A 57,671-nucleotide genomic window follows, 5' to 3' on the forward strand; every position below is an offset into this window, starting at 1 on the left:
TCAGCCTTGCTATCTGGGGAACCACGACGACTGTGAGGGTGGCCGGATGATCGAGGCTCCGTCAGTCCTGCGCCGCCGTGTGCTCGGACTCGTGTTCTTCGTGGTGTTGGCCTTGTTCTTGGCCTTCACCATCGGAACCTTCAACAAGACGTTCAAGGACGTCGTGAAGATCGACCTCGTGACCGATACCGTCGGAAATGCCTTGCCACCCAACGCTGACGTCAAGGTTCGTGGGCTGCTTGTGGGCGAGGTGCGGTCCGCGTCGACGAAAGACGGCCAGGTCACGTCGGTCCTCGCGATCGAGCCGGACAAGGCCGATCTGATTCCGTCCAATGTCACGGCGCGTCTGCTTCCGAAGACGCTATTCGGTGAGCGATACGTCTCCCTGATCATTCCGGAGGGAACCACCGCGACCCCGATTTCCGCGGGAACGGTGATCCACCAGGACAAGAGCGGCAATGCTGTCGAGGTCGGCGACGTTCTGGACGGGCTGCTCCCACTTCTGCAGGCCATTCCGCCGCAGGATCTGGCGAACACTCTCGGTTCTCTCGCGCAGGGTCTGACGGGGCGCGGCGCCGAGCTCGGTCTGACGGTCGATCGTCTCGAGGAGATCTTCCGCGGCGTCAACACCGAGCTGCCCGCGGTGCAAGAGGATCTGCGCAAGTTCGCGGACTTCTCCCAGACGTACTCGGACGCAGCGCCCGATCTGATCAACGCTCTCGACAATCTGCGGACCACGGGTAACACGGTGGTGCAGAAGCAGGACCAGTTGCGGACACTGCTGGCGTCGCTCACCGTGACATCGTCGGACACCGCAGCCTTCCTCGAAGCGAACTCGTCCTCGATCATCACGCTCGCTGCGGATTCTAAGGAAGCTCTCCAGCTTCTGGCTCAGTACTCACCGACCTTCGGGTGCACGTTCAAGGGCTTCTCGGACACCGCTCCGGAAGCTGCCAAGATCCTGTCCACCGACGCGCCCAATCCTGGTGTGCGTGCGAGTATTCAGATCGTGAACCCCAAGGGTCGCTACCTGCCCAACCAGGACGAGCCACGACTCGTCGACAACCGCGGCCCGGTTTGCTACGACAACGTCACCGAGCCCGGTCGTCCGTTCCCGCAGTACCCCGGCGGTTCGTACGGTGACGGTTCCTACCAGGTTCCTTCCCGCAATCCAGGTCCCGCCACCATGGAATTCCTGCCTGCACCCGAGGGCTCCGGACCTCAGTTGTTCTCGACCAACAACAGCGGTCCTGCTCAGCAGGCCGGCTACGCGGGCTCGAAACTCGAAGAGGATACGTTGAAGGTGATCTACGGACAGGCCAACGGTGTTGCGCCGGACGATGTTCCGGCGTGGACCACGATGGTCAGCGCTCCGGCATTCGCAGGTGCGGAGGTGAGCGTCCAATGAGAGGACTCGCAGCTCCGCTGACAAAGCTCATCATCTTCGTGGTGGTGACGGTCCTGGCGACAGGACTGCTGGCAGCCAGCATCGCCAACCTCGGCGGTGGTGGCGGCACCAAGTTCAACGCCGTCTTCTCCGACGTCACGTCGTTGAACGAGGGCGACGAGGTCCGCATCGCCGGTGTTCGTGTCGGCCAGGTCGAGAAGATCGCCATCGTCAACGACAACCAGGCCGAGGTTCAGTTCTCGGTATCCGACCGTGATTGGTTGCCGGCCAGTTCCATTGCCACCATCCGGTTCCGCAACCTGGTGGGGCAGCGATACATCTCGCTCTCGCAAGGTGAAGGCAGCCAGGGCAAGAAGATCACCGGCGGCGATACCCTGCCGCTGTCCCAGACGCGCCCGGCAGTCAATCTCACGACGCTCTTCAACGGCTTCAAGCCGCTGTTCACCACCCTGAGCGCGGACGACGTCAACAAGCTGTCGTACCAGATCATCCAGGTCTTCCAAGGCGAATCGGGCACCATCAGCGAGCTCGTGCGCAACACCGCGAGCCTGACCAACACCGTCGCGGACAAGGACGCCGTCATCGGGGCGGTGATCAAGAACCTCAACGACGTTCTCGACACCGTCAACGCGAACGACAAGAACCTCGATTCACTGATCGTCAACACCCAGCAACTCGTCACCGGGTTGGCCAACGAGCGTGGCGTGGTCGGTTCGGCCGTCACCTCACTTGCGGGCCTGACCGACGCGACGGCCGACCTGCTCGAGCCGACAAGGCCGTCCATTCAGGGTTCGATCACGGCTCTCAACACGTTGGCGACCACCCTCAACCGTCGGAGTGACGACGTGAACGCGGTGCTCGAAACCTTGCCGGTCAAGCTCGAGAAGCTTGCTCGCGTAGCGAGTTACGGTTCCTGGTTCCAGTTCTACCTGTGCGGAATCGACATCGTTGCCGGTCCAGGACAGTCTGCGTCGCTGAATCTGCCCACCGGCCTGCCGACGGTCAATCAGCCGATTTACACCAACGCGGCCACGCGATGCACTCAAGACGGTATGAGGGAGTTGCAAGGTCGATGAGCAAACGTCGCAGTCCGGCAATGGCCGGAGCCATCGGTATCTTCGTGGTGCTGTTGGCCACTTTGTCCGCGTTCTTCCTCGATTCACTTCCGTTCGTGGGAGCAGGCTCGTCCTATTCGGCCGAGTTCTCCGAAGCTGCGGGACTCAAGCCTGGTAACGAGGTTCGTATCGCCGGCGTGAAGGTCGGCAAGGTCACTTCCGTCGATCTCGACGGTGACCGTGTTCTGGTCGACTTCAAGGTCAGCGACGCGTGGGTGGGAGATCAAACCTCTGCGTCCATTCAGATCAAGACGATTCTGGGACAGAAGTACCTAGCACTCGATCCGCGTGGAACCGACAACCTCGATCCCAAGGACCGGATTCCGCTCGAGCGCACCACGTCTCCGTACGACGTCGTTCAGGCCTTCTCGGCCGCAGCGGACACGGTCGGCGACATCGACACCGACCAGTTGGCGAAGAGCATGGAGACGTTGTCCCAGGCATTCTCCGAGACACCTGGCGATGTCCGCGCGTCGCTCGACGGTGTCAGTCGGCTGTCGCAGACGATCGCGAGTCGCGATCAGGACCTGCAGAAGCTCTTCGCCGCCACCGGGAAGACGTCGCAGATTCTTGCTGACCGCAACAAGGAATTCACCCAGCTGATCCGGGACGGCGGACTGCTGGTGCAGGAGCTCAACAATCGCCAGCAGGCGATTTCGCAGCTGCTCACCGGAACTCAGCGCGTCTCTCAGCAGCTCACCGGTCTCGTTCGTGACAACGAGGCGGCAATCGGGCCCGCGCTGACGCAGCTCAACGGCGTCATCGACATCCTGAAGGCCAACAACGAGAACTTGGACAAGGCACTGAAGCTCTACGAACCCTTCATTCGCTTGTACGCCAACGTGGTCGGCAACGGCCGTTGGTTCGACCAGGTCGTCGTGAACCTCCTTCCGCCGGGTCTGCCGGATATTCCGGGCTACCGTGACCCCGTTCGTACGTTGGGAGGCAACTGATGGCTGATACCGCCGAAGCCGGAAGCGGCTCCAAGAAGCGCTCGATCGCGATCATCGCTGCTGTTCTGATCGGATTACTCGTGATCGGTGGTGCGCTGTGGTGGGTGTTCACTCGCGCCGGTACCACCAAGATCACCGCCTACTTCGACAAGTCGGTGGGTATCTACGACGGGTCCGACGTTCGTGTTCTCGGAGTGAAGGTCGGCACCGTCGAATCTGTCGAACCTCAGGGAGACCAGGTCAAGGTCGAGTTGCGTGTCGATCGTGGGATCGACATCCCCGCCGGTGCCAGCGCCGCTCAGATCACGCCGTCGGTGGTTGCCGACCGCTACATCCAGCTGACCCCGGTCTTCACCGGTGGCGACAAGATGGCCAGCGGTGCAGTAATTCCGATCGAGAAGACGGCGACGCCCGTCGAGGTCGACCAGTTGTACTCCAGCATCGACGAACTCGCGTCGGCGCTCGGCCCTGAGGGTGCCAACAAGAACGGCGCGCTGTCCGATTTCGTCGAGACCGGTGCGGCCAACCTCGAGGGCAACGGCGAAGCGTTGGGGGACAGCATCACCAACCTCTCGGATGCTGCTCGGACGCTGAATGATTCGCGTGACAACATCTCGCTGACCATCAAGAACCTGGATACTTTCGTGGGCGCACTCGCGGCCAACGATCAGCAGGTGCGTCAGTTCAACACTCAGCTGTCGGATCTGACCGGGTTCTTGGCGGGTGAACGCGACGACCTCGGCGCCGCCCTGAATCAGCTGTCGATTGCTCTCGGCGACGTCGCGAAGTTCGTGGCCGACAACCGTGATCAACTGGTCCAGACAACCGAGGGACTCGTCGAACCGACACAGACACTGGCGAACAACAAGGAAGCGCTCGCCAACACGCTCACCATGCTTCCGCTGGCGATCTCCAACCTCGTCAACTCCTACGACGCCGAATCAGGTGTGCTGGCTTCACGTCTGGCGTTCCCCGATCTGCAGAACCCGGCCGGGGTGCTCTGCAAGTTGATGGACCTCGGCAAGCTGTTGCCCGGTGATCCGCGATTCGAGGCGCTGGGACGGCAGATGCAACCGGCCATCGACCAGTGTGCAAATGTCGCCGCGATGACCGATGCAGCGAATCAGGCCGCAGGACTGAATCTTCCCTTCGGCATCCTCGCCGGATCCGAACGTCAGATGCAGGTAGTTCCGGGCACTGTGCCTGGCGTCGTGTCACCGCGACTCAACAGTGGAAACGGGGAGGGCGAGTGAAGCGTTCATTGATAGTCGGCGCCGGACTGTGCGCCGTCCTGATCTCGGCAACCGCCTGCTCGTCCGAGGGCATCTACGCGGTCCCGCTTCCCGGCGGTCCCGATGTGGGTTCCGATCCGATGCACTTGACCATTCAGTTCGACGACGTGCTCGACTTGGTTCCGCAGTCCGCTGTGAAGGTCGACGGTGTTCCCGTCGGGCGCGTCGACGACGTGTCCGTCGGACCGGACGGATGGACCGCGGACGTCGGTATCATCCTCGACTCGTCGGTTGATCTACCCGCCAACGCAATTGCCGCGGTCGAGCAGACCAACCTGCTCGGCGAGAAGTTCATCCAGTTGTCGGCCCCGCCGTCCGGACCGGACTCTGCGAAGCTGGCCGACGGAGACCTGATTCCGTTGGATCGCACTCGCCACGCCACGGAGATCGAGCAGGTTCTCGGCGCATTGTCGCTGCTGCTCAACGGCGGCGGTGTGGGCCAGCTGCAACCCATCGTCGAAGAACTCGGTGCCGCGTTCGACGGTCGCGAAGGCAAGACGAGAAGCCTTCTGGAGCAGGCGAACACACTCATCGGCGGACTCAACGAGCAGCGTGACGACATCACACGCGCGCTCGACGGCCTGGATGTGCTCTCGACCCGCGTCAACGATCAGAACGAGAAGATCGGGAAGATTCTCGAGGAACTCCCCGTTGCGACACAGGTTCTCAACGAGCAGCGTCCGCAGTTGACTCAGATGCTCGCTCAGGTGGATCGACTCGGAACAGTGGGAACCGACGTCCTCACGCAGTCCAAGGACGATCTGATCGCCGATCTTCAGGCTCTGCGTCCGACGCTGCAGGCGCTCGCAGACTCCGGTGACGACTTCGTCGGGGCACTTCCGTTCCTGCCGACGTTCCCGTTCCCGGACGGTGTCGAGAAGATTGCACAGGGTGGTTCCGTGAACCTCTTCCTGAGTGTCGACCTGCAGATCGGCAATACTCTCTCGGGTCTCGGTGTCGGACAAGGCGAACCGGAATACCGTCAGCCGAAGTTCGGCAATCCCAAGCCGGTAGTCGATCCGTCGAACCCGTACTACAACGGAAACGGCCCGCGTCCGGGTTGGCCGACGGTGTCACTGCTGCCGATCGCTCCGATCCTTCCGCAGGTTCCCGTTGTCGCCGGGCTTCCCGCCACAACAGCGGGTGATCCGGCAACGCCGGCGCCCGCGGCGAACCCACTCAACCCCATCCAGGGAATGCTGGAACAGTTCGGAATCGGCGGTGATGGACAGTGAGATCAGCTCTGGTCAGATGGCAGCTCGTCGGCTTTGTCGTGGTTGCGCTCCTGGGTCTCATCTACGTCGGCGCCAAGTACGTGCGCCTGGACAACCTCATGGGGTTCGGGCAGTACACGGTCAAGACCGAATTGGCCACGTCCGGTGGAATTTTCACCAACGCCGAAGTGACGTATCGCGGCGTGCCGGTCGGGCGAGTGGGCGACATGTCGTTGACCGAGGACGGAATTCAGGTCGACCTGAAAATCGACAACAGTGCTCCGGAGATTCCTGCATCGGCCCGTGCCGTCGTGGCTAACCGCTCCGCCATCGGTGAGCAGTATGTCGACCTCCAGCCCGATACCGATCAGGGACCGTTCCTCGAGGACGGCTCGGTGATCGCGTTGGGGGACACCACAACTCCGATCCCGATCGAGGATGTGCTGACCAGTGCCAACGGCTTGGTCAAGTCCGTGCCGGTCGACGCACTCCACACCGTCGCCGTCGAACTCGGTGCAGCGTTCAACGGCAAGGGCGAGGACATTCAGGTCCTGGCCGATTCACTGTCCGGTCTTTCGCAGTCCGGGCTCGACACTCTGCCTCAGACGCTCGCGCTGATTCGGAACAGTGAGACGGTACTGACGACACAGTCGGATCAGTCCTCCGCGATCAAGCAGTTCAGCACCGATCTCGATGCCGTGACGGCGCAGTTGCGGACCAGTGATCCGGATATCCGACGCTTGATCGACAACGGCATCCCGGCGAGCGATCAGATCGGCGCCCTGATCAACGAGGGTGGTCCGAGCCTGACGACCGACCTGACAAACCTGGCGGCCACCACCAAAACGCTTGCACCGCGAACGATCGCGTTGCAGCCGTTCCTGATCTTCCTTCCCGGCCTCGCCGCTGCCGCACCGACGGTTGCTCCCGGCGACGGAACGGTCCATCAGGGCTTGGTGCTGGAGACCAACAATCCGCTCTCGTGCACGGTGGGTTACGAAGGCACCATGGCAATCCTGGACGAGATGAAGCGTCAGAACCCCAATTTCGACGACACGCAGCAGGATTTCCCACTCAACACCGCGGCGTCGTGTGAGACGCCGCTGGGCAGCGAGACGGGCGTCCGCAGTGCCAACCGCGTGGTGTACGCCGATCCCGACACGATCCAGCCTTGGGACTTCAAGCCGAAGGTCGATCCGGACAAGTTGAACCTCAACCCGATCGCGACGCAGTTGGCGCCGTTGCTCGGAGTGACACCGAAGTAGACCGATCCGAATGTGATCGAGTTTGTGCAGTTCAGGCTACTGAGTTGTGGCAGTTGACGATTCGCGGCCAGAGGCTGGGCAAAACAGGTAAGTAGGGTAGTGAGTGTGATTCAGAGAAACAGTTCCCCGCAGTCCAGCGGGCCCGAGCAAGTCGAATCGGGAGCGCCGACAACCGGTAGACCGAAGGGGCTGACAGCGTCTCTGATTGCGGTCGGTGTCTTGCTTCTGGCGGCAGTGGTTGCGCTCGGTGTGTTCGGCGTCCCGTACGTCCGGGCGCTCACCACCGACCGCACTACCGCCGAGATGCGTGACGACGCGCTGGTCGGTGCGCAGCAAGTCGCGATCAACCTCAACAACGCGGATTCGGCGAATCTCGACCAGTCGATCGAGAACATGCGTTCTTCGGTGACCGGTGACGAGATGACGACGTACCTGCAGACCGTTCAGGATTCCATCACCGACGAGTTGCGTAACTCGGGCTCGAAGGCTGACACCGAAGTCGTTCAGTCCGCGCTCACCGAACTCAACACCGATGACCGGACCGCCACGGCTCTGGTCGTCGTTCGAGTGACCACGACGCAGGGCAATCAGTTCGTCAAGAATCAGCTCGGCATGCGGCTGGGCATGGTCGAGGTCGACGGGGTCTGGAAGGCGCAGTCAGCTGATCCGATCGGATCGCGACTCGATCTCGGCTCCGGCACTCTGCCGGCGGCCGACGGCTCCACGCCTGCACCTGATGCAACGCCTGCCCCTGGTTCGGGGACCGAGGCACCTGCATCCGGTGCTCCTGCACCGACAACCGAGGGTGGTGATTCCGGTGGCCAGTAGTTCGTCGAATCTGCACACCGACATCCCTCGAAGGAGAAGCGCGTAATGCCACCCAAACGTCGTACCGGCGGACCGTCCTCCCCGCAGAACCGTCGGCCGAAGATCGCCGGAAGCGCTCGTTCACTCAACGTCCCCGCGGGGACGTCCGATTCGGATTCGGTCGAGCCCACGATCGAAAAGCCGGAAGAAGAAACACAGGAGGCTGTGAAGCCGGAGGCTGCGAAGCCGGAGGCTGCGAAGCCGACGCTCGCGAAGGCAGAATCCGGAGACGCCGAGCCGCCGAAGCCGGAAACCGACGCTCCGGAATCCACCCCGGGCCCCGATCTCACCAAGCCGGTGAAGACAGCCGCAGACGAACCGAAGGTAGCCGCGGGAGAAGCGGAGGGCGCCGCCCCCACTGCCCCGCAGGCCGACGCGGGGGAGTCGCCGGCAACATCCACACAGCCGAAGGGCAGCTGGCGCCTGGTTGCGATCCTGGGGGCCGCGGCGGTGATCGTCGCGATCGTCGCCGGCATCGCCTTCTTCAAAGTCGGCGCGAAGACGGACGACATCGCCTGGGTGGACGAAGGCGCCACGGCCGAGGTTCTTCGCGTGACGCCGTCGGCGTTGGCGGCAGTCTTCACGTTTTCTCCCGACACGTTCGACGCCGATTTCGACAAGGGTGTCCAGGGACTGAATCAGTCGATGCGTGACCAGCTGACGCAGTACAAGGACACGCAGAAGGCCGGTGTCGAACAAACTCAGACGGCAACGACCGCTGATGTCCCGCTGATCGGGATCACACGACTCGAGAAGGACCGGGCACAGTTGCTCGCCCAACTGAACGTCAGTTCGACGCAGAACGGCGTGGCGGCAGACTCTCGCTCCGGAATGGTCATCGTGAGCCTGGAGAAACAAGACGGAAACTGGCTGATCTCGGAGATTCGCGACCAGTAGCACCTGCGTACCACGACGAGGATCTGGACCGACGCACGATCTCGGTCCAGATTTTTCGTATGTGACGCCGTTGCTGGCTACACTTCCGGTGGCAGTGTTCGAATGCGCGTCACGAATGTTCGAATGCTGCGACACGCGCTCTCGCCCTTGACGGAGCGGTCCGCAAGGTCCACTCTGATCGGTGAACATGCACGGACGAGTGATCGGCAGTCTCACGTCAGTTTCTGAATTCGACCCTCAGTTACACCCGACTCGACATTTCCAGAGTAAGGGTGTACTTTTGGACGTTGCGCTGGCTGCCTCCTGTCCACCCCTCGTCTCAACCGCTGCGAAGTCAAGTACTTCTTGCTTTCTGCGACGGGTTTCGTTCGGGTTGTAACCAGCGAAATTCGAAGCAGATACAGCGGCGGTCGCAACAGCACGGAGCGGCCCGCGTGAGGTGCTGGAAGGACGCATCTTGGCAGTCTCTAGCCAGACCAAGGCAGTTTCCGGAATCCCCGGAGCCCCGAAGAGGGTTTCGTTCGCGAAAGTTCGCGAACCCCTCGAAGTTCCCGGGCTTCTTGACGTACAGACAGATTCGTTCGAGTGGCTGATCGGCGCGCAGAGTTGGCGCGAACGAGCAGCGGCACTCGGCGACAATGCAGTGTCCGGTGGTCTCGAGGACATCCTCGCGGAGCTTTCTCCGATCGAGGATTTCAACGGCACTATGTCGCTGTCCTTCTCCGACCCTCGATTCGACGAGGTCAAGGCCTCGACGGACGAGTGCAAAGACAAGGACATGACCTACGCGGCGCCTTTGTTCGTCACCGCGGAGTTCATCAACAACAACACTGGTGAGATCAAGAGCCAGACGGTCTTCATGGGAGATTTCCCGATGATGACCGACAAGGGCACCTTCATCATCAACGGCACCGAGCGCGTGGTCGTCTCGCAGCTCGTGCGTTCCCCCGGTGTGTACTTCGACATGAGCGTCGACAAGAGCACCGAGAAGGATCTGCACAGCGTCAAGGTGATCCCGGGTCGCGGCGCATGGCTCGAGTTCGACGTCGACAAGCGCGACACCGTTGGTGTCCGTATCGACCGCAAGCGTCGTCAGCCTGTCACCGTCCTGCTCAAGGCGCTCGGCTGGACCACCGAGCAGATCACGGAGCGCTTCGGCTTCTCCGAGATCCTCATGGCCACGCTGGAGAAGGACAACACCGCCGGCACCGATGAGGCGTTGCTCGACATCTACCGCAAGCTCCGTCCGGGCGAGCCCCCCACCAAGGAGAGCGCGCAGACCCTGCTGGAGAACCTGTTCTTCAAGGACAAGCGCTACGACCTCGCTCGCGTGGGTCGTTACAAGATCAACAAGAAGCTCGGCCTGAACGCGGGTCAGCCGATCGTTGCATCCACTCTCACCGAAGAAGACATCGTCGCCACTGTCGAGTACCTCGTGCGTCTGCACGCAGGTGACACCTCGATGACGGCTCCGGGCGGCGTCGAGGTTCCCGTCGAGGTCGACGACATCGACCACTTCGGCAACCGTCGTCTGCGTACGGTCGGCGAGCTCATCCAGAACCAGATCCGCGTGGGCTTGTCCCGCATGGAGCGTGTGGTTCGTGAGCGCATGACCACGCAGGACGTCGAGGCAATCACGCCTCAGACGCTGATCAACATCCGTCCCGTCGTCGCTGCGATCAGGGAGTTCTTCGGAACCTCCCAGCTGTCGCAGTTCATGGACCAGAACAACCCGCTGTCGGGGCTGACGCACAAGCGTCGTCTGTCCGCCCTCGGCCCGGGTGGTCTGTCCCGTGAGCGCGCCGGCCTCGAGGTTCGCGACGTTCACCCGTCGCACTACGGCCGCATGTGCCCGATCGAGACCCCGGAAGGCCCGAACATCGGCCTGATCGGTTCGCTGTCGGTCTACGCCCGCGTCAACCCGTTCGGTTTCATCGAGACCCCGTACCGTCGCGTCGTCGACGGACAGGTGACCGACGAGGTCGACTACCTGACCGCTGACGAAGAAGACCGCCACGTGGTCGCGCAGGCCAACTCGGCCATCGACCGCGAGGGTCGGTTCACCGACTCGAAGATTCTCGTCCGTCGTAAGGGTGGCGAGGTCGAGTTCGTCGCGTCCTCCGACATCGACTACATGGACGTTTCGCCGCGTCAGATGGTGTCCGTCGCAACCGCGATGATTCCGTTCCTCGAGCACGACGATGCAAACCGTGCCCTGATGGGCGCGAACATGCAGCGTCAGGCTGTCCCGCTGGTTCGCAGCGAGGCACCTCTCGTCGGAACCGGCATGGAGCTGCGTGCAGCTGTGGATGCCGGCGACGTCATCATCACCGAGAAGACCGGTGTCGTGGAGGAGATCTCCGCGGACTACGTCACGGTGATGGCTGACGACGGAAGCCGCAAGACGTACCGGATGCGCAAGTTCGCGCGTTCCAACCAGGGCACCTGCGCCAACCAGCGTCCGATCGTGGACGAGGGACAGCGTGTCGAGGCCGGCCAGGTTCTGGCCGACGGCCCTTGCACCGAGAACGGTGAGATGGCGCTGGGCAAGAACTTGCTCGTCGCGATCATGCCGTGGGAAGGCCACAACTACGAGGACGCGATCATTCTGTCGCAGCGTCTCGTGGAAGAGGACGTCCTGACCTCGATTCACATCGAGGAGCACGAGATCGATGCCCGCGACACCAAGCTCGGTGCCGAGGAAATCACTCGCGACATCCCGAACGTCTCCGACGAGGTCCTCGCCGACCTCGACGAGCGCGGCATCATCCGTATCGGTGCCGAGGTTCGTGACGGTGACGTGCTGGTCGGAAAGGTCACGCCGAAGGGCGAGACCGAGCTGACCCCCGAAGAGCGCCTCCTTCGCGCCATCTTCGGTGAGAAGGCTCGCGAGGTTCGTGACACGTCCCTCAAGGTTCCTCACGGTGAGACCGGCAAGGTCATCGGAATCCGCGTGTTCTCGCGTGACGAAGACGACGATCTGCCTCCCGGTGTCAACGAGTTGGTCCGCGTCTACGTGGCACAGAAGCGCAAGATCCAGGACGGCGACAAGCTCGCCGGCCGCCACGGCAACAAGGGCGTCATCGGCAAGATCCTGCCGCAGGAAGACATGCCGTTCCTCTCGGACGGCACGCCTGTCGACATCATCTTGAACACGCACGGCGTCCCGCGTCGTATGAACATCGGTCAGGTCTTGGAGACCCACCTCGGGTGGATCGGCAAGACCGGCTGGAACGTTCAGATCGCGTCCGACGGCTCTCGTCCCGACTGGGCTGCGACCCTGCCGGAAGAGATGCTGTCCGCTCCGGCCGACTCGAACATCGCCACCCCGGTGTTCGACGGTGCGAAGGAAGACGAGCTCACCGGTCTCCTCGGCGCGACGCTGCCGAACCGTGACGGCGAGCAGATGGTCGGACCCGACGGAAAGGCCACTTTGTTCGACGGCCGTTCCGGCGAGCCGTTCCCGTACCCGGTCTCGGTCGGTTACATGTACATCATCAAGCTGCACCACTTGGTCGACGACAAGATCCACGCTCGTTCGACCGGTCCGTACTCGATGATCACGCAGCAGCCTCTCGGTGGTAAGGCCCAGTTCGGTGGCCAGCGCTTCGGTGAGATGGAGTGCTGGGCGATGCAGGCCTACGGCGCGGCTTACACGCTGCAGGAACTGCTGACCATCAAGTCTGACGACGTGGTCGGTCGAGTCAAGGTGTACGAAGCCATCGTCAAGGGCGAGAACATCCCCGAACCCGGCATCCCCGAGTCGTTCAAGGTGCTCCTCAAGGAGCTCCAGTCGCTCTGCCTCAACGTGGAGGTGCTGTCCTCGGACGGCGCGGCCATCACGATGGCGGACGGCGACGACGAGGACTTGGAGCGGGCCGCAGCGAACCTGGGCATCAACCTGTCCAGGAACGAAGCTGCGACGGTCGACGACCTCGCGAACTAGGTTTCGGTCCCCGGGTTGCTCTTGAAAGAGCGGCCCGGGGGCGTAGTTCACATTTGAATTGGCAGTCAGGTTGCCGGGTGACCGGCAACCGTAACCCCAACGGGGAAAGGAAGTTACGTGCTCGACGTCAACTTCTTCGATGAACTCCGCATTGGCTTGGCCAGTGCAGAGGACATCCGCAATTGGTCCTACGGCGAGGTCAAGAAGCCGGAGACCATCAACTACCGCACGCTCAAGCCCGAGAAGGACGGCCTCTTCTGCGAGAAGATCTTCGGCCCCACCCGGGACTGGGAGTGCTACTGCGGTAAGTACAAGCGTGTCCGCTTCAAGGGCATCATCTGTGAGCGCTGTGGCGTCGAGGTCACTCGCGCCAAGGTTCGTCGTGAGCGCATGGGTCACATCGAACTGGCCGCACCGGTCACGCACATCTGGTACTTCAAGGGTGTTCCGAGCCGTCTCGGTTACCTGCTCGACCTGGCTCCGAAGGATCTCGAAAAGATCATCTACTTCGCTGCCTACGTCATCGTCGGCGTCGACGAGGAGCTCCGTCACAACGAGCTGTCCACCCTCGAAGCCGAGATGCAGGTCGAGAAGAAGACCGTCGCAGATCAGCGTGACGCCGATCTCGAGGCACGTGCGCAGAAGCTCGAAGCCGATATTGCCGAGCTGGAGGCAGAGGGCGCGAAGTCCGATGTCCGCCGCAAGGTCAAGGACGGCGGCGAGCGCGAAATGCGTCAGCTCCGTGACCGCGCGCAGCGTGAGCTGGATCGTCTCGACGAGATCTGGACCACCTTCACCAAGCTGAGCGTCAAGCAGCTCATCATCGACGAGCTCCTGTACCGCGAGCTGGTCGACCGTTACGGCGAGTACTTCACGGGTGCGATGGGCGCAGAGTCCATCCAGATCCTGATGCAGAACTTCGACCTCGACGCCGAGGCAGAGTCTCTCCGCGAGACCATCCGCAGCGGCAAGGGCCAGAAGAAGCTGCGTGCACTCAAGCGCCTCAAGGTGGTTGCGGCTTTCCAGACCAACGGCAACTCGCCGATGGGCATGGTCCTCAACGCTGTTCCGGTGATCCCGCCGGAGCTTCGCCCGATGGTTCAGCTCGACGGTGGACGTTTCGCGACGTCCGACCTCAACGACCTGTACCGCCGCGTCATCAACCGCAACAACCGCCTCAAGCGACTGATCGACCTCGGTGCTCCCGAGATCATCGTCAACAACGAGAAGCGGATGCTGCAGGAGTCCGTCGACGCCCTGTTCGACAACGGCCGTCGTGGACGTCCGGTCACCGGACCGGGTAACCGCCCGCTGAAGTCCCTGAGCGATCTGCTCAAGGGCAAGCAGGGTCGTTTCCGTCAGAACCTGCTCGGTAAGCGCGTCGACTACTCGGGTCGTTCCGTGATCGTCGTCGGTCCTCAGCTCAAGCTGCACCAGTGTGGTCTGCCCAAGCTGATGGCTCTCGAGCTGTTCAAGCCGTTCGTGATGAAGCGTCTGGTCGATCTCAACCACGCGCAGAACATCAAGTCGGCAAAGCGCATGGTCGAGCGCAAGCGCGTCCAGGTGTGGGACGTCCTCGAAGAGGTCATCGCCGAGCACCCCGTGCTGCTCAACCGTGCACCTACGCTGCACCGTCTGGGTATCCAGGCATTCGAGCCGCAGCTCGTCGAGGGCAAGGCCATTCAGCTCCACCCGCTGGTGTGTGAGGCCTTCAACGCCGACTTCGACGGTGACCAGATGGCTGTTCACCTCCCGCTGTCGGCAGAGGCTCAGGCCGAGGCACGCATCTTGATGCTGTCCTCGAACAACATCCTCTCGCCTGCTTCGGGTCGCCCGCTCGCCATGCCGCGTCTGGACATGGTCACGGGTCTGTTCCACCTGACCCGTCTCGACGAGGGTGTCACCGGTGAGCTCGTTGCTCCGACCAACGACGAGGCAGAGCAGGGCGTGTACTCCTCGCCCGCCGAGGCTCAGATGGCAGTCGACCGCGGCGCGCTCTCGGTTCAGGCTCAGATCAAGGTGCGTCTGACGCAGCAGCGTCCGCCGCGCGACCTCGAGAACGAACTGTTCCCCGAGGGCTGGAACTACGGTGACGGCTGGACCGCCACCACGACACTCGGCCGTGTGCTCTTCAACGAGCTGCTTCCGGCGGACTACCCGTTCGTCAACGAGCAGATGCCGAAGAAGCGCCAGGCGACGATCATCAACGATCTCGCCGAGCGGTACCCGATGATCGTGGTTGCTCAGACCGTCGACAAGCTCAAGGACGTCGGGTTCTACTGGGCCACCCGTTCGGGTGTCACGGTCTCGATTTCCGACGTGCTCGTGCCGCCGGAGAAGCCTGCCATCATCGAGGACTTCGAGGCTCAGGCCGACAAGATCGAGAAGCAGTACCAGCGTGGTGCTCTGGACAAGAAGGAGCGCAACAGCGCTCTGGTCACCATTTGGCAGGAAGCGACCGACAAGGTCGGCAAGGCCATGGAGGCTCACTTCCCCGACAGCAACCCGATCCCGATGATCGTGAAGTCCGGCGCAGCCGGCAACATGACTCAGGTTCGCTCGCTCGCCGGTATGAAGGGTCTGGTGACAAACCCGAAGGGTGAGTTCATCCCGCGTCCGATCAAGTCTTCCTTCAAGGAAGGCCTGACCGTTCTCGAGTACTTCATCAACACGCACGGTGCTCGCAAGGGTCTGGCCGATACCGCACTCCGCACCGCCGACTCGGGTTACCTGACCCGTCGTCTGGTGGACGTTTCGCAGGACGTCATCGTCCGCGAGGTCGACTGTGGAACAGAGCGCGGCATCGTCACCACGATCGCCGAGAAGCAGGCCGACGGCACGATGATCCGCGATGCTCACGTGGAGACCAGCACGTACGCCCGTACCTTGGCGGCCGATGCAGTCGACGCGAACGGCACCGTCATCGTCGAGCGTGGCCACGATCTCGGTGACCCCGCGATCGATGCTCTGCTCGAAGCCGGCATCACGACGGTCAAGGTCCGCTCGGTCCTGACCTGCACCACCGGCACCGGCGTGTGCGCCACTTGCTACGGCCGCTCGATGGCCACCGGCAAGCTGGTCGACATCGGTGAGGCTGTCGGTATCGTCGCCGCTCAGTCGATCGGTGAGCCCGGTACCCAGCTGACCATGCGTACCTTCCACCAGGGTGGTGTCGCAGGAGATGACATCACCGGCGGTCTGCCGCGCGTCCAGGAGCTGTTCGAGGCACGTGTGCCCAAGGGCAAGGCTCCTATCGCGGACGTCACCGGTCGGGTACAGCTCGAAGACGGCGATCGTTTCTACAAGATCACCATCGTTCCGGACGACGGCGGCGAAGAGGTTGTCTACGACAAGCTCAGCAAGCGTCAGCGTCTGCGCGTCTTCAAGCATGCCGACGGTCGCGAAAGCCTCTTGGCTGACGGTGACCACGTCGAGGTCGGACAGCAGCTCATGGAAGGTGCTGCCGATCCCCACGAGGTCCTGCGAGTCATGGGTCCGCGTCAGGTTCAGATCCACTTGGTCAACGAGGTCCAGGAGGTGTACCGGAGCCAGGGTGTGTCGATCCACGACAAGCACATCGAGGTCATCGTGCGCCAGATGCTTCGTCGCGTGACGATCATCGATTCCGGTGCCACCGAGTTCCTGCCCGGTTCGCTCACCGAGCGCGCCGAGTTCGAGTCGGCAAACCGCCGCGTTGTCGCGGAGGGTGGCGAGCCCGCAGCCGGCCGTCCGGTGCTCATGGGTATCACGAAGGCGTCGCTCGCGACGGATTCGTGGCTGTCCGCGGCATCGTTCCAGGAGACCACTCGTGTCTTGACCGACGCGGCTATCAACTGCCGTTCGGACAAGCTGATCGGTCTGAAGGAAAATGTCATCATCGGCAAGCTGATCCCTGCCGGTACCGGTATCAACCGTTACCGCAACATCCAGGTTCAGCCCACCGAAGAGGCACGCGCCGCTGCTTACGCAGTGCCGTCGTACGACGACCAGTACTACAGCCCGGACGGCTTCGGCCAGAACACCGGTGCTGCAGTTCCGCTGGACGACTACGGCTTCAGCAACGACTACCGCTAGTCGGGTAGTCGCATGTGACGACTACCGCTAGCGGTTAGTTCGTAGAAGATCCCCCCACCTCGAAAGAGGTGGGGGGATTTTTCATGGCAGGAGTCGTTCGTGTTCAGGAGTTACTGCCGCTGAGGTCCGGGATGACGATCTCCTGGACAGCCCACTTGTTGCCGTCGGGGTCGGCGAAGTAGATGAACCGTCCCCAGGCCTGGTCGTCGATCGGGCTGATGTCGATGCCGCGGCTCTTGAACTCGCGCTCGGCCTCTTCGATGTCTTTGACCACTACCTGCATGCCGACGACGGAACCGGGCTCGGCGTCGGTGATTCCCTTGCCGATGCAGATCGAGCAGGCGGAGCCGGGTGGTGTCAGCTGGACGAATCGTAGGTCCTCGCTGACCGTGTGATCGTGGTCGGCATTGAAGCCGAGGCGGACGTAGAAGTCCTTGGCGCGGTCGATGTCGGTGACGGGAATGGCGACCAGTTCGAGCTTGATGTCCATGACGTGCCCTTCATGTGATGGTGAATTCCGGCGACAGGTCCAGTGTTGCGGGTATTGCGGTCAGAAACGGTCCTCGTTCGACGCCCGGATGAAAGTTTCCGAATTCCTTGTTGCTCCGAGAGTGCTTCTCTCACTGCTCGACCGATCCCGAACCAGGAGCGGATACCCCGACTCCGCAGCTCTGACGCATTCCGCCGAACGCGCCGCGCACGCCGACGCGCTCGGCTACCACCGGTTCTGGGTGGCCGAGCATCACGCAGTGCCCGGGATCGGGAGCGGGTCGCCGGCCGTACTGCTCGCCGCGATCGGCGCGCAGACGCGCGAGATCAGACTCGGGAGCGGTGGGGTCATGCTGCCGAATCACCAACCACTGATCGTCGCCGAGCAGTTCTTGATGCTGGAGGCTCTGTACCCGGGGCGAATCGATCTCGGCCTCGGTCGATCGCTGGGATTCACTGAGCCTGTTCGTCAGGCATTACGACGCAGCAAGGACGCTCCGGACACGTTTGCGTCGGATCTGGAAGAGGTGAGGCGCTACCTTGACGGATCCGCGCCTGTGACGGCACGGCCGGCGTCGGAGACCGGGGTGCCGATCTTCGTGCTCGCGACGCGCACGGGCCTGGAAGTGGCAGCGCAACTGGGGCTTCCGGTGGTCGTGGGTGGGCCGATACTCGGAATCGGGGGTACCGGCCGGGTGGATGCACTGGACGAGTACCGCCGGGCTTTCCGGGCCACCGACGCTCATCCCGAACCCTGTGTGGTGGTCTCTCTCGAGGTGGCGGTTGCCGATACCACCGACGCGGCGCGTGAGTTGCTGATCCCGGAGGCATACGCACTCGCAGAATCGTCACGGACAGGGGAGTTTCCGCCGCTGGTGTCACCGGACGAGATCAGGCACGCCCCGCGCAGTGACCGAAACGCCAGGCGGATCGAGTCGTTCATGGCGTCGGCGCTGCACGGGACGCCCGTCGAGGTGAAGCAGCAACTTCACGATCTGGCCGAGCGGACCGGTGCCGACGAAGTGTTGGCGTCGACGTCGACGTACGACCGTGACGCGCTTGCACTTTCGGACCGCCTGCTACGTGAGGTGCTCTAGCGGTGTGGTTGATCTAACGAGGCACGTGAAACTCGAGCAGCGTCGCGACGGAGTCGTCGAGGTCGGTCCACGGCACCGGTACGGAGAGGACGGCGATCGCCGAAGTCGGGAACTTGTCGCGGATACGTTGGGCTGCTTCGGAGTTTTCGTTCGATGCGAGATCGAGTGCAGTCCAGGGAATTCCGGGTTCGTGTCCGACGATCAGGAGCGTCTTGACGTGGTCGGACGTGGTTCGCGCAGCTGCAATGACGTCTGCGGGTGAGCCGCCGTAGATGGACTTCTCGAATCCGGCGGGAGCTTCGATTCCCGTCGAGGCAAGGGTTTCGACGGTCCGCCGGGAGGTGGAGCACAGAACGGCGTCTACGGGCGGGACGTTTTCGCGGATCCATTCGCCGCCGATGCGGGCCTCGCGCAGGCCCCGTTCGGCGAGCGGACGCTCGTGATCACGGATGCCCTCGGGGTAGCTGGACTTGCCGTGTCGCATGAGGACGAGGGTGCGGTGGTCGGCCATGCGTTCACGGTATCCGCTTTATGCCCGTCAGTCCGGTTACTCTGGATGGTCAGGACCTTGAAGGAGGTTTTCGATGGCCGGTAAGAAGCTCGATCGAACTAATGCCCGAACTGCACTCGAGGTTGTACGCGAAAGCCCCACCATCGCTTTCATCACCGTTGCCCCGGCAGTGGTCGTGTTCGGCGTGGTGTGGTGGCTCTTCGGTTTCTGGGCCGCGATTCTTCTCGCGTTGGTGTTCGGTGTCGCGGCTGTCGCGACCCAGAAACTGCGTTAGAGGGCGCTCACCTGCGCAACTGCGCGGAGCGCTTCGCCGACCAGGAACCAAACCGTGACGGTCTTGTCGTCGACGCGGCTGCGCAGGACGACGTCGTCGCTGGAGACGATGGGGGAGAGGTACTCGATCAGTGCTCGATGCGGAACCGTACGCAGTTCGGTGCGAGCGCTGAGGACCTCTTCGACCGCCTGCCAGTAGACGGCGTTGTTGACGTGGTCGAACGGGTCGATGTCGGTGGCGCGCAGAGCGAACGGCGTGTCGAGAACACCGGCGTCGTCCGCCTCCGGTGCGTTCTCGGCGAGGACACGCTTCCACTTCAGACGATGCTCGTCGGTGGATTCTTCCAGCGGCCGCATGAAGTCGTCGCTCATCCGGGTGGGCATGCCTGACTCGGCGCTGATGTTGATCCAGAAGCCTTCGGTCTCCATCAGGGCGCCGTTGCTGCCGTCGAAGCGCACGCGCATGTTCGCCCATCTCGTGGAGAAGCCGGAGCACCAGCGAGTCATCGTCAACTCTTCCGGCCAGATCGCCGGGCGTACGACATCGACGACCGTACGACGCACGATCCAGAGCGGATGGGTGTCGATGGCGCCGGCGGCCTCGATGTTGTCGTTGCCGATGTCCTGCAGGTAGCGGGCGACGGCGTCGAGCCTGACCTGCTTGGCGACGTCGATGTCGCCGGTGCGGACCGGGCGGGACTTGACGAAGATCGGTCCTCTGTCGGGCTGCTGCGCGAGCGTGAGATCTGGGTTCACGTGAGATTCCTGTTCGCTGGAGTGAGCCGATTCTGTCAGGCTTTTCAGCGAGTGGCGATTATCTGCTTTCCGCAGCCGGAACCGCCGACCATTCGTGCCACGGCGACGGCGGTGTCGGCAAGGGGATGAACGGAGTCGATCACCGGGGTGATGTCTCCGGCGTCGATCATCTGCGTCAGGACCTCCAGATCTTCGGCGTTCTCCGAAGCGATGAGGGTGCCCATTTTCTGAGATATGAACGGAGACAAGCAGTGTGCGCGGATCTGGCGATCGATTCCGCCGAGCCACCGTCCGCCGTTCTCGCCGCCGACGATTACCAGCGTTCCAGTGCGTGTGAGCGCTCGTCGTAGGTCTCGTAGTCGGCGGTTGCCGCCGGTGTCGATGATGACGTCGTATCGATGTGATCCGTCGGTGGCGTCGTCGACGCGGTAGTCGAGAACCTCGTCGACTCCGAGGGAGCGGACGGTGTCGGTTTTCGAGGTGCTGCATACGCCGGTGACGTGAGCGCCCATGGCTTGTGCCACCTGCACCGCGTAGATCCCGACGCCACCGGATGCGCCGAGTACGAGGACGGATTGCCCCGCCTGCACGCGGCCGTGGTCGCGTACGGCTTGCAGCGCTGTGAGGGCGGAGACCGGCACTGCTGCTGCTTGTGCGAACGACAACCGGGCAGGTTTTGCGGCAATCTTGGTTTCGAGTGCGCGTGCGTATTCCGCAAACGAACCGACTGCGATCCCGTATACCTCCTGGCCGACTGTCACGCGGGTAACCGAGCAGCCGACGGCCTCGACGCGGCCGGCCACGTCCAGTCCGCGGACCCGATTCTTGGGTGCGCGCAGTCCGAAACCGGCTAGGCGCAACGGATATGGCAGTCCGGCCATGAGATGCCATGCTCCGCGGTCGACGGACGCGGCCTCGACGCGTATCAGCACTTCGTTGTCGGCGACAGCGGGCCGCGGAATGCGGTCGACGTAGAGAACGTCGGCCTCGCCGTAGCGATCCTGTACGACGGCCGTCATCAGTTCCTTCGCCATGCGAGTCTCCGTTCGTCGAATACTTACACCGTAAGTATTGCACTTACAGTGTAAGTTCTGTCAACGTGGAAAAGCGCGCAAGATTGACCCGAGACGACGTTGTACGCGCTGCTGTCGCGCTTGCCGATTCCGTCGGAATCGATTCGATGACCATGCGCAAGCTGGGGACCGAACTGGGCGTCGAGGCGATGTCTCTGTACAACCATGTTTCCGACAAGGGGGATCTGCTCGACGGAATGGTCGATGCGGTCTTCGCGGAGATCGATCTGCCGACGCCGGGACACCCGTGGCGCACGGAACTCCACGCGCGAGCGGTATCGACGCGGGAAGTGTTGGGGAGACACCCGTGGGCAACTCCGTTGATGGAGTCCCGAACGACGCCTGGTCCCGCGACCCTGCGCCACCACGACGCCGTCATCGGAACGCTACGCGCCGCCGAATTTCCGGTTGCCCTTGCTGCGCACGCCTTTTCGATCATGGATGCGTACATCTACGGCTTTGTGCTCCAAGAGGTGAGTCTGCCGTTCGAAACCGCGCAGGAAACGACGGAACTGGCGAACGCGATCATGGGGTCGTTCGAGAGCGGTCAGTATCCGCACCTGGCCGAGTTGACCACCGAGCATGTCCTGGCGCCCGGATACAGCTATGCCGCCGAATTCGCTTTCGGTCTGGATCTGATTCTCGACGGTCTCGAGCGTCTGCATATCGGGAGTGAACGATGATCTGACGTGTGTACCGGGTTAAAGTCGAGAAAACCGGGTTACCGGTCCAGACTTCAGATGTCCCGAAGAGGAGCTTTCTGTGCGCGCCATGGTGGTTACGGAACTGTCCGGTCCCGAAGGAATTGTCGCGCAGGAGGTTCCCGAGCCCGCCGCCGAAGGTCTCGTCCTCATCGATGTGAAGGCCAGCGGTGTCTGCTTTCCGGATCTGCTGATCACCTACGGCAAGTACCAGATCCGCCCGGAACCGCCGTTCATTCCCGGCGCGGAGATCTCGGGCGTCGTGGTCTCCGCGCCGGAGGGATCGGGTTTCGCTCCGGGTGATCGTGTTCTCGCGGCCGCGTATCTGGGTGGGTATGCGGAGCGGATTGCCGTCAACCCGGCGCAGGTGCTTCGAATTCCGGACGGACTCGCTTTCGACGAGGCGGCGTCGCTGATCATCAATTATCAGACGATGGAGTTCGCGCTCGCTCGTCGCGCGAAGATCGTCGCGGGGGAGACAGTCGTTGTACTCGGCGCTGCGGGCGGTGTCGGAACGGCAACCATCCAGCTGGCCAAGGCGCACGGCGCCCGGGTGATTGCCGTAGTACGCCGCGAGGGCGTCGAGGACTTCCTTCGTGAGCTCGGCGCCGACGAGGTGGTCCCGCTTGCTCCGGGATGGGGCGAGCGTATTCGGGAACTGACCGACGGCGTCGGCGCGCAGATCGTCGTGGATCCGGTGGGCGGCGACGCGTTCGACGACGCGGTGCGTGTTCTGGCGCCGGAGGGCCGTCTTGTGGTGATCGGTTTTGCCGGTGGCGGAATCCCCGAGGTCAAGGTGAACCGGGTGCTGTTCCGCAACATCAGCATTGTCGGAGCCGCGTGGGGCGAGTTCACACGCACCAATCCCGAAGCGGTAGCCGAGGTGCACGCATCGCTGGTAGAACACGTCCGAAACGGCTTGCGACCCCTGGTCAAGGCACGGTATCCCCTTGCTGATGCAGCAGTTGCCCTGGCTGATCTCGAAAGCGGCAAAGTTCTCGGAAAGGCCATCTTGCTGCAGGAATGATTCTTCGCAACGTGATGGTGGTCACCAAATAATAAGTTGCAACATGTTTTCATTTGGGCAATAGTTGCAACCGCACTACCATTTGCCAGGTGATCGCTTCCGATTCTGATGACCTGTATGGAGCACTCGACGAGTTGTTCACTCGCCTGATGAGCGCCGGTGATTCGGAGTCGATCGATGCGTTGATCGAGCTGGATCTCTCGTTCTCTCAGGTGCGTGTGCTGTTCGTGCTTGCGCAACGTGATGCGGCGATCCCGATCAACGAGGTTGCCGACGAGCTTCGGCTCTCGGTGGCAGCGACGGGGCGGAACATCGATCAGCTCGTGAACATGGGTCTGGTCGATCGCCGTGAAGACGAGCGGGACCGACGCGTCAAGCGGGTTTCCTTGTCGGAGGCCGGTCGTAAGGTGACGACCAACCACATCGAGTGCAAGCGCGGCCAGCTTCGTGAATTCGCGTCGCGTGTTCCTGAGCCAGAGCGGATTCGTTTGTTCGAGGCTCTCAAGCCCATTCTCGCGGGTGACTATCTGCGAGCACTTAACCAGGAGACTTCGCGATGACATCGCCGAACGCGCCGGCACCGGCGTCCGACAAACTTGACGGGGCGGTCCTCAAGATCGCTTCCGTGGTGGTGCTCGGCGCCATCATGTCGATTCTCGACGTAACCGTGGTGAGCGTCGCGCTCACCACTTTTGCCGAGGACTTCGAAACTTCGTACGCCACCGTCGCGTGGACGATGACGGCGTACACCCTCGCTTTGGCGACGGTCATTCCGGTTACCGGTTGGGCTGCCGACCGTTTCGGTACCAAGCGCCTGTACATGACGGCCCTGGTGCTGTTCGTGCTCGGTTCGGTCGCCTGTGCGATGGCGTGGGACATCACCTCGCTCATCGGCTTCCGTGTGCTTCAGGGCCTCGGCGGCGGCATGTTGATGCCGCTCGGTATGACGATCATGACCCGGGCTGCCGGTCCGGACCGCGTCGGTCGCGTCATGGCAGTTCTCGGTATCCCGATGCTGCTCGGCCCCATCGGTGGCCCGATCCTCGGTGGTTGGCTGATCGAGGCCGCGAGCTGGCACTGGATCTTCCTCATCAACCTGCCGATCGGCATCATCGCGTTGGCAGCGGCATTCATCATCTTGCCGTCGGACAAGGCGAAGCCTTCGGAGTCCTTCGACTTCCTCGGCATGATCCTGCTTTCGCCCGGCCTCGCGCTGTTCTTGTTCGGTGTGTCGTCCATTCCCGAGGTGGGAACCGTTGCGTCGGCTCGGGTTCTGGTGTCGGCCGGTATCGGTCTGGCGCTGATCATCGCCTTCGTGTTCCACGCGCTCAACAAGGATCACCCGCTGATCGACCTGCACCTGTTCAAGAACCGTCAGTTGACCACCGCCGTCATCACGACGTCGCTGTTCATCGTCGCGTTCATGGGGGCCGGGTTGCTGTTCCCGAGCTACTTCATTCAGGTCGGCGGTCACACCACGCTCGCTGCCGGGTTGCTCATGGCTCCGCAGGGTCTGGGCGCCATGGTGACCATGCCCATCGCCGGTCGACTGGTCGACAAGATCGGCCCGGGCAAGATCGTCCTGACCGGTTTGCCGTTGATTCTCATCGGTTTGGGTGTGTTCACGCAGGTCGCTTCCGACTCGCCGACGTGGCTGTTGATGGGCGCGCTGTTCGTCATGGGCCTCGGTATGGGTTGCACCATGATGCCTCTGATGACCGCAGCTATCGTGACGCTCTCCAACGAGCAGATCGCTCGCGGCTCCACCCTGATGAACATCGTTCAGCAGACCGCAGGTTCGATCGGTACCGCCGTGATGTCGGTGGTCTTGACCAACCAGCTTCTCGATCGTGGACTCGATACGACGATGGTCGGAGCGGCGTCGCACATTCCGACCGAACCGGGAAGTCCCCAGGAGTCCGCTGCAGATTCGATTCTCAGCGCGGCGTCGGATGCCTTCGGTAACACCTTCCTCGTTGCCACTGTGCTGATCGTCCTGACCCTCATCCCGGCGTTCTTCCTGCCGCGGAGCAAGACCACCAGGCCGGTGGCCGAGGGCGAGACGGCAACGCCGATCGTCATGCACTGACCGCTTTTCGATAGATCGTTCGTCCGGTGAGGGCGGCACACATCTTGTGTGCCGCCCTCACCTTTTTGCCGTGGAATAGAGCTTGATGGTTGAATGTTTGATCAGTTACATGCAAACGCATGGATCTAGTTCGCGGAGGAGCAACCATGCAGTTCGGAATCTTCACGGTCGGTGACGTCACCACTGATCCCACGACGGGGACGACCCCGACAGAGCACGAGCGCATCAAGGCCATGACGACCATCGCCAAGCACGCCGAGGAAGTCGGCCTCGACGTCTTCGCGACCGGCGAGCATCACAACAAGCCGTTCGTGCCGTCATCGCCGACGACGATGCTCGGATACATCGCGGCCCAGACCGAGAAGATCACCCTTTCCACGTCCACGACGCTGATCACCACCAACGACCCGGTGAAGATCGCCGAGGACTACGCGATGCTTCAACACCTCGCCGAGGGGCGCGTCGATCTGATGATGGGACGCGGGAACACCGCGCCGGTCTACCCGTGGTTCGGCAAGGACATTCGCGCCGGCATCCCGTTGGCGCTCGAGAACTATCAACTTCTGCGCCGGCTGTGGGACGAGGAGGTCGTGAACTGGCAGGGGGAGTACCGCACTCCGCTCCAGGGATTCACGTCCACGCCGCGCCCGCTGGACGGCATCGCGCCGTTCGTGTGGCACGGTTCGATCCGTAGCCCCGAGATCGCCGAGATCGCGGCTTATCACGGCGACGGATTCTTCGCCAACAACATCTTCTGGCCGAAAGAGCACTACATCGAGCTGATCAATCTCTACCGCCGGCGTTACGAGCATTACGGCCATGGGTCGGCGGATCAGGCGATCGTCGGACTCGGTGGTCAGGTCTTCATGCGCAAGAACAGTCAGGACGCGGTCAAGGAATTCCGTCCGTATTTCGACAATGCTCCGGTGTACGGCCACGGCCCCTCACTCGAAGAGTTCACCGAGCAGACGCCGCTGACCGTCGGTTCCCCTGAGCAGGTCATCGAGAAGACGTTGGTGTTCGCCGATTTCTTCGGTGACTATCAGCGCCAGCTGTTCCTGATGGATCACGCCGGGCTGCCGCTGAAGACCGTGCTCGAGCAGCTCGATCTGCTCGGTGAGGAAGTTGTTCCGGTTCTGCGCCGTGAGTTCGCGGCCAGGCGGCCCGCACATGTGCCGGACAACCCGCCCACTCACGCGTCGATGAAGGCAGCTCGTGAGGCAAGCAGTGTCACTGCCTGACGAGCAACCGCTTGACGTTCCGGTCAGTACCACCGAACTCGCCACCGACGCCTGGGAAGCCCTGTTTCGCGCCCAGGTGTCGGTGCTGCGGCGGCTGGCTGCCGATGACGTCTGGGATCAGGTGACGATGCGCGAGTACGACGTGCTGTTCACTCTCAGTCTCGCGCCGCGGAACTGCCTGCGCCTGCATGACCTGAATCGGGAGATTCTGTTGAGCCAATCGTCGCTCAGTCGCTTGGTGGAGCGGCTGGAGGGCGAAGGTCTGGTATCGAGGAGTGTTGATCCGCGCGATCGCCGCGGCACGGTCGTGCAACTCACCGAAGCGGGTGCAGCGCTGCAGAAATCAGTGGGCCGCCGCCATGCAGCGAGCATTCGGCGCCACGTCGGACCAGCGTTGGACGCCGATGAACTCCGGCAACTAGCGGAATTGTGCACGCGTCTGCGTCTCGCGCAGTCATGACTAGAGGCAGGATGGAAGTATGAGCAACCTCGAAGCGCAACCCGTCGAGCAGGAATGCGAAGGCCATCCGGCCGAGAGCGAGATTCAGATTCTCACCCCGCGCGACGTTCCGCTCGGTGGCCCGCGGGCGATGCGAGTGCGACGCACCCTCCCGCAACGCGAGCGTTCGTTGATCGGAGCGTGGTGTTTTGCCGATCACTACGGTCCGGATGATGTCGGCTCAGGACCGGGCATGCATGTGCCGCCGCATCCGCATACCGGATTGCAAACGGTGAGTTGGCTGTTCACCGGAGAGATCGAGCACCGTGACAGCATCGGTTCCCATGCGATGGTGCGGCCGGGTGAACTCAATTTGATGACGGCCGGGAGTGGGATCGCGCACTCCGAGGTGTCGACGCCGAACACCAAGGTTCTGCACGGGATGCAGTTGTGGGTGGCGTTGCCGGATGCGGCGCGCGATACCGCACCCGCGTTCGTTCACTATCGACCGGAGCCGGTGACCACCGATGGTGCCACGCTCAGTGTGTTCCTCGGTTCGCTCGCCGGTGACACGTCTCCGGTGTCTACCTTCACCGAATTACTCGGTGCCGAGGTGATTCTCGATCCTGGGGCCGAGATCGCCCTCGATGTCGATCGTTCACATGAGCACGGCGTGATCGTCGATCGAGGATCGGTTGTTCTGCGTGGTACCACCGTCGGCTGGGCCGAGTTGGGTTACCAAGCACCGGGTTTCGGAAAACTGGCTTTGCGCAATCCGGGATCCGAACCGGCTCGACTGCTACTTCTCGGCGGAAAACCGTTGGGCGAGCAGGTCGTCATGTGGTGGAACTTCATGGGCCGTACCCACGCAGAGATCGTCGAGTATCGACGCAAGTGGCAGGCTGAGCTTGCCTCCGGATTCGACGGCAGTGTCCCGGACCAGCGTTTCGGCGTCGTGCCGGGATACGACGGTCCGGCGCTCCCGGCGCCCGAGTTGCCGAACAGTACGTTGCGGCCCCGGGGCTAGCCGCCGGCCTTGCTGCTACCGGCCGCGAGCGTCGTCTCGATCAAGCGTGCTCGATGTCCTGGTGAGCCTTCGCGAGCATGATGTAGCCGGCGCCGTTTGCGGTGATACCGGCCTTTTCGCCTTCGGAGAGTTCACGTTTGACCTTGGCGGGCACGCCGGCGACCAGTGATCCAGGCGGGATCTGCATCCCCTGGGACACGACCGCGCCGGCGGCGATCAGCGATCCCGAACCGATGTGCGCGCCGTTGAGCACCACGGCGCCCATGCCGACGAGCACGTCGTCTTCGACGGTGCACCCGTGTAGCACCGCGTTGTGGCCGACCGAGATTCGTTCGCCCAGTACCGCTGGGAACGTGGGGTCGGCGTGCACCGTGCAGTTGTCCTGAATGTTGGTGTCCGCGCCGATGGAGATCGATTCGGCGTCGCCGCGCAGGACTGCGCCATACCAGATGCTGGCGCCCGCAGCGATGGTCACCGCGCCGACAACGGTGGCGTTAGGTGCGATGAACGCGCTTTCGTCGATCTGCGGGGTGTTACCGAGAACGGTGGCGATGATCGGGTTGGTCATGGTTCTCCTGTGCGTTGGAATGACGTGCTCTGACGGTACCTGGACTATTTCGGTGTGGGCTTTCGATTCATGACGACTGTGCCGACGCCCGCGGTCACCACCAGCCCGATGGCCACGAGTGTGAACGCGTCGAGCCTCTGCCCGATCACGAGAACTCCGGCCAGTGCGGCCGCAGCGGGTTCGAGGGCGATGAGGACGGCAAAGACCTTTTTGGCCAATGATCGCAACGCCCACATTTCCAAGCTGTACGGGATGACGGACGAGAGGATGGCGACGGCCGCGCCGGCGGCGAGCATCTTCGGATCCAGCAGTTCACTCCCGCCGGAGACGGCGCCGAAGGGAAGCGTCAAAACTGCCGCGACGATGCTTGCGCCCGCCAACCCGTCGGCGCTCGGGAGCGTCGCGGCCAGGTGGGAACCGGCCACGATGTAGCCGGCCCACGCGGCAGCGGCGATCAACGCGAACATCACCCCGATCGGGTCCAAACCGGATTCGCCGTGATCGCCCAACCCCAGCAGCAACACTCCGCCGAAGGCGAGCAGCACCCATGCCCCGTCGGCCCACCGACGAGACAGAACTGCGGCCAGGGTGAGCGGTCCGAGGAACTCGATGGTGACGGCGGTGCCGATGGGCACGGTCTCGAGAGCGAGGTAGAAGGCACCGTTCATCACGGCCAGGGCGATGCCCAGCGCGAAGATGCCCTTGCGCTGTCGGTTCGACCACCGGCTCCAACGCGGGCGGACGATGACGCCGAGGATGATCGCGGCGATCGTCAGTCTCAGCGTCGTGGCGCCGGCAGGTCCGATCTGCGAGAACAGTGTCGTCGCGAATGCCGCTCCGAACTGGAGCGACAGTATCGAGGTGAGGACCGCGCCGACCGGCAGTAGCTGACTGCCGGTCTTCATTCTCCGGTGAACTCAGGACTACGACGTTCGAGCATGGCAGCGACGGCTTCGTGGTGATCGCGGGTGTGATGGGCGATCGACTGCATGGCGGCCGAGAGTTCGAGCAGGCTCTCGAGGCTTTGGTGCTGGCCCTCGCGAAGCAGTTTCTTGGTCATCCGGAGTACCTGCGGGGGATTGGCCGCTACCCGCGCTGCCAGGGCATGCGCTGCGGAGAGCAATTCCTCGGGCTCGGTGAGCTGCGAGACCAGCCCCCAGTCGAGTGCCTTCGCAGCATCGATCGGTTCGCCGGTGAACGCCATCTCGGCGGCGCGGGCGTTACCGATCGCGCGGGGGAGCAGCCACGCTCCGCCGTCGCCGGGGATGAGTCCCACCTTGACGAAGCTCTCGGCGAAGACCGCCGCCGTCGAGGCGATGCGGAGGTCACACATGAGCGAGAGATCGCAGCCCGCTCCGATGGCCGGGCCGTTGACGGCTGCGATGGTCGGCACCTCACACGTGTACAGCGCGAGTGGAATGCGCTGGATGCCGTGCCGGTAGCCCTGGCGGATCTCGCCGGGCGCGCCACCGAACATGCCTTCCTTGTCTCGCATGTGTTTGACGTTGCCACCGGAGGAGAAGGCTGACCCGGCTCCCGTGAGGATGACCGCGCGCACACTCTGATCTCGGTTCACCGCGGTGACCGCGTCTTCGAGAGCTTCGATCATGTCGATCTCGGAGATCGCGTTGCGGGTGTCCGGGCGATTGAGGGTCCACGTGACCACATCGCCGGTTCGCGAGATCAGTACGGCGTCGCTCATGGGTTGCTCCTGGTAGTCGATGGCAGTTGAGCTCAGTCTCTCACCACGAGATTTCGCAATAACAATCATTCGTGCTTGATTTTTATGAGTGCGAGTGTGATGCTGGTCGCATGGCCGAACTTCAGACGTTCATCGATGACTTGCGGGCCGAAGGCGAGAGCCTCGACGCCCTGGTTGCAGATCTGCCCGAGGAGAAGTGGGCGACCCTGACGCCTGCGGAAGGGTGGACCATCGCGCATCAGATTGGACACCTGCACTGGACGGACAGTGCCGCGATCCTGGCGATCACCGACCCGGACGGGTTCGCGGAGCAGTTGAAGGCGGCGTTCGTGAATCCGGCGGGGTTCGTCGACGACGGTGCCGCCGAGCAGGCTGCCCGCCCGCCTGCGGAGTTGCTCGCCGATTGGCGAGCGGGGCGCACCGCTCTCGTCGAGGCGCTGACCGCAGCGCCGGCCGGCACCAAGTTTCCCTGGTACGGCCCGCCCATGGGCGGAGTCTCCATGGCAACCGCGCGGTTGATGGAGACGTGGGCACACGGACAGGACGTCGCCGACGCCCTTGGCGTCGAACGCGCCCCGACGGCGCGCATCAAGAACATCGCTCACCTGGGTGTGCGGACGCGGAACTTCGCGTACTCGGTCAACGAGAAGACGCCGCCCGCCGACGATTTCCGGGTTGAATTGACCGCGCCCGACGGCTCGCTCTGGACCTGGGGACCGGAAGATGCGCCGCAGAAGGTGACCGGGTCGGCGTTGGACTTCTGCTTTCTGGTCACTCAGCGGGCCAATCGCGCTGATCTCGACCTGGTCGCCGTCGGTGCCGACGCAGACGAGTGGCTCGGGTTCGCGCAGGCGTTCGCGGGACCCAGCGGTGAGGGACGAGCTGCCATCGGATCCAGCGGCGAGGGACGAGCTGCCGTCGGATCCAGCGGCGAGGGACGAGAAGCGGAGGTGGGCAAATGAGTTCGGTACGGATCGGTAACTGTTCCGGTTTCTACGGCGACCGCGTCTCGGCGATGCGCGAGATGCTCGAGGGTGGCGAACTCGACTACCTGACCGGCGACTACCTGGCCGAACTGACGATGTTGATCCTCGGCCGGGACCGGATGAAGGACCCGTCGCTCGGCTACGCGAAGACGTTCCTGCGGCAGGTGGAGGACACTCTCGGCCTCGCGCTCGACAAAGGGGTGAAGATCGTCGCGAATGCAGGCGGTCTCAATCCCGCCGGCCTGGCCGATGCGCTGCGCGAGGTCAACACCAAGCTGGGGTTGAACGCGAAGATCGCCCACGTCGAGGGCGACGATTTGATCTCTCGCGCAGACGAACTCGGACTCGGCTCCCCGCTGACGGCCAATGCGTACCTCGGTGCCTGGGGCATCGTCGAAGCATTGTCGGCCGACGCCGATGTCGTGGTCACCGGACGTGTCACCGATGCGTCGGTGATCGTCGGTCCGGCCGCTCACCATTTCGGTTGGAAGCGAGATGATTTCGATCAGCTGGCCGGTGCTGTCGCGGCGGGCCACGTCATCGAGTGCGGAACTCAGGCCACCGGCGGCAACTACGCGTTCTTCACAGAGATTCCCAACTTGGGTAGGCCGGGATTCCCGATCGCCGAGATCAACGCGGACGGATCTTCGGTCATCACCAAACATGCCGGAACGGACGGCGAGGTGAGCGTCGGCACCGTGACGGCGCAGCTGCTGTACGAGATCACGGGTGGACGCTACGCGGGACCGGACGTGACCACCCGCATCGACAATGCGGTGCTCACCCAGGAAGGCCCGGATCGGGTGCTGATCAGCGGCGTCACGGGAGAGGCCCCGCCGCCGCAGTACAAGGTCTCGCTGAACACGCTGGCCGGGTTCCGCAACGAGGCCACCTTCATCCTGACCGGTCTCGACATCGAGGCCAAGGCCGATCTGGCGAAGACTCAACTCGAATCCTGGCTGACGAAGAAGCCGGCCGAACTGGTCTGGACTCTCGCCCGCACGGATCATCCGGATTCCGACACCGAGGAAACAGCGAGTGCGTTGCTGCGCTGCGTGGTTCGTGACGCCGACCCCAAGGTGATCGGTCGTCCCTTCTCCGCGGTTGCGGTGGAAATGGCACTCGCCAGTTACCCCGGCTTCTCGCTGACCGCGCCGCCGAGCAACGGCCAGCCGTACGGAGTGTTCACCCCCGGCTACGTCGACGCGGGATCGGTGCCTCACGTCGCCGTACTTCCCGACGGCACGCGCGTGGACATCGCTCCGTCGACGCTGACGCAGGACCTCGAACCGGTCGACGAACCCGAGCGACCACAGCCCTTGCCGCCGCAGTCCTCGCTCTCGGTGCCGCTCGGCACTATCGCCGGTGCGCGCAGTGGAGACAAGGGTGGAAACGCCAACGTCGGAGTCTGGGTTCGCACCGACGAGCAGTGGAAGTGGTTGGCGCACACTCTGACCGTCGAAATGCTCAAGGAACTGCTACCGGAAGCAGCAGACCTGAACGTCACTCGCTACCAGCTTCCGCACCTACGTGCCGTCAACTTCGTGATCGAGGGAATCCTCGGTCAGGGTGTGGCCTCGCAGGCGCGGTTCGATCCGCAGGCCAAGGGAATTGGTGAATGGCTGCGCTCGCGCCACATCGACATCCCGATTTCGCTACTCCCCGTAACTGACGAGAAAGAGGATTCACGGTGACCGTGTGGACCACACCGGAAAGGCTTGCGCTTCGCGAGACCGTACGCGGATTCGTGAACCAGGAGATTCTGCCGCATCTGACGCAGTGGGAGCGCGACGGCGAGATTCCGCGCGAATTGCACCGCAAGGCAGGCGCTCTCGGCCTCCTCGGGGCCAGTGCGCCCGAATCGGCGGGCGGTGAGGGCGGCGACGCCGTCGACTCCATCGTGATCTGTGAGGAGATGCACCAGGCGGGTGCGTCGGGCGGGCTGTTCGCCTCGCTGTTCACCTGCGGCATCGCCGTGCCGCACCTGATTGCGGCCGGCGACGAGGCGCAGATCGAGAAGTGGGTCAAGCCGACCCTGCGCGGCGACAAGATCGGCTCGCTCGCCATCACCGAACCCGGCGGAGGCAGCGACGTCGGGCACCTGACAACTACAGCCAAGCGCGACGGCGACCATTACGTAGTCAACGGCGCCAAGACGTTCATCACCTCCGGTGTTCGCGCAGACTTCGTCGTCACTGCCGTGCGTACCGGTGGCCCCGGCGCGGGTGGCGTCTCTCTGCTCGTGATCGAGAAGGGCACACCGGGATTCACGGTCTCGCGCAAACTCGAGAAGATGGGCTGGCGTGCATCGGATACCGCGGAGCTGTCCTTCGTCGACGCCAGGGTCCCGGTGGAGAATCTGGTCGGGGCAGAGAACAGCGGCTTCGCGCAGATCGCGCAGGCCTTCGTTTCCGAGCGCGTCGCTCTCGCTGCGCAGGCGTATGCCAGCGCCGAGCGATGCCTCGAGTTGACCCTCGAATGGTGCCGCGCCCGCGAGACTTTCGGACGCCCACTGATCAGTCGGCAGGCAGTGCAGAACACCGTCACCGAGATGGCCCGCAAGATCGACGTCGCCAAGGTGTACACGCACTCGGTGATCGAGCGGTACATGGCCGGTGACGGCGATCTGATCGCCGAGGTGTGCTTCGCCAAGAACACGGCGGTCGAAACGGGTGAATGGGTTGCCAACCAAGCCGTTCAGCTGTTCGGCGGCCTCGGATACATGCAGGAAAGTGAAGTGGAGAGGCAGTACCGGGACATGCGAATTCTGGGAATCGGTGGCGGAACCACCGAAATCCTCACCGGCCTCGCGGCCAAGCGATTGGGGTATCAGTCATGAGTGTCATTCGGTCAACACTGGACACCAACTCCGAGGTGTACCAGACCGCAACATCGACCATGAACACCAAGCTCGCCGAGATCGAGGTCGAGCACGCCAAGGCGTTGGCGGGCGGTGGCGAGAAGTACACCGAGCGTCACCACAAGCGGGGAAAGCTCCTGGCACGCGAGCGGATCGAGCTTCTGCTCGATCAGGATTCACCGTTTCTCGAACTGTGCCCCCTCGCTGCGTGGGGGAGCGACTTCCCGGTCGGCGCCAGCACCGTGGTCGGTATCGGCGTCGTCGAAGGTGTCGAATGCCTGATCGTCGCCAACGATCCCACCGTGCGCGGCGGCACCAGCAATCCATGGACGCTGCGTAAGGGATTCCGCGCGAACGACATCGCGATGCAGAATCGCCTTCCGGTGATCTCGCTCGTCGAGTCCGGTGGCGCGGACTTGCCGACGCAGAAAGAGGTGTTCATTCCCGGTGGCCGGATGTTCCGTGACCTCACTCAGCTGTCCGCAGCCGGAATCCCCACCATTGCACTGGTCTTCGGTAACTCGACGGCCGGCGGCGCGTACATCCCGGGCATGTCCGACCACGTTGTGATGATCAAGGAACGCTCCAAGGTGTTCCTCGCAGGCCCGCCGCTGGTCAAGATGGCCACCGGTGAGGAATCCGACGACGAGGCACTCGGCGGCGCCGAAATGCACGCTCGCAAGTCCGGCCTGGCCGACTACTTCGCGGCCGACGAGCAGGACGCGATCCGCATCGGGCGCTCGATCGTCAAGCGGCTCAACTGGACCAAGAAGGGGCCGGCGCCTCGCACCGAGATCATCGAACCGCTCGAGGATCCGGAAGAGTTGCTCGGCATCGTTCCCGCCGATCTGAAGATCCCGTTCGATCCGCGTGAGGTGATCGCCCGCATCGTCGACGGTTCCGACTTCGACGAGTTCAAGCCGCTCTACGGTTCCTCTCTCGTGACCGGCTGGGCGGAGCTGAACGGCTACCCGATCGGCATCCTCGCCAACGCCCGTGGAGTGCTCTTCAGCGAGGAATCCCAGAAGGCCACGCAGTTCATCCAGCTCGCCAACCGTTCCAACACGCCGCTGCTGTTCCTGCACAACACCACCGGCTACATGGTGGGCAAGGAATACGAGGAGGGCGGCATGATCAAGCACGGATCGATGATGATCAATGCGGTTGCCAACTCCAAGGTTCCGCACATCTCGATTCTGCTCGGAGCGTCGTACGGCGCCGGTCACTACGGTATGTGCGGACGGGCGTTCGATCCGCGATTCCTCTTTGCCTGGCCCAGTTCCAAGTCTGCCGTCATGGGCGGTGCGCAACTCGCCGGCGTCATCTCCATCGTGGGACGCGCTGCTGCCGAGGCCCGCGGCCAGGTGTTCGACGAGCAGGCTGATGCCGGTATGCGCGCGATGATCGAGAACCAGATCGAGGCCGAGTCACTTCCGATGTTCCTGTCCGGACGTCTGTACGACGACGGCGTCATCGATCCCCGAGACACCCGCACCGTGGTGGGAATGTGCCTGTCGGCCATTGCCACCGCCCCGATCGAAGGCACCGAGAACTTCGGCGTCTTCCGTATGTGAGGCACGCCGTGACAATCACTTCTGTACTGGTCGCCAATCGTGGCGAAATCGCCCGCCGTGTCTTTGCAACCTGCCGCAAGAACGGAATCGGCACGGTCGCGGTATTTTCCGACGCAGATGCCGACAGCCCGCACGTCGCCGAAGCCGACGCATCCGTTCGGCTGCCGGGTAACACGCCCGCCGAGACCTACCTGCGGGGTGAGCTGATCATCGCCGCTGCAAAAGCTTCGGGCGCCGACGCCATTCACCCCGGCTACGGGTTCCTGTCCGAGAACGCGGAGTTCGCGCGCAGCGTCATCGACGCGGGGCTGACGTGGATCGGCCCACCCGTCGAATCCATCGAGCTCATGGGGTCGAAGGTCGAGTCCAAGAAGATCATGGATGCCGCCGGAGTGCCGGTGCTGTCCGAACTCGATCCCGCTGCGGTGACCGAAGCGCATCTGCCGGTGCTCATCAAGGCGTCGGCGGGCGGCGGCGGACGCGGAATGCGTGTCGTTCGTGAATTGTCGGCGCTGGACGGCGAACTGGAAGCGGCGCGGCGTGAGGCGCAGTCGGCCTTCGGCGATCCGACGGTCTTCTGCGAGCGCTACCTCGAAACCGGTCGGCACATCGAGGTTCAGGTCATGGCCGACCGCCACGGCGGCGTGTGGGCAGTGGGAGAGCGCGAGTGCTCGATCCAGCGTCGACATCAGAAGGTCGTCGAAGAGGCGCCGTCTCCGCTCGTACAGCGCATCCCCGCCATGCGCGACAAGCTTTTCGACGCCTCGCGGCTCGCCGCCAATGCCATCGGCTACGAAGGGGCGGGAACCGTCGAGTTCCTCGCCGACGAAAAGGGCGACTTCTTCTTCCTCGAGATGAACACTCGTTTGCAGGTGGAGCACCCGGTCACCGAGTGCACCACGGGGCTCGACCTGGTGGAGCTGCAATTGCAGGTGGCGTCGGGTGACACGCTGCCGGACGAGCAGCCCGAGATCCGCGGACATTCGATCGAGGTGCGTCTGTACGCCGAGGATCCCGCCAAGAACTGGCAGCCGCAGAGCGGAACCGTTCACCACATCGAGTTGCCCGGTGACGTGGCAGAATTCAGTGTTCTGCGCGAGCAGGGTGTTCGCCTTGATTCCGGCGTCGTCGACGGCAGTGTGGTCGGCGTCCACTACGACCCGATGTTGGCCAAGGTCATCTCGTACGCGCCGACCAGAACGGCAGCTGCGCGGCTGCTCGGATCGACGCTGGCGCGCACCAGGATTCACGGCCTGCGCACCAACCGGGACCTGCTCGTCAACGTCCTGAGCCACCCGGCCTTCATTGCGGGAGACACCGACACGGCGTTCTTCGAGACCCACGACCTCGAGAAACTGTCAACGCCTCTGGCCGACGCTGACGCCGAAAGACTGTCGGCGCTGGCGGCTGCACTTGCCGATGCCGCGCACAACCGGGCGTCGGCCCGCGTCATCGGCCGCTTGCCCAGCGGGTGGCGCAATCTGCCGTCGCAGCCGCAGAGCAAGAGTTATTCCACTGCGTCGGGCGACTACGACGTCCGCTACTTCCTGAGCCGAAGCGGCGTGCTGAGTGCAGAAGGCTTCGACGACGTGAGTCTGGTGTCGGCTACTGCGTCCCGGGTAGTGCTCGAGGAAAGCGGAGTACGGCGTTCGTTCGACGTGGCGGTCTACGGGAGTGAGATTTTCGTCGACTCCTCGCTCGGGCCCGTCGCGTTGTCGGCAGCACCGCGCTTCGTGGATCCGTCGGCGGAGGTCGCCGCCGGTTCGTTGCTCGCTCCGATGCCGGGCTCGGTCATCCGCCTCGGCGCCGCACTCGGTGACACCGTCACTGCCGGCCAGCCGATTCTGTGGCTCGAGGCCATGAAGATGGAACACACCGTCACCGCGCCGACTGCCGGTGTCCTGGTGGAACTTCCGGTTGCCGTCGGCCAGCAGGTCGAGGTCGGATCGGTACTCGCACGTGTGGAAGAACCCGCTACAGAAGAGGAAGCATGATGAGTTTCATCGAAACCGAAGAGCAGAAGGAACTGCGGGCATCCGTTTCCAAACTGGGTGAGCGCTTCAACTACGTCGACTACGTGCTGCCCAAGGCACGAAAGGGTGAGCCGCTCACCGAATTGTGGAACGAGGCGGGCAAACTCGGATTCCTCGGCGTCAACCTGCCGGAGGAATACGGCGGCGGCGGTGCGGGGATCTACGAACTCGCGCTGGTGCAGGAGGAATTGGCGGCACAGGGTGCCGGTCTGCTCCTGGTTGTCGTCTCGCCGGCCATCTGCGGCACCATCATCGGCAAGTACGGCACGGCGGAGCAGAAGCAGCAATGGCTACCCAGCCTCGCCGATGGATCCAAGATCATGGCGTTCGGAATCACCGAGGCGGACGCCGGTTCCAACTCGCATCAGATCACGACGACTGCTCGGCGTGACGGAGAAGACTGGATCCTGAGCGGGAACAAGATTTACATCTCGGGTGTCGATCAGGCTGATGCGGTTCTCATCGTTGCGCGCACCGAGGACTCCAAGACCGGCAAGCTCAAGCCCGCTCTGTTCATCGTCCCCACGGATTCTCCCGGATTCGTGAAGACGCAGATGGAGATGGACATCATCGAACCGGACCACCAGTTCATCCTCTTTCTCGACGATGTGCGTCTGCCGGCCGACGCTCTGGTCGGCGAAGCCGATGCCGCTCTGATGCAGTTGTTCGCCGGCCTGAACCCCGAGCGCATCCTGGGTGCGTCGATGGCCATCGGAATGGGCCGTTACGCCCTGAACGCTGCGGTGAAGTTCGCGAACGAGCGCACCGTCTGGAAGACGCCGATCGGTGCGCACCAAGGTATTTCGCATCCACTCGCCCAGGTGAAGATCGAACTCGAGCTCGCCAAGCTGATGATGCAGAAGGCTGCGGTGCTCTACGACAGTGGCGACGATTTCGGTGCTGCCGAAGCCGCGAACATGGCGAAGTACGCGGCCGCCGAAGCCAGCATCAAGGCACTCGATCAGGCGATCCAGACGCACGGCGGCGCAGGCCTGACGAAGGAATACGGGTTGGCTGCCATGCTCGGCGCGGCACGTATCGCCCGCGTTGCCCCGGTGAGCCGCGAGATGATCCTCAACTTCGTCTCGCAACACTCTCTCGGCCTGCCTCGGTCCTACTAGACGGTCTCACGAGAAAGGGCGAAGCATGACGGACGAGGACAAGCCATACGTACGGTACGAAGTATCGGGCGGTGCGGCCACGATCACTCTCGACTCACCACACAACCGGAACGCGATTTCGACGCGGTTGGTCACGGAGTTGCAGGCTGGGCTGACGTCGGCGGCGGCCGATCCGGAAGTTCGAGCCGTGGTGCTCACTCACACCGGTGGAACATTCTGCGCGGGAGCCGATCTCAGTGAGGCCTCCGGGTCGTCGGCAACTCCGGAGGAGGCCGTCAAGGAGCGAGGACGGGGAATGTTGACGCTCTTGCGCAGCATTCTCGAGCTTCCCAAGCCGGTGATCGGGCGGATCGACGGTCACGTCCGGGCCGGGGGCATGGGTCTTGTCGGGGCGTGCGACATCGTCGTCGCCGGACCGGCGAGCACCTTCGCGGTGACGGAATCACGGTTGGGTTTGGCAGCGTCCATCATTTCGCTCACCGTCCTACCGAGGCTCGACCAGCGATCTGCGAGTCGCTATCTACTCACCGGAGAGAAGTTCGGCCAGCACGAGGCCGAATCCATCGGACTCGTCACCGCCGCGTCGCAGGACACGGGGGAGTCGATCACCGAGTTGCTCGGCACCCTGCGCCAATGTTCACCGCAAGGGCTTGCCGAATCGAAGTGGATCACGACGCGTTCGGTCCTGGCTGGATTCGACCGGGACGGCGAGGAGATGATCGCGCAATCGGCTCGGCTGTTTTCGTCCGACGAGGCTCGTGAGGGCATGATGTCTTTCTTGCAGAAGCGTCCAGCGGCCTGGGCGCAGTAGAAACTGCGCAGCTGGGACACAGAAGCGCTGGAACACAGCAGTAGAAGGGATGGCGGCGCGATGACTCGAGAGCCCAAGCAGGACCGAAGTCGAGTCACGCGCTCCCACCTGCTCGAAGTGACTGTGGAGTGTCTCGCCGAACTCGGATGGAGCGCAACGACGATGAGCGTCGTCGCGCAGCGCGCCGGGGTGTCAAGAGGTGCGATGCAGCATCACTTCCCGACGCGTGAGGACCTCATCACCGCGGCGCTCGAGGTGATGTTCGACGCCAGGATGGACCAGGCACGAAAGGAATCCACCGACCTTCCGGTGGGTGCCGGACGAACAGAGGCGATTATTTCGCGGTTGGTCGAGTACTACACCGGAACGTTGTTCAAAGCAGCACTGCAGGTGTGGACGGCCGCCGCCTCCGACCCCGACCTGCGGGCTCGCGTGTTGCCCCTCGAGGAACGGTTCGGGCGCATCGCGCACCGGATGGCCGTCGAGAGTCTGGGTGTCGACGACTCCGATCCGGTGACGCACCGCTTGGTACAGGCGACCCTGGACCTGGCCCGTGGGCTGGGGCTTGCAGACGTCTTGACCGACGACTCGCGCCGACGCACCGAGGTGGTCAAACAGTGGGCCGCGCAATTGGATTCCACGCTGGTTCGGGTACCGGTCGCAACTCCCTGAATCGGCAGCGGCGTGGGCGCTCCGATGCGCGCGACGCGCACGTGGCGTGTGTCGGGGGCCACCGCGAAGTACAGTCGGCTCCATGGCCGCACGCACTCTCACCTCGATCGGGACTTCGGTATTGGTCTCGGCCGCCGTGCTCTCGGCTGTGGTCGGATGCAGCTCCGACGACGGGTCCGTCGATCAGCCGGGCGACGGAGCGGGTTCGCAGGCACTCGCACCTACGGATCCCGGACCGATGTTCGCCGAATGCGGCTCGGTGACCGACGAAGAAGTTGTCAGCGCCTTCAATCTCGGCGCTTTCGCGACGACGACGCGCAACGGCGTCGGTTGCCAGTGGGAAGTCGCCGGCTCGAACGGTCCGAGCGTCAGTTTCTCTTGGTACCGCGGAAGCCCGATCGGCCGCGAACGGGCCGGGTCCGACCTGCTCGGACGCCCCGCCGACGACATCACGATCGGTGGACACAAGGGCTTCATCGCGTCCACGGCAGGTTCGTTGTGCGAGTTGGGTATCGCGTTCGGCGGAGACTTCGTGCACTGGTCGATCACCTACGGTTTGCTGCCACCGACCGCGGATCCGTGCACGGTGGCACGGGATCTGATGGAAAAAACAGTTTCGAGGGCACAGTGAAGCGCGTAAGGATCGGACTCGCCGTGGCCGGGTCGCTGGTTCTGCTGACAGGCTGCGGCTCGGTGGTTACCGGGACTCCCCGCGCGGAGGGCAGCTACGGCGGTAGTGACAGCCAGGAATTCGCGAACGTCCTCCAAGAATGCGAAGCCGTCACCGACGAGCAGATCGCCGGCGCCGTTGGTGCCGACGCCGTCGGGCGTGGGTTCTTCGGCGCTATCTGCCGTTGGGACGGCATCGGCGCCGCGGGTCCGATCAAGATCACCTTCAACTGGTTCGAGACGGGCACACTCGATCACGAGCGCGCTGCTTTCGAACATCTGGGATACGCGGTGGTGAAAATCGACATCAACGGCAGTGGCGGGTATCAGGTCCGCCAGCCGGCTGATCCGCAGAGTTGCGGGGTGAGCGCGAGCGCACCGGCCGGGGGAGTGTTCGGGTGGTGGGTCACCGAGCCACAAGGCGGCGCGGATCCGTGCGATGCGGCGGCAAAGCTCGGCGCTTTGACGTTGAACCGCAGCATCTGATCGCGACCGGTCCGATCGGGTGGTCGCACTGCGCGCTCAGAGTGGCGCTCAGAGTGGGTGGTCAGGGCGTGAGGTCACTATCACCGTGGCCTCGCTTTGACCTCGTGGCGCGCCGACAGGTATCGTTATGGGTCGTGTCCGGCATGCCCGGGCCGATCTGTGTGCCTAGCTAGGTATTGCCGTGCGCGCGTTCGATCAGAATCTGCTGATGAACGAGCATCCGGCTGCCTGTGTGGGGGTATGCGACACGCCCGACCTCGGGGGCGGTGCACGGCATGAAAGTGCTGAGTACACACTCTGAGGTGGGTGAGGAGCAGCAGCTCTCTTGCTCCAACTGCTAGATCCCTAATTTCAGAACAGCCACGTTTTCGAACGGCCCGAGTTCGCTCGAGCAGTCTGTTCGTCACAAGAAAGCCGGTAAATGCCAACCATCAACCAGCTGGTCCGCAAGGGTCGCCGCGACAAGACCGCCAAGGTCAAGACGGCAGCCCTCAAGGGCAGCCCGCAGCGTCGTGGCGTGTGCACTCGCGTGTACACCACCACCCCCAAGAAGCCGAACTCCGCGCTCCGTAAGGTCGCACGTGTTCGCCTGACGACTTCGGTCGAGGTCACTGCGTACATCCCCGGCGAAGGTCACAACCTTCAGGAGCACTCCATGGTGCTCGTCCGTGGCGGTCGTGTGAAGGACCTCCCGGGTGTCCGCTACAAGATCATCCGCGGCTCCCTCGACACCCAGGGTGTCAAGGGTCGCAAGCAGGCACGCAGCCGCTACGGCGCCAAGAAGGAGAAGAGCTAATGCCACGTAAGGGCCCCGCTCCGAAGCGCCCGCTCATCAACGACCCGGTTTACGGTTCCCCGTTGGTGACGCAGCTCGTCAACAAGATCCTGCTGGACGGCAAGAAGTCCACCGCAGAGCGAATCGTGTACCAGGCTCTCGAGCAGGCACGCGAGAAGACCGGCACCGATCCGGTCGTCACTCTCAAGCGCGCCCTGGACAACGTCAAGCCTGCACTCGAGGTTCGTAGCCGCCGCGTCGGTGGCGCTACCTACCAGGTGCCGGTCGAGGTTCGCCCCGGTCGTTCCACCACGCTGGCACTGCGCTGGCTGGTCACCTTCTCGCGTGCACGTCGTGAGAAGACCATGGTCGAGCGTCTCGCCAACGAGCTCCTCGATGCCAGCAATGGCCTCGGTGCAGCTGTGAAGCGTCGCGAAGACACTCACAAGATGGCCGAAGCCAACAAGGCATTCGCCCACTACCGCTGGTGATGTAAAGCGTCGGAGCAACTGCCATCGGGTGGGGCTCCGACGCTTGTCGCCGTTGGCGACTTGTTCATCTCGCCGGATTCCGGACGCAGGTGGCCAGGTTCGCCTCGGCAGAGACATAATTGAAAGACCATGGCCCTGACGGTGGAACACACCGATAAGGCCGACACCCGAAAACCAAGCAACGAGCGGGGAAGAAACCTGTGGCACAGGAAGTGCTGACTGACCTGAACAAGGTCCGCAACATCGGCATCATGGCGCACATCGATGCCGGCAAGACCACCACCACCGAGCGCATCCTGTTCTACACCGGTGTCAATTACAAGATCGGTGAGACGCACGACGGTGCGTCGACGACGGACTGGATGGAGCAGGAGAAGGAACGCGGCATCACGATCACGTCTGCCGCCGTGACTTGCTTCTGGAACAACAACCAGATCAACATCATCGACACCCCCGGCCACGTCGACTTCACGGTCGAGGTGGAGCGGTCGCTGCGCGTGCTCGACGGCGCAGTTGCTGTCTTCGACGGTAAAGAGGGTGTCGAGCCGCAGTCCGAGCAGGTTTGGCGTCAGGCTGCCAAGTACGACGTTCCGCGCATCTGCTTCGTCAACAAGATGGACAAGATGGGCGCGGACTTCTACTTCACAGTCCAGACCATCATCGACCGCTTGGGCGCGAAGCCGCTCGTTCTCCAGCTGCCCATCGGCGCTGAGGACGACTTCGACGGCGTCGTCGACCTGGTCGAGATGAAGGCCATCACCTGGCGCGGCGTGGTCCCGACGGGAACCGCTCCGACCATCGAGGAGATCCCCGCGGATCTCGTCGAGAAGGCTGCCGAGTACCGCGAGAAGCTGCTCGAAACGGTTGCCGAGTCCGACGAAGCTCTCATGGAGAAGTACTTCGGCGGCGAAGAGCTGACCATCGAGGAGATCAAGGGCGCCATCCGCAAGATGACGGTCGCCTCCGAGCTGTACCCGGTTCTCTGTGGCTCCGCGTTCAAGAACAAGGGCGTTCAGCCCATGCTCGACGCTGTCATCGACTACCTTCCGAACCCGTTGGACATCGGTGAGGTCATCGGCCACAAGCTCGGTGACGAAGAAGTAGAGATCACTCGCAAGCCGAGCAAGGACGAGCCGTTCTCGGCTCTCGCCTTCAAGATCGCTGCTCACCCGTTCTTCGGCAAGCTGACCTTCGTGCGCGTCTACTCGGGTCGTATCGATCCGGGTGCTCAGGTGCTCAATGCCACCAAGGGCAAGAAGGAGCGCATCGGAAAGCTCTTCCAGATGCACGCCAACAAGGAGAACCCGGTAGACGAGGCCGTAGCCGGCCACATCTACGCGATGATCGGCCTCAAGGACACCACCACCGGTGACACCTTGTGCGATCAGGCGAGCCCCATCGTCCTCGAGTCGATGTCGTTCCCCGCGCCGGTCATCCAGGTCTCCATCGAGCCCAAGACCAAGTCCGACCAGGAAAAGCTGGGCGTCGCGATCCAGAAGCTCGCCGAAGAGGATCCGACCTTCTCGGTCGAACTCGACGAAGAGACCGGCCAGACCGTCATCGGCGGTATGGGAGAGCTCCACCTCGACATCCTCGTCGACCGCATGCGCCGCGAGTTCAAGGTCGAGGCGAACGTCGGTAAGCCGCAGGTTGCGTACCGCGAGACCATCACCAAGAAGGTCGAGAAGCACGACTACACCCACAAGAAGCAGACGGGTGGCTCGGGCCAGTTCGCAAAGGTCATCATCGCTCTGGAGCCTTTCGTGGGCGAAGACGGTGCTACCTACGAGTTCGAGAACAAGGTCTCCGGCGGACGTATCCCGCGCGAGTACATCCCCTCCGTGGATGCCGGTGCGCAGGACGCGATGCAGTACGGTGTTCTCGCCGGCTACCCGCTCGTGAACCTGAAGCTGTCGCTGCTCGATGGTGCTTACCACGACGTCGACTCCTCGGAAATGGCGTTCAAGGTTGCCGGTTCGCAGGCACTGAAGGAAGCCGCCCGCAAGGCCGGCCCCGTCATTCTCGAGCCGCTCATGGCTGTCGAGGTCACAACGCCCGAGGAGTACATGGGCGACGTGATCGGCGACCTCAACTCCCGCCGTGGCCAGATCCAGGCCATGGAGGAACGCAGTGGTGCCCGTGTCGTGAAGGCGCTGGTTCCGCTCTCGGAGATGTTCGGTTACATCGGTGACCTGCGGTCGAAGACCCAGGGCCGAGCGAACTTCTCCATGGTGTTCGATTCCTACGCAGAGGTTCCCGCGAACGTCTCGAAGGAAATCATCGCCAAGGCGACGGGCGAGTAAGCACAGCGAGCTCCCCAGCCCGCGCCGGCAAGCGACCTCGGTTTCTTCCGGCACGAAGCACGACCAAGTAACAACCAACCGCACTGCTGCATACGGCAAGCAACAACAGTCCAGGAGGACACAAAGTGGCGAAGGCGAAGTTCGAGCGGACGAAGCCGCACGTGAACATCGGCACCATTGGTCACGTCGACCACGGCAAGACCACGACGACGGCGGCCATCACCAAGGTTCTCGCGGATGCATTCCCCGACCTGAACGAGGCTTCGGCCTTCGATCAGATCGACAAGGCTCCCGAGGAAAAGGCTCGTGGCATCACGATCAACATCTCGCATGTTGAGTACCAGACGGAAAAGCGCCACTACGCGCACGTCGATGCACCGGGTCACGCCGACTACATCAAGAACATGATCACCGGCGCAGCTCAGATGGACGGCGCTATCCTCGTCGTCGCAGCTACCGACGGCCCGATGCCCCAGACGCGCGAGCATGTCCTGCTCGCTCGCCAGGTTGGCGTTCCTTACATCCTCGTCGCCCTGAACAAGGCCGACATGGTTGACGACGACGAGATCCTCGAGCTCGTCGAGATGGAGGTCCGCGAACTGCTGGCCGCTCAGGAATTCGACGAGGAAGCCCCCGTCATTCCGATCTCGGCACTCAAGGCACTCGAGGGTGACCCGAAGTGGACGCAGTCCATTCTCGACCTGATGGCTGCTGTCGACGAGTCCATCCCGGACCCGATTCGTGAGACCGAGAAGCCCTTCCTCATGCCCGTCGAGGATGTCTTCACGATCACCGGCCGTGGCACCGTTGTCACCGGTCGTATCGAGCGTGGCGTTGTCAACGTCAACGAAGAGGTCGAGATCGTCGGCATCAAGGAAACCTCGACCAAGACCACGGTCACGGGTATCGAGATGTTCCGCAAGCTGCTCGACTCGGGCCAGGCCGGCGACAACGTCGGACTGCTCGTTCGTGGCATCAAGCGCGAAGATGTCGAGCGTGGACAGGTTGTCGTCAAGCCGGGCACCACGACTCCCCACACGGAGTTCGAGGGCCAGGCATACATCCTGTCGAAGGACGAGGGCGGCCGCCACACCCCGTTCTTCAACAACTACCGCCCGCAGTTCTACTTCCGTACCACGGACGTTACGGGCGTCGTGACGCTGCCTGAGGGCACCGAGATGGTCATGCCCGGTGACAACACCGAGATGTCCGTCAAGCTCATCCAGCCTGTCGCCATGGACGAGGGCCTGCGCTTCGCAATTCGCGAAGGCGGCCGTACGGTCGGCGCCGGCAAGGTTGCCAAGATCATCAAGTGAGACTCTTGTCTCGCTAGCTGATTCACAGCACTGAAAAAGGCGCTCATTCCCTTCGGGGAGTGAGCGCCTTTTCTGTGTCTGTGGTCAGGCGGTCTGGTGGCGGGTGAGGTTCTTGCCTACTTCGTTGCTTCGACCCGGTCGAGATGTAACAGGACCTGTACCGCGACGGGTGAGCCGTCGAGGCTTCGCCTGGTCGCACGGGCGATGCCTTCGGCCTGAGTAGTGAAGCCGACGACGTCGATTGCCGGGTCCGCCGTGACGACGACCGACAGCGTCGGCAGTCCGCGATCGACCGTCGCTTTGCTTCTGGTGCTTCGCACGCCCGGCAGTTGTGCGAGTTCGGAGGCCACGCCGTCGGCGACTGGTCCCAGATCCACACTGACGTCGGTACCGGATTCGTTGTGCCGCAACGTGACTGCGCTCGTTCGGCGCCGGCGAAGGTTAAGGTACAACAGCCCGAAACCGGTGAAGACGCAGAGTACGAAGGTGCCGGACAGCACCCAGTGCCACCAAGGCTCCTCCGGAAGGCCGAAGAGGACCTCCCGATCGAGTCGTGACACCCAGGTTCGAATCAGTGAGGCACCCGCGTCCCACGCGATGGCGTAGGCGCCTGCCGCCAGGAGCGCGATTCCGAAAATCAGGACGATGGTCCGATCGACCGCGGAAATCCAACGGTTCACGAGGCGTCCTTTCGTCGTACGGCAGCTTCTCGCACGACAACCGAAAGTTGCAGTGGCTGCTGCAGTATCGCGAGATGTGGTCGTACTGCCGCGTCCACGGCCGCGGCAAGTTCGGCCCGATCGCCACCGGTCGATTCGATGTGGACTTTGACGTGTCTGCGGTCGACGCTCGTGTGGGCCGAATCGACGCCGGGAACGACCGCTGCGTGGCTACTGCACAGGCGTGCAATGTCCGTCGGTCGCATCCATACCGTCGATGCTTTCGGGTTACCCAGTGGGACATGGGTTTTCGCACGCCGTTTGATCGCCGACATTATCAGGACCACACCCGCGACAACGGCAGCGATCGCTACCGGAAGCAGCCAAGGTTGCCAGTGCAGCCGCGACGTCCACTCCACGGAGTTTCGGATCCAGGGTGCCGATTCGAAAGTTCCGCGATTGATGAACCATTCGCGTGAGACCACGAAGGCGAGTGCGAGTAGACCGCACGCGATGACGACGGCCGAAACCGCGGCCGCCGGGTTCGCGGAGGGAACTCGGGGTGGAATCGGATCCGAGAGTGCCTCCTGCGCCGGGCCTTCGGCGATTTCGACGCCGGAAACACATGACTCGTCGGTGCCCTCGGTTGCCGCGATCATGACGTTCATGTCGTGGAGGGGCAGGCCGGTCAGCGACTCGACACTGCGTCCGACTTCTGCCCGCACGCGGCCCGTCAGTTCGGTGACCGAACACGGCCACGACACAGCGAGGAACAGATTGATGGCCACGGCGTCACTGCCCATCGAGATGTCGGCTCGCGGAAGGTCGCGCCCGGTCAGGCGGGTCAAACCGCCTGACTGACGGACCACTCCCGGAACGTTCACCGCTGCGGCCGTGGCGATCTTGGCCATCGCACGGTCCTTGATGACCAACGAGCCGCGTAGGCCAGGATCGTCCGCTGCGCTGGGATCGGACGGCTCAGCCACGGCCACGGCTTCGGAGGATCGCGCCGAGATCGAGATGCCCGTCGCGGTGTGCTCCGATCGCCATACCGGCGGCGCCGAGCAGGACTGCGAAGACGAATCCGCTGAACCCACCCATGATTCCGGCGAGCGCGAGGAGCAGACCGACCAGCAGTCCGACGGTGGTGCTGTTCATGTCAGTTCCCTTCTCGAATGTTCGGTGCAATGTCGGTGACGGTGGCAGGCTCGGTGACTGCACTTTCGGAAACATCCGGTAGGTATCCCGCTGTCGACAGGTCTCCGACCGTCACGTTCACCGGTACGTCGACCAATCTCGCCACCACCGCTCGGACACGTTCGGCGACGCTGCGAACGTCGGCCGGGTAGTGAACGGAAATGTGTACAGCACAAGAGTTTTCGTCGACGACAACGCCGGTGATTCGACGTCCCGGTAGGTAGGTTCCCACCTCGCCGAACTGTCCGCCGTGTAGATCTGCCACTTCCGGGATCGCAAGAACTGCGTCGGCGACAACCTCGGCCGCGTCGATCTCGCGGCCGGCGTCGGCGGTACTCACTGAACCCTCGGCTTGGCTTCCGGATCGGTACTGCCGCCGCTCTCGGCATCCTCGAAGAGCATGACGTCGAAGACCGTGATGTTGACCTCGGTGACTTCGAGGCCGGTCATGCTTTCGACTGCGGCAATGACGTTTCGACGGATACCCACCGCCAGTTCGTGGAGTGCGACGCCGTATTCGGCGACAATGCCGATGTCGATGGCGGCTTGTTTCTCGCCCACTTCCACCGCCACGCCCTGGGCATGGTTGACGCGGGCGCCCGGAATGCGGTCGCGAAGTGCCCCTACCGCACGCGCTGTGCCCCCGCCGACGTCGTACACGCCGTTGATCTCGCGTGTTGCTATACCGGCGATCTTGGCGACCACGGCGTCGGCGATGATCGTCTTGCCCTGGGTGCTGACTAGTTCCGCGCCACCGTCGGCGCCGAATCGGACGCTGTTCTTTTCACTGGAATCGCTGGTCATGGGGGCTCCCTGCTCATGTGTCAGTGCGTGCGTCTGAAGTACCTCCAACTGTAGTGACTGGTAGGTGGCCATGCGGGATGCACCACACCTACTCCGGCATTTGGTATGGCAGAGTCGGAGGCAAATAGTGACGGCGTTCATAGTGAGCGCTGCAAGTGACGTGGGTCGGACAGGGTGGTACGTGGTGGCACGGATAGTGATCGTGGGTGCGGGTTTGTCGGGACTGCGGACCGTCGAGGAACTACGGCGAGCGGGTTTCGAGGGCGAATTGACGCTCGCCGGTGGGGAAACGCATCTGCCCTACGACAGGCCTCCGTTGTCGAAGGAAGTGATCCGCGGTGACAAGGACGAGACGACCTTGCGTCCGGCCGAGTTCTACGTCGAGAACAAGGTCGACCTCAAGCTCGGTTCGCCGGCGACGTCCGTGAACACTGCGGCGAAGTCGGTGGCGTTCGCCGACGGATCCACCCTGGACTACGACGAGTTGGTGATTGCGACTGGCCTGACGCCGCGTCGCATCGCCGGCCTTCCGGACCTCTCGGGGGTACACGTTCTTCGCTCCATCGAGGAAGCGTTGGCTCTTCGCGCCGATCTGGCCCCCGGCAAGCGTGCGCTGATCGTCGGGGCCGGCTTCATCGGCTGTGAACTGGCCGCGAGCATGAAGTCTCACGGCGTCGACGTCGTCTTGCTCGAACCTCAGCCGACGCCGCTGGCGTCGGTACTCGGCCCCACTGTCGGCGCCCTCGTCGAGCGTCTGCATCGGAACGAGGGAATCGACGTCCGCGTCGGTACCGGCTTGACCTCGTTGTCCGGCGACGGAGCGGTTGCCGCTGCGACCTTGAGCGACGGTTCGGAGATCCCGGTCGACGTGGTCGCGATCGGAGTCGGTTCGGCGCCGGTAACGGGGTGGCTCGACGGTTCGGGAATCGAACTAGACAACGGAGTGCTCTGCGACGGCGTCGGCCGCACCAGTACCGAACACGTCTGGGCGGTCGGCGACGTCGCGTCCTGGCAGATCGGTGATCGACGCAAGCGCGTCGAACACTGGACCAATGCGGGCGACCAGGCCAAGATCCTGGCGGGAGCGATCACCGGAACGGGTGATCCGGATGCTCCGGCGCAGGTTCCGTACTTCTGGAGCGATCAGTACGACGTCAAGATCCAGGCATTGGGCACCGTCGCACCCACGGACACCGTTCACATCGTCAAGGACGACGGCCGCAAGTTCGTCGCCTACTACGAGCGCGACGGCGTGTTGGCGGCTGTCGTAGGCGGAGGCAGTGCGGGAGCGGTGATGAAGATGCGTGCAAAGATCGCGGCCGGCACGCCCATCTCGGACGTGTTGGAGTCCACACCGGCCTGAACGGATGCGGCAGGACCGGTTCCGAGACGATAGATTTGTGCGGTGATCGTTGCACTCATCGACTCGGGACTGGGCCTGCTGCCTACCTCTGCGTGGCTCAGACGCCTGCGCCCGGATCTCGATCTGGTGCTGTCCCTGGATCCGGACGGCGCCCCCTGGGGCCCCAAGCCCGAGCCGTGGGTCGTCGACCGGGTACTCGGTGCTGTGCGGCGGAGCCTCGATCGTGGGGCACAGGTCATCGTTCTTCCGTGCAATACCGCCAGCGTCACCGCGCTGCCGCACGTCCGCGAACTGGTCGGACCGGGTGTGCCGGTCATCGGAACGGTGCCCGCGATCAAGCCCGCCGCCGCCGCGTGCGATTCCGTGGCGATCTGGGCGACAGCCGCCACGACCGCCAGCCGGTACCAAGCTGATCTGATCGAACAGTTCGGAAACGGCGCAAAGGTCGTCGGAGTGCCGTGCCACGGCCTCGCCGATTCGATAGATCTCGGTGATCGCGCAGCCGCACTTGCTGCCATCGATTCCGCGGTTGCCCGGACACCGGACGACGTCAGCGGCGTTGTCCTCGGGTGCACCCACTACCCACTGCTCGCCGAAGAAATCGCAGCGCGGCTACCCGCCGGCGTCACACTCTTCGACAGCGCCGAAGCCGTTGCACGACAGACTCTGCGGCGGATCGACGGGCTCGGTGCCGTGGGCGAAGGATCGGGAACCGTCGAGGTGTTTGTGAGCGGTCGTCCGGGCGCACTACCGCCCAGCGCCGAAGCCTTCGACGCCGGGCGGTTGTTGGGCGCGATCAAAGCCTGATCCAGCCGCCCTGTCAATGGGCAGCTACGCCGCCCTGTCAATGGGCGGCAACGCCGCCGTGACCCCCGTGATGCATCCGCGCACTCATCACCGGCATCGCACTCACCGCGACCACAACGGTCAGGACCCCGACCACCCAGGCCGTCCACGACGCACCGCGTAGCGCGTCGAAGTTCATGACCCAGGGTGAAATGAACATCAAGACGCCGAAAACGCCCATCGCGTAATCCGCCATGGCCATGTCCGGACGAGCCATGTGTGCCAGACCCGACAGTGCAACCAGGACACCCAGGACGACGAGTGACCACATTGCCCGATCGGTGGTGTCGAGCCACATCGGCGAGAGAGCCGCAAAGACGCCGAGAACCACCGCGACGGCATCTTGCATTCGATTCCACGACTTCATGACGAGACCTCCAAAGACGAGAGTGTGTCCACCTGTAGTACACGCCCGCGGCAAGTCGAGATCAACTCTCCGCCAATTGCATTCGCGTTGCAGTTAGAAGCGGTGCGGAGGCTTGAATATCAAGATTTGTGACCATTCGTCCGGATTGCCACGAGGCCGCGCGGAGCACTTGCCGCGATATGTCCCGAGAGTGCCATGAGGGTGAGAGTGGTGAATGCGATAGCGGCGGTGATCATGGGTGGTCCTTTCACTGACTGTCCTCGAGTGTCGTCTGCCGACCTGTGGCCGAGCAGGGCGCACGGTGTGAGGACGCTGAGAGAATCGAAGAGTTCGCACCGCAACCCGTGAGAAGGTTCTGGAGTGACGCAATCGAGTGCCCAGGACGTGATCGAGCAGTTGGCCGATCTCGCGGATCCCGCGGATGCCGTCCACCTACAGCGGTTCTTCAAGACGGGGCCGGGGGAGTACGGCGAGGGTGACGTGTTCATCGGAGTGCGAGTGCCGAAGACGCGCTCGGTGGTGAAGAAACATGTCGACCTCGCGTTGCCTCAGGTACGCCTCCTTCTCGACAGCGACGTCCACGAGCACCGGTTGGCCGGGCTGCTGATCCTGGTTGCTCAATTCGAAAAGGTCAGTCGCCCAAAATTTTTCGACGGCGAGAGTCGCGCCCGCATCGCCGACTTCTATCTCGGCGCTGTCGAGGACGGGCGGGTGAACAATTGGGATCTCGTGGATTCGTCCGCCGGACAGATCCTCGGCGGCTGGTTGTACGACCGAGATCGTCGGCTGATCTTCGAGCTTTCCGATTCGGGTGACCTGTGGCGACGAAGGGTGGCGCTGCTGACGACGTACGGGTTCATCACTCGTGGCGACGCGTCGACCACGCTCGAACTCGCCGCGCAGGTGCTGGGCGATCGACGGGACCTGACACAGAAAGCCATGGGTTGGATGCTCCGCGAGGTCGGCAAACGGGTGGATCGGGATTTGTTGACCGACTTCCTCGCAGAGAATGCAGCAGACATGGGACGCACAGCGCTGAGCTACGCGTGCGAACACCTGACCGCAGACGAGCGAGCGCACTTCCGAGCGGCCCGCTAGCGAAGTACCGCTCGGTAGGTTGTGGGACGATTCTCGGTATGCCCGCCACCCGTGTCGAGGCGTCTCGAATTGTGACGATCGGTTCACTGATCGCTGCCGGCGTCGCAGCTCTGTGTTATCTGGTGTACTCCGTTCGAGCCGTCGAACCCGTAGATTTTCTCGTCTACCGCTACGCCGCCCAGGCATTCGCAGCGGGATCGAACATCTACGAGGGCAATCTTGTCGGCCCGTTGATCGTCGACGAGGGCATGCCGTTCACCTACACCCCGTTCGCGGCGATCTTTCTCTGGCCGACTGTTCTCTTCGACTGGTGGACGGCTTATCTGCTGTGGTCGGGCTTGTGCATCGCGGCGGTGGTGTGGACGGTTGCGAGGTTCACTCCCGCTCGCGTCCCGAAGAGGCCGCTCGTCATGGCGGCATTGGTCCTGGCCGTGTCGGTGACGCCCATCGTCAGTGCACACATCTCTTTCGGCCAGGTGAACCTGGTGCTCATGGTGCTCGTACTGCTCGACGTGACCCGTAGTGAGCATTCGAGGTTCGGCCGGTGGTTTCCGCGAGGACTTCTGATAGGTATCGCGGCCGCGATCAAGCTGACGCCGGCGCTGTTCGTCGTCTACTTCGTCGTCACGAAGCAGTGGCGACTCGCGATCTGGAGTTCGATCGGATTTGCCGCGGCGACTGCCGTCGCGGCAGTGGTGGACCCTGCCGTCAGCTGGACCTTCTGGTCGGACGTGGTCTGGAATCTCAGTGACCGGGTGGATTTGAGTGGGCAGGCGATCGCGAGCGCCGGCAACAGTTCGCTGCAGGGCGGACTTGCGGCACTGGGCACATGGACAGCGTCTCTCACGATGCCGTTGACAGTGCTGTGTGCGGCGGTCGCGCTCTGGATCGCCCGAGACGTCTATCGCGTCGGGCGCGCGGTCGATGCGGCGTTGGTGATCGGATTGAGCGCGCCGATTCTTTCGCCGATCAGCTGGATTCACCACTGGGTGTATCTCGTGCCTGCTGCCGTCACGGTTCTCTTTCGGCTTCGATCGCCGTTGCAGTTCGGTTCGGCCGCTCTGGGCTTGGCAATCGTCTACTGCGGGCCGAGTATGGGCCAGCAGTTCATCGAGACGTCGCCTTTCCTGCTGCCGGTGGGGTTGGTCCTGCGGGAGGGTTTCCTGATCGTGACCCTGGCACTGATCTTCGCACTGTGGCGGTTGCCCACGACGGCGCCTGCGTGGGTGTCGGGGCGGGAGACCGAAGATGGCTCGGATGATGACAAAGCCCCCGATTCCGCAGGGAATCAGGGGCCGTCATGCATCGAAGCAGGGTTCAGAACTCGATCTTCAGGTGATCGGTGATCGGCTTCGCCTGGCAACCGAGGATGTAGCCGTTCGCCACGTCCTCGGCGTCGAGGATTTCGGAGTTGTCCATCTGAACTTCGCCTTCGGTGACGGTGCAGGCACACGACCCGCACTCACCTTCCTGGCAGGAGTACGGAACATCGAGGCCCTTGGCGAGCATGATGTCGACGAGCGTCTGCTTGCGCGGCCAGACGAGGGTGTGGGTTTCACCGTCCAGCTCGACCTCGACGGTTGCGGCGTCGGCTGCTTCTTCGTCGGAGACCTCGGCTACCTCGACGTCACGGAACGGGTCGCCGGCGAGTGAATTGAAGACCTCGGCGTGAACCTGCGTGCGGGGCATGCCGGCCTCTGCCAGTGCCTTGTGGACGGCGTCCATGAAGGGGCCTGGACCGCACATGAAGGCCTCGTACGCGACAAAAGGCTTGGCCAGTGTCGCCAACTGCGAGACGGCGGGGAGTCCCTGCACGGTTTCGATCCAGTGGACCACCGTGAGGCGGCCGGGGTGTTGCGCTGCCAACTCGCGAAGTTCGGCGCCGAAGATGACGGACTTCTCGTCGCGATTCGCGTAGATCAGCACGACGTTGCCGTTGCCCTGCGTGAGGGCGGACTTGAGGATCGAGATCACCGGAGTGATTCCGCTCCCCGCACCGAAGAGCAGGAAGTCGTGATCGAGCGACTTGGGCGTGAAGACACCTGACGGCGGCAGCACTTCGATGGTGTCGCCGACCTGGAGCTTGTCGCACAACCAGTTGGAGCCGTAACCGTCGACGGTTCGCTTGACGGTCACCTTGGGGGCGTCGTCGGTGAAAGGCGAACTGGCCAGGGAGTAGCAGCGTGCGACCGAGCCGGTCTGATCGCTCGGGATGCGCAGGGTCAGGAATTGACCGGGCTTGTAGTCGAACTTGTCCTTCAGTTCTGCGGGAATCTCGAACACCAGCGACCGGGCGTCGGAAGTCTCTTCGATGACTCCGGACACGGTGAGTACCGCCGATCGCGAGCTGTGCGGTACCTCGACTGTCGTCATCGCGAAGCTAGTCCTCTCGTGAAGCTGGGTAAAGCGCAGGTCAGTGAAGTGCAACATCTAGAACGTGTTCTAGTTCAATGTTAGCAGTGATGAAAAGCTACTGGGGATCGTAGTCGCCGAGCAACACGTTCCCGATCAGCGGGAACCACGGCGGTCTGATCCAACCGTCCTGGCGGTCCGGGGCGGCGATCACCTGCCCGAACGGGCGGTTCACGGGCGGCGTCCGGGCGGTTGAGCTGCCGAAGCCTGTGCACGGGCTGTTTGTCGGTACACAGTGGGAACCAGGTGAGACGCCGGTCACAAAGAATCGGCTCGAATCCCTCCCGCAGTCACATTCGTGCACATCCCTGAGGAGATACCGATGGCTATCGAGCTCAACCAGATCTGGGACTTTCCCATCAAGGAGTTCCACCCCTTCCCGCGCGCCCTGATGGGTGTGGGCGCTCACGACATCATCGGTGTGGAGGCCAAGAATCTCGGCTTCAAGCGCACCCTCCTGATGACAACCGGTCTGCGCGGTTCGGGCATCATCGAGGAACTCGTCGGCAAGATCGAGTACCAGGGTGTCGAGGTCGTTCTCTACGACAAGGTCGAGTCGAATCCCAAGGACTACAACGTCATGGAGGCAGCGGCTCTCTACCAGAAGGAGAAGTGCGACTCGATTATCTCGATCGGTGGTGGTTCGAGCCACGACGCCGCCAAGGGTGCTCGCGTCGTGATCGCACACGACGGTCGCAACATCAACGAGTTCGAGGGCTTCGCCAAGTCCACCAACAAGGAGAACCCGCCGCACATCGCCGTATCCACCACGGCCGGAACGGGTTCCGAGACGTCGTGGGCATACGTCATTACCGACACGTCGGACATGAACAACCCGCACAAGTGGGTGGGCTTCGACGAGGCGACCATTGTCACCTTGGCGATCGACGATCCGCTGCTCTACTACACCTGCCCTCAGCACTTCACCGCGTACTGCGGCTTCGACGTACTCGCGCACGGCAGTGAGCCTTTCGTGTCTCGTCTCGATTTCGCGCCTTCGCTCGGTAATGCGATCTACTCGGTCGAGTTGGTCGCGAAGAACCTGCGCGAGGCTGTCTTCGAGCCGCGTAACCTCAAGGCCCGCGAGGGAATGATGAACGCGCAGTACATTGCCGGGCAGGCCTTCAACTCCGGTGGCCTCGGCATCGTTCACTCGATCTCGCACGCGGTCAGTGCTTTCTTCGACAGCCACCACGGCTTGAACAACGCCATCGCGTTGCCGCGTGTGTGGGAGTACAACCTGCCTTCGCGCTACGAGCGCTACGCCCAGTTGGCCGGCGCACTCGGTGTCGACACTCGCAACCTCACCACGGTTCAGGCCGCAGATGCCGCCGTCGAGGCTGCCATCCGACTGGCCAAGGACGTCGGTATCCCCGACAACTTCGGTCAGGTCCGCACCGACTCGTACGCGAAGAACCAGATGAACACCAAGAAGTACGAGGGTCGTGGTGATGTCATCAAGGGTGACGAGAAGACTGTGCGCGCCATCTCCGAGCACATTCAGGACGACTGGTGCACCCCGGGTAATCCCCGTGAGGTCACCGTGGAGTCGATGATCCCGGTTGTCGATCACGCGATCAACAAGTCGTACTTCTAGCAGGGCCTTCGGCCCCGTGCGCGGTTAAGGAGTCCAGAGGCTCCCTAACCGCGCACAGGGGTTGTGCCCCTATCGAAAGGTATTCCATGTCCGGTCGCAGTTTCTCCAGCGGAATCGAAGTGAAAGATGCTCTGCGAGAGCAGGACTATATTGCCGATGACGAGTTCGCGGTAGTCGTTCATCTGGCGACGGCGCTGGGGCGTCCGCTCCTGCTCGAAGGGCCGGCGGGTGTCGGCAAGACGGAACTGGCGAAGTCGCTGGCTGCGATCGGCGGACGCAAGCTGGTGCGCTTGCAGTGCTACGAAGGGTTGGACGACAATCGCGCCCTGTACGAATGGGACTACGCGAAGCAACTCCTGCACGTGCAGATGCTCCGCGACCGGATCAGTGATCAGGTTTCCGAATTCGACAGTGTCGCCGAAGCGTCGAAGTTTCTCGCCGATCAGGATTTCGGTTTGTACTCCGAGAACTTCCTGTCCGTGCGGCCGCTGCTCGAAGCGATCCTCTCACCCGAGCCAGTCGTGCTTCTGGTCGACGAGGTGGACCGCACCGAGGAATCGATGGAAGCGTTGCTCCTCGAGATTCTCGCCGAACAGCAGATCACCATTCCCGAGGTCGGTACGTTCGTGGCCCGTTCGCAGCCCTGGGTCATCCTGACATCCAACGACACTCGCGAACTCTCGCCCGCGCTCAAGCGTCGTTGCCTGCATTACCATCTCGGCTATCCGACGTCGGAGCGTGAACGCGAGATCGTCACGGCCCGAGCGCCGGAAGTGGACGCCGCTACTGCCACCGAGGTTGTCGAATTGGCTCGCATCCTGCGTGACCTCCCGCTGCGCAAAAGTCCCTCCATCTCGGAGGTCATCGACGCAGCCAGGGCGGCAACCGTCCTTGCGGCCAGTGGATTCGACACCGCTTCCGACGCCAAGGTGCGCGACATCCTGCTCACGGCGTTGCTCAAGTACTCGTCGGATGTGACGCTGGCCAAGGAACGATTCGACGGAAAGCTTCTCGAATCTCCGTCGCGTGACGGTGGTGAGCCGATCGAGCGAGCAACGGTGGCAAGCAAACCCGCCAACACGACGACGGCCGTGTTCCGGGGGACCGGTGGACGAGACCCCCATCAACAGGGAATCCGCGGCGGCAGCGGAATCCGTTCGACGCGATGACGACGCTCGGTGGCCTCGCCGTGTGGCAGCCGTCGTTT

The 57,671-nt window shown here is 63.1% G+C and carries 55 protein-coding genes (2 of these 55 only partly in view); 41 read left to right on the forward strand and 14 right to left on the reverse strand.

What is annotated here, in order from left to right; translation table 11 throughout:
- The 11 genes from G8767_RS19255 to G8767_RS19305 form a co-directional block, all read left to right on the forward strand.
- Positions 1-50: the end of an ABC transporter permease gene (locus tag G8767_RS19255; protein WP_003941894.1), read on the forward strand. 811 nt of this gene lie to the left of the window's left edge; 50 of the gene's 861 nt are visible here — the last part of the coding sequence; its start codon lies beyond the left edge, outside the window; its stop codon occupies positions 48-50.
- Entirely contained in the window at positions 47-1,408 is a 1,362-nt protein-coding gene (locus G8767_RS19260) for an MCE family protein (protein WP_003942007.1), read from the forward strand. The genes G8767_RS19255 and G8767_RS19260 overlap by 4 nt, the downstream gene beginning before the upstream one ends.
- Positions 1,405-2,484 carry an MlaD family protein gene (locus G8767_RS19265; RefSeq protein ID WP_003941932.1) on the forward strand — a complete coding sequence of 360 codons (1,080 nt, stop codon included), beginning with the start codon at positions 1,405-1,407 and terminating at the stop codon, positions 2,482-2,484. Before G8767_RS19260 ends, G8767_RS19265 begins: the two co-directional genes overlap by 4 nt.
- Entirely contained in the window at positions 2,481-3,476 is a 996-nt protein-coding gene (locus G8767_RS19270; RefSeq protein WP_003942053.1) for an MCE family protein, read from the forward strand. The genes G8767_RS19265 and G8767_RS19270 overlap by 4 nt, the downstream gene beginning before the upstream one ends.
- Positions 3,476-4,729: an MCE family protein gene (locus tag G8767_RS19275; RefSeq protein WP_095970332.1), complete on the forward strand. Its 1,254-nt coding sequence runs from the start codon at positions 3,476-3,478 to the stop codon at positions 4,727-4,729. Before G8767_RS19270 ends, G8767_RS19275 begins: the two co-directional genes overlap by 1 nt.
- Positions 4,726-6,003: an MCE family protein gene (locus tag G8767_RS19280; RefSeq protein WP_003941859.1), complete on the forward strand. Its 1,278-nt coding sequence runs from the start codon at positions 4,726-4,728 to the stop codon at positions 6,001-6,003. Before G8767_RS19275 ends, G8767_RS19280 begins: the two co-directional genes overlap by 4 nt.
- The gene (locus tag G8767_RS19285) at positions 6,000-7,247 is read left to right on the forward strand and encodes an MCE family protein (RefSeq protein WP_166811207.1); all 1,248 of its coding nucleotides are present in this window, start codon (positions 6,000-6,002) and stop codon (positions 7,245-7,247) included. Before G8767_RS19280 ends, G8767_RS19285 begins: the two co-directional genes overlap by 4 nt.
- A 99-nt stretch (positions 7,248-7,346) precedes the next feature.
- Complete coding sequence (locus G8767_RS19290) at positions 7,347-8,075, forward strand: hypothetical protein (protein WP_124568226.1); 729 nt, start codon at positions 7,347-7,349, stop codon at positions 8,073-8,075.
- Between the two features lie 45 nt (positions 8,076-8,120).
- Positions 8,121-9,011 (forward strand): hypothetical protein, encoded by an 891-nt coding sequence (locus G8767_RS19295; RefSeq protein WP_166811209.1) that lies wholly within the window; start codon positions 8,121-8,123, stop codon positions 9,009-9,011.
- 439 nt (positions 9,012-9,450) lie between these two features.
- Positions 9,451-12,957 carry a DNA-directed RNA polymerase subunit beta gene (gene rpoB, locus G8767_RS19300; RefSeq protein ID WP_003942068.1) on the forward strand — a complete coding sequence of 1,169 codons (3,507 nt, stop codon included), beginning with the start codon at positions 9,451-9,453 and terminating at the stop codon, positions 12,955-12,957.
- Positions 12,958-13,074: 117 nt separating this feature from the next.
- Positions 13,075-17,031: a DNA-directed RNA polymerase subunit beta' gene (locus tag G8767_RS19305; RefSeq protein ID WP_003941914.1), complete on the forward strand. Its 3,957-nt coding sequence runs from the start codon at positions 13,075-13,077 to the stop codon at positions 17,029-17,031.
- Between the two features lie 103 nt (positions 17,032-17,134).
- Here G8767_RS19305 and G8767_RS19310 read toward each other — a convergent pair whose 3' ends face one another.
- On the reverse strand, positions 17,135-17,521 hold the full coding sequence (locus G8767_RS19310) for a glyoxalase superfamily protein (RefSeq protein ID WP_003942070.1): 387 nt from the start codon (positions 17,519-17,521) through the stop codon (positions 17,135-17,137).
- 88 nt (positions 17,522-17,609) lie between these two features.
- Here G8767_RS19310 and G8767_RS19315 point away from each other — a divergent pair, with 88 nt between their 5' ends.
- Positions 17,610-18,617 (forward strand): MsnO8 family LLM class oxidoreductase, encoded by a 1,008-nt coding sequence (locus tag G8767_RS19315; protein WP_166811211.1) that lies wholly within the window; start codon positions 17,610-17,612, stop codon positions 18,615-18,617.
- Between the two features lie 13 nt (positions 18,618-18,630).
- Here G8767_RS19315 and G8767_RS19320 read toward each other — a convergent pair whose 3' ends face one another.
- Positions 18,631-19,128, reverse strand: coding sequence for a histidine phosphatase family protein (locus tag G8767_RS19320; protein WP_124568231.1), 498 nt, complete (start codon positions 19,126-19,128; stop codon positions 18,631-18,633).
- 73 nt (positions 19,129-19,201) lie between these two features.
- Here G8767_RS19320 and G8767_RS19325 point away from each other — a divergent pair, with 73 nt between their 5' ends.
- Positions 19,202-19,402 (forward strand): hypothetical protein, encoded by a 201-nt coding sequence (locus tag G8767_RS19325; RefSeq protein WP_003941897.1) that lies wholly within the window; start codon positions 19,202-19,204, stop codon positions 19,400-19,402.
- Here the strand turns inward: G8767_RS19325 and G8767_RS19330 are convergent.
- Together G8767_RS19330 and G8767_RS19335 are read right to left on the reverse strand one after the other, a co-directional pair.
- Positions 19,399-20,157, reverse strand: a complete 759-nt coding sequence (locus G8767_RS19330) for an acyl-ACP thioesterase domain-containing protein (RefSeq protein WP_007728423.1) — start codon at positions 20,155-20,157, stop codon at positions 19,399-19,401. The two genes, G8767_RS19325 and G8767_RS19330, sit on opposite strands and share 4 nt — an antisense overlap.
- A gap of 44 nt (positions 20,158-20,201) precedes the next feature.
- A complete protein-coding gene (locus tag G8767_RS19335) occupies positions 20,202-21,191 on the reverse strand; it encodes an NAD(P)-dependent alcohol dehydrogenase (RefSeq protein WP_166811213.1) in 990 nt (329 codons plus the stop codon).
- Positions 21,192-21,256: 65 nt separating this feature from the next.
- On the opposite strand from G8767_RS19335, the gene G8767_RS19340 reads away from it, so the two are divergent.
- The 7 genes from G8767_RS19340 to G8767_RS19370 all read left to right on the forward strand — a co-directional run bounded on the left by G8767_RS19340 (position 21,257) and on the right by G8767_RS19370 (position 27,754).
- The gene (locus tag G8767_RS19340; protein ID WP_166811215.1) at positions 21,257-21,913 is read left to right on the forward strand and encodes a TetR/AcrR family transcriptional regulator; all 657 of its coding nucleotides are present in this window, start codon (positions 21,257-21,259) and stop codon (positions 21,911-21,913) included.
- Positions 21,914-21,992: 79 nt separating this feature from the next.
- The gene (locus G8767_RS19345) at positions 21,993-22,958 is read left to right on the forward strand and encodes an NADPH:quinone oxidoreductase family protein (RefSeq protein ID WP_124568235.1); all 966 of its coding nucleotides are present in this window, start codon (positions 21,993-21,995) and stop codon (positions 22,956-22,958) included.
- An 89-nt stretch (positions 22,959-23,047) separates the two neighbouring features.
- A complete protein-coding gene (locus G8767_RS19350; RefSeq protein WP_003941890.1) occupies positions 23,048-23,518 on the forward strand; it encodes a MarR family winged helix-turn-helix transcriptional regulator in 471 nt (156 codons plus the stop codon).
- The gene (locus G8767_RS19355) at positions 23,515-25,047 is read left to right on the forward strand and encodes a DHA2 family efflux MFS transporter permease subunit (protein WP_050656395.1); all 1,533 of its coding nucleotides are present in this window, start codon (positions 23,515-23,517) and stop codon (positions 25,045-25,047) included. Before G8767_RS19350 ends, G8767_RS19355 begins: the two co-directional genes overlap by 4 nt.
- A 146-nt stretch (positions 25,048-25,193) precedes the next feature.
- On the forward strand, positions 25,194-26,288 hold the full coding sequence (locus G8767_RS19360; RefSeq protein WP_166811217.1) for an LLM class flavin-dependent oxidoreductase: 1,095 nt from the start codon (positions 25,194-25,196) through the stop codon (positions 26,286-26,288).
- Positions 26,275-26,748: a MarR family transcriptional regulator gene (locus G8767_RS19365; protein ID WP_166811316.1), complete on the forward strand. Its 474-nt coding sequence runs from the start codon at positions 26,275-26,277 to the stop codon at positions 26,746-26,748. Before G8767_RS19360 ends, G8767_RS19365 begins: the two co-directional genes overlap by 14 nt.
- Before the next feature lie 19 nt (positions 26,749-26,767).
- Complete coding sequence (locus G8767_RS19370; RefSeq protein ID WP_166811219.1) at positions 26,768-27,754, forward strand: pirin family protein; 987 nt, start codon at positions 26,768-26,770, stop codon at positions 27,752-27,754.
- Between the two features lie 40 nt (positions 27,755-27,794).
- On the opposite strand, the gene G8767_RS19375 is transcribed toward G8767_RS19370, so the two are convergent.
- From G8767_RS19375 to G8767_RS19385, 3 genes are read right to left on the reverse strand one after another with little or no spacing between them, the layout of a single operon-like run.
- Entirely contained in the window at positions 27,795-28,322 is a 528-nt protein-coding gene (locus G8767_RS19375; RefSeq protein ID WP_124568237.1) for a gamma carbonic anhydrase family protein, read from the reverse strand.
- Between the two features lie 44 nt (positions 28,323-28,366).
- Positions 28,367-29,227 (reverse strand): EamA family transporter, encoded by an 861-nt coding sequence (locus G8767_RS19380; RefSeq protein ID WP_166811221.1) that lies wholly within the window; start codon positions 29,225-29,227, stop codon positions 28,367-28,369.
- Complete coding sequence (locus G8767_RS19385) at positions 29,224-30,024, reverse strand: crotonase/enoyl-CoA hydratase family protein (protein ID WP_124568239.1); 801 nt, start codon at positions 30,022-30,024, stop codon at positions 29,224-29,226. The genes G8767_RS19380 and G8767_RS19385 overlap by 4 nt, the downstream gene beginning before the upstream one ends.
- A 110-nt stretch (positions 30,025-30,134) precedes the next feature.
- Between G8767_RS19385 and G8767_RS19390 the strand changes: the two genes are divergently transcribed.
- The 14 genes from G8767_RS19390 to tuf all read left to right on the forward strand — a co-directional run bounded on the left by G8767_RS19390 (position 30,135) and on the right by tuf (position 46,121).
- The gene (locus G8767_RS19390; RefSeq protein WP_166811223.1) at positions 30,135-30,986 is read left to right on the forward strand and encodes a TIGR03084 family metal-binding protein; all 852 of its coding nucleotides are present in this window, start codon (positions 30,135-30,137) and stop codon (positions 30,984-30,986) included.
- Complete coding sequence (locus G8767_RS19395; RefSeq protein WP_166811225.1) at positions 30,983-32,704, forward strand: acyclic terpene utilization AtuA family protein; 1,722 nt, start codon at positions 30,983-30,985, stop codon at positions 32,702-32,704. The genes G8767_RS19390 and G8767_RS19395 overlap by 4 nt, the downstream gene beginning before the upstream one ends.
- The gene (locus G8767_RS19400; RefSeq protein WP_007728404.1) at positions 32,701-33,849 is read left to right on the forward strand and encodes an acyl-CoA dehydrogenase family protein; all 1,149 of its coding nucleotides are present in this window, start codon (positions 32,701-32,703) and stop codon (positions 33,847-33,849) included. The genes G8767_RS19395 and G8767_RS19400 overlap by 4 nt, the downstream gene beginning before the upstream one ends.
- Positions 33,846-35,444, forward strand: a complete 1,599-nt coding sequence (locus G8767_RS19405; protein ID WP_124568243.1) for a carboxyl transferase domain-containing protein — start codon at positions 33,846-33,848, stop codon at positions 35,442-35,444. Before G8767_RS19400 ends, G8767_RS19405 begins: the two co-directional genes overlap by 4 nt.
- Positions 35,445-35,452: 8 nt before the next feature.
- Positions 35,453-37,438 (forward strand): biotin carboxylase N-terminal domain-containing protein, encoded by a 1,986-nt coding sequence (locus tag G8767_RS19410; protein ID WP_166811227.1) that lies wholly within the window; start codon positions 35,453-35,455, stop codon positions 37,436-37,438.
- Positions 37,438-38,598 (forward strand): acyl-CoA dehydrogenase family protein, encoded by a 1,161-nt coding sequence (locus tag G8767_RS19415; protein WP_033236424.1) that lies wholly within the window; start codon positions 37,438-37,440, stop codon positions 38,596-38,598. Before G8767_RS19410 ends, G8767_RS19415 begins: the two co-directional genes overlap by 1 nt.
- A 25-nt stretch (positions 38,599-38,623) precedes the next feature.
- Positions 38,624-39,409 carry an enoyl-CoA hydratase family protein gene (locus G8767_RS19420; protein WP_166811229.1) on the forward strand — a complete coding sequence of 262 codons (786 nt, stop codon included), beginning with the start codon at positions 38,624-38,626 and terminating at the stop codon, positions 39,407-39,409.
- Between the two features lie 60 nt (positions 39,410-39,469).
- Positions 39,470-40,081 (forward strand): TetR/AcrR family transcriptional regulator, encoded by a 612-nt coding sequence (locus G8767_RS19425; protein ID WP_003942008.1) that lies wholly within the window; start codon positions 39,470-39,472, stop codon positions 40,079-40,081.
- A gap of 82 nt (positions 40,082-40,163) precedes the next feature.
- Complete coding sequence (locus G8767_RS19430; RefSeq protein ID WP_166811231.1) at positions 40,164-40,712, forward strand: DUF3558 domain-containing protein; 549 nt, start codon at positions 40,164-40,166, stop codon at positions 40,710-40,712.
- A gap of 23 nt (positions 40,713-40,735) precedes the next feature.
- Positions 40,736-41,236 (forward strand): DUF3558 domain-containing protein, encoded by a 501-nt coding sequence (locus G8767_RS19435; RefSeq protein WP_346843011.1) that lies wholly within the window; start codon positions 40,736-40,738, stop codon positions 41,234-41,236.
- Positions 41,237-41,657: 421 nt separating this feature from the next.
- Entirely contained in the window at positions 41,658-42,032 is a 375-nt protein-coding gene (gene rpsL / locus G8767_RS19440; protein ID WP_003941908.1) for a 30S ribosomal protein S12, read from the forward strand.
- On the forward strand, positions 42,032-42,502 hold the full coding sequence (gene rpsG, locus G8767_RS19445) for a 30S ribosomal protein S7 (RefSeq protein WP_003941856.1): 471 nt from the start codon (positions 42,032-42,034) through the stop codon (positions 42,500-42,502). Before rpsL ends, rpsG begins: the two co-directional genes overlap by 1 nt.
- A 200-nt stretch (positions 42,503-42,702) precedes the next feature.
- Positions 42,703-44,805 carry an elongation factor G gene (fusA, locus tag G8767_RS19450; RefSeq protein WP_007728394.1) on the forward strand — a complete coding sequence of 701 codons (2,103 nt, stop codon included), beginning with the start codon at positions 42,703-42,705 and terminating at the stop codon, positions 44,803-44,805.
- 125 nt (positions 44,806-44,930) lie between these two features.
- Positions 44,931-46,121 carry an elongation factor Tu gene (gene tuf / locus G8767_RS19455; protein ID WP_003941926.1) on the forward strand — a complete coding sequence of 397 codons (1,191 nt, stop codon included), beginning with the start codon at positions 44,931-44,933 and terminating at the stop codon, positions 46,119-46,121.
- Positions 46,122-46,237: 116 nt separating this feature from the next.
- Here tuf and G8767_RS19460 read toward each other — a convergent pair whose 3' ends face one another.
- The 5 genes from G8767_RS19460 to G8767_RS19480 are packed head-to-tail and all read right to left on the reverse strand — an operon-like array spanning position 46,238 to position 48,781.
- Positions 46,238-46,801, reverse strand: a complete 564-nt coding sequence (locus G8767_RS19460; RefSeq protein ID WP_166811235.1) for a hypothetical protein — start codon at positions 46,799-46,801, stop codon at positions 46,238-46,240.
- The gene (locus tag G8767_RS19465) at positions 46,798-47,772 is read right to left on the reverse strand and encodes a DUF6286 domain-containing Asp23/Gls24 family envelope stress response protein (protein WP_166811237.1); all 975 of its coding nucleotides are present in this window, start codon (positions 47,770-47,772) and stop codon (positions 46,798-46,800) included. Before G8767_RS19465 ends, G8767_RS19460 begins: the two co-directional genes overlap by 4 nt.
- Positions 47,759-47,938 carry a hypothetical protein gene (locus G8767_RS19470; RefSeq protein WP_003942043.1) on the reverse strand — a complete coding sequence of 60 codons (180 nt, stop codon included), beginning with the start codon at positions 47,936-47,938 and terminating at the stop codon, positions 47,759-47,761. The genes G8767_RS19465 and G8767_RS19470 overlap by 14 nt, the downstream gene beginning before the upstream one ends.
- A gap of 1 nt (position 47,939) precedes the next feature.
- Positions 47,940-48,317 carry a hypothetical protein gene (locus G8767_RS19475; protein ID WP_124568249.1) on the reverse strand — a complete coding sequence of 126 codons (378 nt, stop codon included), beginning with the start codon at positions 48,315-48,317 and terminating at the stop codon, positions 47,940-47,942.
- Positions 48,314-48,781 carry an Asp23/Gls24 family envelope stress response protein gene (locus tag G8767_RS19480; RefSeq protein WP_003941912.1) on the reverse strand — a complete coding sequence of 156 codons (468 nt, stop codon included), beginning with the start codon at positions 48,779-48,781 and terminating at the stop codon, positions 48,314-48,316. The genes G8767_RS19475 and G8767_RS19480 overlap by 4 nt, the downstream gene beginning before the upstream one ends.
- 184 nt (positions 48,782-48,965) lie before the next feature.
- Between G8767_RS19480 and G8767_RS19485 the strand changes: the two genes are divergently transcribed.
- Positions 48,966-50,144: an FAD-dependent oxidoreductase gene (locus G8767_RS19485; protein WP_346843012.1), complete on the forward strand. Its 1,179-nt coding sequence runs from the start codon at positions 48,966-48,968 to the stop codon at positions 50,142-50,144.
- 42 nt (positions 50,145-50,186) lie between these two features.
- Complete coding sequence (locus tag G8767_RS19490; RefSeq protein ID WP_095970309.1) at positions 50,187-50,951, forward strand: aspartate/glutamate racemase family protein; 765 nt, start codon at positions 50,187-50,189, stop codon at positions 50,949-50,951.
- 37 nt (positions 50,952-50,988) lie between these two features.
- Here G8767_RS19490 and G8767_RS19495 read toward each other — a convergent pair whose 3' ends face one another.
- Positions 50,989-51,357 (reverse strand): SPW repeat protein, encoded by a 369-nt coding sequence (locus G8767_RS19495; RefSeq protein WP_019744276.1) that lies wholly within the window; start codon positions 51,355-51,357, stop codon positions 50,989-50,991.
- 360 nt (positions 51,358-51,717) lie between these two features.
- Between G8767_RS19495 and G8767_RS19500 the strand changes: the two genes are divergently transcribed.
- A complete protein-coding gene (locus tag G8767_RS19500; RefSeq protein ID WP_166811239.1) occupies positions 51,718-52,455 on the forward strand; it encodes a DNA alkylation repair protein in 738 nt (245 codons plus the stop codon).
- 38 nt (positions 52,456-52,493) lie between these two features.
- Positions 52,494-53,801 carry a glycosyltransferase 87 family protein gene (locus G8767_RS19505; RefSeq protein ID WP_166811241.1) on the forward strand — a complete coding sequence of 436 codons (1,308 nt, stop codon included), beginning with the start codon at positions 52,494-52,496 and terminating at the stop codon, positions 53,799-53,801.
- Here G8767_RS19505 and G8767_RS19510 read toward each other — a convergent pair.
- Positions 53,773-54,828 (reverse strand): ferredoxin--NADP reductase, encoded by a 1,056-nt coding sequence (locus G8767_RS19510; protein WP_095970470.1) that lies wholly within the window; start codon positions 54,826-54,828, stop codon positions 53,773-53,775. The genes G8767_RS19505 and G8767_RS19510 overlap by 29 nt on opposite strands.
- A 361-nt stretch (positions 54,829-55,189) precedes the next feature.
- Between G8767_RS19510 and mdo the strand changes: the two genes are divergently transcribed.
- The 3 genes from mdo to G8767_RS19530 all read left to right on the forward strand — a co-directional run.
- The gene (gene mdo / locus G8767_RS19520; RefSeq protein ID WP_003942095.1) at positions 55,190-56,464 is read left to right on the forward strand and encodes an NDMA-dependent methanol dehydrogenase; all 1,275 of its coding nucleotides are present in this window, start codon (positions 55,190-55,192) and stop codon (positions 56,462-56,464) included.
- 86 nt (positions 56,465-56,550) lie between these two features.
- Entirely contained in the window at positions 56,551-57,633 is a 1,083-nt protein-coding gene (locus G8767_RS19525) for a MoxR family ATPase (RefSeq protein ID WP_124568254.1), read from the forward strand.
- Positions 57,630-57,671: the 5' end (the start) of a VWA domain-containing protein gene (locus G8767_RS19530; RefSeq protein WP_166811245.1), read on the forward strand. The gene runs 1,482 nt beyond the window's last position; 42 of the gene's 1,524 nt are visible here — the first part of the coding sequence; it begins with the start codon at positions 57,630-57,632; its stop codon lies off the right edge, out of view. The genes G8767_RS19525 and G8767_RS19530 overlap by 4 nt, the downstream gene beginning before the upstream one ends.

The sequence above is a fragment of the Rhodococcus sp. IC4_135 genome (genome assembly GCF_011602025.1).
Taxonomy (GTDB): Bacteria; Actinomycetota; Actinomycetes; order Mycobacteriales; family Mycobacteriaceae; genus Rhodococcus_F; species Rhodococcus_F baikonurensis.

What these genes read in the sequence shown, in the direction of transcription:
- G8767_RS19370 (WP_166811219.1), top strand. Translation starts at nt 26,768, where the DNA reads ATGAGCAACCTCGAAGCGCAACCCGTCGAGCAGGAATGCGAAGGCCAT.
- G8767_RS19510 (WP_095970470.1), bottom strand. Translation starts at nt 54,828, where the DNA reads ATGACGACAGTCGAGGTACCGCACAGCTCGCGATCGGCGGTACTCACC.
- G8767_RS19525 (WP_124568254.1), top strand. Translation starts at nt 56,551, where the DNA reads ATGTCCGGTCGCAGTTTCTCCAGCGGAATCGAAGTGAAAGATGCTCTG.
- G8767_RS19430 (WP_166811231.1), top strand. Translation starts at nt 40,164, where the DNA reads ATGGCCGCACGCACTCTCACCTCGATCGGGACTTCGGTATTGGTCTCG.
- G8767_RS19505 (WP_166811241.1), top strand. Translation starts at nt 52,494, where the DNA reads ATGCCCGCCACCCGTGTCGAGGCGTCTCGAATTGTGACGATCGGTTCA.
- G8767_RS19295 (WP_166811209.1), top strand. Translation starts at nt 8,121, where the DNA reads ATGCCACCCAAACGTCGTACCGGCGGACCGTCCTCCCCGCAGAACCGT.
- G8767_RS19375 (WP_124568237.1), bottom strand. Translation starts at nt 28,322, where the DNA reads ATGACCAACCCGATCATCGCCACCGTTCTCGGTAACACCCCGCAGATC.
- G8767_RS19385 (WP_124568239.1), bottom strand. Translation starts at nt 30,024, where the DNA reads ATGAGCGACGCCGTACTGATCTCGCGAACCGGCGATGTGGTCACGTGG.
- G8767_RS19320 (WP_124568231.1), bottom strand. Translation starts at nt 19,128, where the DNA reads ATGGCCGACCACCGCACCCTCGTCCTCATGCGACACGGCAAGTCCAGC.
- G8767_RS19325 (WP_003941897.1), top strand. Translation starts at nt 19,202, where the DNA reads ATGGCCGGTAAGAAGCTCGATCGAACTAATGCCCGAACTGCACTCGAG.
- G8767_RS19265 (WP_003941932.1), top strand. Translation starts at nt 1,405, where the DNA reads ATGAGAGGACTCGCAGCTCCGCTGACAAAGCTCATCATCTTCGTGGTG.
- rpsL (WP_003941908.1), top strand. Translation starts at nt 41,658, where the DNA reads ATGCCAACCATCAACCAGCTGGTCCGCAAGGGTCGCCGCGACAAGACC.
- G8767_RS19480 (WP_003941912.1), bottom strand. Translation starts at nt 48,781, where the DNA reads ATGACCAGCGATTCCAGTGAAAAGAACAGCGTCCGATTCGGCGCCGAC.
- G8767_RS19360 (WP_166811217.1), top strand. Translation starts at nt 25,194, where the DNA reads ATGCAGTTCGGAATCTTCACGGTCGGTGACGTCACCACTGATCCCACG.
- G8767_RS19395 (WP_166811225.1), top strand. Translation starts at nt 30,983, where the DNA reads ATGAGTTCGGTACGGATCGGTAACTGTTCCGGTTTCTACGGCGACCGC.
- G8767_RS19260 (WP_003942007.1), top strand. Translation starts at nt 47, where the DNA reads ATGATCGAGGCTCCGTCAGTCCTGCGCCGCCGTGTGCTCGGACTCGTG.
- G8767_RS19495 (WP_019744276.1), bottom strand. Translation starts at nt 51,357, where the DNA reads ATGAAGTCGTGGAATCGAATGCAAGATGCCGTCGCGGTGGTTCTCGGC.
- G8767_RS19315 (WP_166811211.1), top strand. Translation starts at nt 17,610, where the DNA reads ATGAAAGTTTCCGAATTCCTTGTTGCTCCGAGAGTGCTTCTCTCACTG.
- G8767_RS19405 (WP_124568243.1), top strand. Translation starts at nt 33,846, where the DNA reads ATGAGTGTCATTCGGTCAACACTGGACACCAACTCCGAGGTGTACCAG.
- G8767_RS19275 (WP_095970332.1), top strand. Translation starts at nt 3,476, where the DNA reads ATGGCTGATACCGCCGAAGCCGGAAGCGGCTCCAAGAAGCGCTCGATC.
- G8767_RS19335 (WP_166811213.1), bottom strand. Translation starts at nt 21,191, where the DNA reads ATGGCGAAGGAACTGATGACGGCCGTCGTACAGGATCGCTACGGCGAG.
- G8767_RS19420 (WP_166811229.1), top strand. Translation starts at nt 38,624, where the DNA reads ATGACGGACGAGGACAAGCCATACGTACGGTACGAAGTATCGGGCGGT.
- rpsG (WP_003941856.1), top strand. Translation starts at nt 42,032, where the DNA reads ATGCCACGTAAGGGCCCCGCTCCGAAGCGCCCGCTCATCAACGACCCG.
- G8767_RS19270 (WP_003942053.1), top strand. Translation starts at nt 2,481, where the DNA reads ATGAGCAAACGTCGCAGTCCGGCAATGGCCGGAGCCATCGGTATCTTC.
- G8767_RS19470 (WP_003942043.1), bottom strand. Translation starts at nt 47,938, where the DNA reads ATGAACAGCACCACCGTCGGACTGCTGGTCGGTCTGCTCCTCGCGCTC.
- mdo (WP_003942095.1), top strand. Translation starts at nt 55,190, where the DNA reads ATGGCTATCGAGCTCAACCAGATCTGGGACTTTCCCATCAAGGAGTTC.
- G8767_RS19415 (WP_033236424.1), top strand. Translation starts at nt 37,438, where the DNA reads ATGAGTTTCATCGAAACCGAAGAGCAGAAGGAACTGCGGGCATCCGTT.
- G8767_RS19355 (WP_050656395.1), top strand. Translation starts at nt 23,515, where the DNA reads ATGACATCGCCGAACGCGCCGGCACCGGCGTCCGACAAACTTGACGGG.
- G8767_RS19425 (WP_003942008.1), top strand. Translation starts at nt 39,470, where the DNA reads ATGACTCGAGAGCCCAAGCAGGACCGAAGTCGAGTCACGCGCTCCCAC.
- G8767_RS19390 (WP_166811223.1), top strand. Translation starts at nt 30,135, where the DNA reads ATGGCCGAACTTCAGACGTTCATCGATGACTTGCGGGCCGAAGGCGAG.
- G8767_RS19310 (WP_003942070.1), bottom strand. Translation starts at nt 17,521, where the DNA reads ATGGACATCAAGCTCGAACTGGTCGCCATTCCCGTCACCGACATCGAC.
- G8767_RS19380 (WP_166811221.1), bottom strand. Translation starts at nt 29,227, where the DNA reads ATGAAGACCGGCAGTCAGCTACTGCCGGTCGGCGCGGTCCTCACCTCG.